Raw genomic sequence first — 56,372 nt, 5'->3', positions numbered from 1 at the left:
TGAGAAATCTCTATAAATTCATTTGGTTGATGCGCCTGCGCAATGTCGCCAGGACCACAGATAACAGCTGAATACCCGGCCTCTTGAAACTGTCCCGCCTCGGTGCCGTAGCTCACAACATGCGTGGCGTTATCCCCGGTCAGAGCGCGCACCAGCATTTCGGCCTCGCCTTCATGCTCGGGCACCAGCGCGGGCACAGCGAAGTGGTCGGTCACATCAATTCGGGCCTCAGGATGAACGGTCTGCATTCGCGCTTCGGCCTGCCGGACCTGCTCAAGATAAGCCTCGCGCCACTGCGCGGCGCTCTCGCCCGGAACGACCCGGAAATCCATCATGAACCGGCAATCCTTGGCAGTGATATTATGCGCAGTTCCCCCGTCGATCATACCCACATGGCAGGTGGTCCAGGGCGGGTCGAATACAGCCGCTATGTCCGAAGGTTTAGCTGCTCGGTTCTCGGTATTGCGCGAATTGGCCCAATCTATCAGAGGCGCGGCTTCCATGATCGCATTGACGCCCGTATGCATGATCGAGCTGTGGACCTCAAACCCGACGACATGCGTGTCATAACCGAACCCGCCCTTATGGCCCGTGACAGCCTGCATCACCGAAGGTTCGCCCACGATCACCGCTGATCCCTTGGGCAGCACTTTCTGCATCGCCTCAATCATCGGCGGAGCGCCAGTGCAGCCAACCTCTTCATCGAAGCTGAGCGCAAGTTGCAGCGGGCGTTTGATATCAGCGTGATGCGCCTCAACCAACGCCCAGATGGCCAGCGCGTCAAAGCCCTTCATATCGCAGGTGCCGCGCCCGTAATATTTCCCGTCTTTCTCGGTCACCACAAACGGGTCGGAATCCCAGGGCTGGCCATCCACCGGCACCACATCCGTGTGGCCCGACAGGACAATCGCACCCTCTTCCCAAGGGCCTACATGTGCAAACAATGCGGCCTTATGGGGTTGATCCGGATCGGGCCAACGATGGGATTCGATCCCGTGACTTTCAAGATACCCTTCAACCCAATCCACAAGCGGCAGGTTTGTATCCCGGCTCACGGTCGGGAACGAGATCAACTTTGTCATGATATCCAGCGGAGACAGGCGCTCAGCCATGAGGATCAATATCCGCTGTCAGTGGTCAGAACGAAATGCCCCGGTTCAACCTCGTTGTATTGCGAGGGTTCGGGTAAGTATCCAATCGGATGTATGGGCGACGGGATCGGTTTGAAGTTCAGGTCTTTTTCCGATTTCCGCTTGTTCGGGTCCGCAATCGGAACCGCCTTCATCAGCGCCTGAGTATAGGCGTGTTGCGGGTTCTCAAAGACGCGGGCGCGCGGACCGAGTTCAACGATGCGGCCCAGATACATCACGCCGACATGGTGGCTGACACGCTCAACCACGGCCATATCGTGGCTGATGAACAGATAGCTGAGGCCAAGCTCGGACTGAAGTTCCATCATAAGGTTCAGCACCTGCGCCTGAACCGATACATCCAGTGCCGATACAGCCTCATCTGCGATGATCAGCTTGGGGTTCAGCGCCAATGCACGCGCAATCGCGATCCGCTGACGCTGACCGCCCGACATCTCATGCGGGAAGCGGCGCATGAAGCTGCGCGGCAGTTGCACTTTGTCAAACAGCTGCGCCACGCGGTCCTGCAGTTCGGACCCCGACGCGACGCCATAGTTACGCATTGGCTCGGCGACCTGATCGACCAACTGCATCTGCGGATTCAGCGAGGCGAATGGATCCTGAAAGATCATCTGCATGTCCAGCCTCGCCTTGCGTAGGCCAGCCTGATCCAGCTTCATGATGTCGACCCCGTCCAGATCAACCTCGCCCGCCATCGGCTCGACCAGTCGCAGGATCGAGCGCCCTGCCGAGGATTTGCCGCAACCCGATTCTCCCACAAGGCTCAACGTCTGGCCCCGGTTCAATGTGAACGAGACATCCTCGACCGCATGCACATTCGATATCGTCCGACGCAGCAATCCGCCCTTGACCGCAAAGCGCGTGGTCAGGTTCTTGACTGTCAGCAGCACCTCATTGGTGCCCGGGATCGGCGCAATGGTTTGACCTTCCTCGCCCAGCAGTTTCATGGGCTCAGGTGCGGCCTTGCCCTGCATCTCACCCAGTTTTGGAACCGCTGCCAGCAGCGCTTTGGTGTAGTCGTGCTGAGGGTTTTCAAAGATTTCTGTGACCGTGCCCTCTTCAACCTTGTTGCCCCGGAACATGACCACGACACGGTCCGCCATCTGCGCGACCACAGCCATATCATGGGTGATAAACATCACCGCTGTGCCGGTTTCTCGCTTAAGCCGATCCATCAGCGCCAGAATCTCGGCCTGAATGGTCACATCCAACGCCGTGGTGGGCTCATCCGCGATCAGCAGGCGCGGCTCGCACGCCATGGCCATGGCGATCACCACGCGCTGGCGCATACCGCCGGACAGCTCATGCGGATACTGCTTCAGACGCCGTTCCGGCTCGGGGATGCGCACCTGTCGCAGCAGCTCCAGCGCGCGTTCCTCGGCCTGCGATTTGCTCATGTCCTTGTGGATTCGCAACCCTTCAGTCAGCTGCCGCCCAACGGTAAATACGGGGTTCAGAGCGGTCATCGGCTCCTGAAAGATCATTCCGATCTCATTTCCGCGAATCTGCTTCATGAGATCCTGATCTGCACCAGACAGGTCCAATTCTTCGCCATCGCGGCGATCAAACAACAATTGCCCCCCGGCAATTTCGCCACCGCCGAACTCGACCAAGCGCATCAGTGACAGGGATGAGACCGACTTACCCGACCCCGATTCGCCTACGATACAAACGGTTTCACCCGGTTTGACTTCAAACGAGACATCCTCGACCCCGACAACCGGGCCGTCCTTTGTTTGAAATTCGACCCGTAGTTTCTTGATCTGGGCAATAGGCTGATCCAGCACGCGCGCTCTCCCCTTGGCGGCTTTTCGGATTGAGTGCCAAACGCTAAGGCGGGGTGGCGGGCAAAGTCAAACCAATAGGTCAAATTCCGTAACGCAAGGCTTGCAATTTTCCGAAACTCTGTTTCGATACGCCCCGTAACCGTTTTGGGGAGAGAACGGGAAACACGTTGGCGATCGAATCGTTTTCGTTTGATTTCAGGTTCTTATACCTCAGCCCGGCCACGCCTAATCCGCGGGCATCGCGGAGATAATCGAGACACGTATGTGTCCAACATGGAGTGTATGATGAAAATCAAAACCCTTTTGCTTGGTGCGATTGCAAGCACGGCAATGGCCCCGATGGCCTTCGCCGAGCGCGGATCGGACGGCAATGTCAGCATTATTTATTGGCAAGCCCCGTCAATCCTGAACCCGTTCCTGTCGGGCGGCACCAAGGATGTGGAATCCGCTTCGCTGGTGATTGAACCGCTGGCCCGCTACGACCAGGACGGCAATATGGTGCCTTATCTGGCGTCCGAGATTCCGACCGTTGAAAATGGCGGCGTCAGCGAAGACCTGACCTCGATCACCTGGAAAATTGCACCGGGAATCACTTGGTCGGACGGCACTCCGTTTACCTCGGCGGATGTGAAGTTCACCGCTGATTACTGCATGCATCCTGAAGGTGGCTGCGCGCAGGTGACCAAGTTCGAAGGCGTAACTTCGGTCGAAGCCGTGGACGATCTGACTGTCAAGGTCACATTCGACGCGCCGACCCCATTCCCCTACGGACCCTTCGTGGGCGGCGAAAGCCCGATCATTCAGGCAGCACAATTCGCCGATTGCGTGGGCGCAAAAGCCCCTGAATGTACTGATCAAAACTTTAACCCAATTGGCACCGGCCCATTTGTCGTCACCGAGTTCAAGCCGAATGACGTGATTACATTTGCAGCCAATGACAACTATCGCGACCCGGCGAAACCTGCCTTCGCAACCGTGACATTCAAAGGTGGCGGCGATGCGACGGCAGCTGGCCGCGCGGTGATGGAAACCGGCGAGTTCGACTATGCCTGGAACCTGCAGCTAGCGCCCGAAGTGATCGCACAGATGCAGGAAGGCGGCAAAGGTACTCCGGTGGCAGGCTTTGGCCCGCTGGTCGAGCGTATCATGCTGAACCAGACCAACCCGTCGCCCGACCTGCCGGAAGGCGAGCGTTCGACAGCCAAGCATCCGCACCCGTTCCTGCAGGACCCTGCGGTTTACAAAGCCATGTCCATGGCAATCGACCGCCCGCTGCTGGTGGAAATCGGCTATGGCCAGGCAGGCAAAGTGACCTGTAACTGGGTACCGGCCCCGGCTGCGTTCAATTCGACCTCGATGAGCTGCGACACGCAGGATATCGCGGGCGCGAACGCACTGCTGGACGAAGCTGGTATCGTTGACACCAATGGCGACGGCGTGCGTGAAAAAGACGGCGTTCCGCTGAAAATCGTCTATCAGACCTCGACCAACGCCGTCCGTCAGGACTTCCAAGCGCTGATCAAGGAATGGTGGAGCCAGATCGGTATCGAAACCGAACTGCGCAACATCAACGCGTCGGTCTTCTTTGGTGGTGACCCGGGCTCGCCTGATACCTTCCAGAAGTTCTATGCCGACGTTGAAATGTACGCCAACACCTTCAACGGCACCGACCCGCAGTCCTATCTGGGCAACGGCCTGTGCGACAAGGCGCCTAAGCCGGAATCGCAGTGGCAGGGTGAAAATATCAGCCGCTTCTGCAACGAAGAGTTCGACAAGCTGCATGGTCAGCTGGCCGAAACCGCAGGTCTGGAGCAACGTGCCGAGATCGCGAAACAGTTGAACGACATCATCGTGCAGAACGGCGGTATGATCCCGCTGGTGCACCGTGGTCGTCTGTCGGCGCACGCAAACACACTGGGTGGTGTTGTCCTGAATGTTTGGGACAGCGAGTTGTGGAACATTGCGGACTGGTACCGCAAAACCGGTTCCTAAGCGTTAGCCTTGCAAAATCGCGCCCCGAACTTCGGGGCGCGGTCATTTGCAGACCACTCCAACAAGAAGACGCACATAAAGGCGCCTCTTAATGCTTAACTTTACCATCAGACGACTGGTGCTGGCCGTACCCACACTGCTGTTCATCAGTCTCGTCATTTTCCTGCTCCTGGAACTCGCACCCGGCGATCCGATGGCGCAGGTTCCGCTTACCGTCCCCCCCGAAGTCAAAGAGAAGATGCGCGAGGCACTTGGCCTCGGCCAGCCGATGCATATCCGGTTCTGGAAATGGATCGTACAGTTCTTCTGGATCGAACCGCAGGTGCTGGTTGACTCGATCTTTGGCACCACCTTCTCTGAAGGTGACTTGCGCGTGATCTCGTGGCAGACCCGTTCGCCCGTTATGGACATCGTCGTTCAGCGTATCCCACAGACCCTGTGGGTTGTCGGCACTGCCTATGTGGTCGCCATCCTGATCGCCCTGCCCATCGGCATCTATTCGGCCTATCGCCAGTATTCCTGGTTCGACCAGATGGGTACGTTCGTGTCGATGGTCGGATTTTCGGTTCCGCCCTTCTTCTCGGGCGTGCTGGTGATCGTTATCTTCTCGGTCCAGCTGGGCTGGTTCCCGTCGATCTATGACACCACTCATGTGGTGAATAGCTGGGACAGCTTTGTTGTGCAACTGAAGCAGATGATCATGCCGGTCATGGTTCTGGCGCTGCAGATCACCGCGCAGCTTTCCCGCTTCATGCGCGCCTCTATGCTGGACAACCTCAATCAGGATTACGTCCGCACCGCCCGCGCCAAGGGCCTAAGCGAATACACGGTTGTTATGGTCCACGTCTTGCGCAATTCGATGATCCCCGTGGTCACCGTGATCGCTCTGGGTATTCCGGCCATCTTTGGTGGCGCCATCATTACCGAGCAGGTGTTCAAGGTGAATGGCATCGGCCAGTTGCTGATCGGAGCTATTCAGGCCAACGATCTGCCAATGGTGCAAACCCTGACCTTCATCTTTGCCGTACTGATCGTGCTGTTCAACCTGATCGCCGATGTGCTCTACGGCATTCTGGACCCGAGGATTCGCTATGACTGATCATGATCGTACCGATACGCTGGTCCCGGATGAAGGACTTGCCCCAGCCTCGACCGCGATGCCGACGGCAGGTGTCATGGAAGAATTGGCCACCCCACCCCGCAGCCAGTGGCGTGATGTCTGGGATCAGTTCAAAACCCACAAAGGCGCGATGATCGGAGCAATCTTGTTCATCTTCATCGTCGCCGGAGTTTATCTGGGGCCGTACCTTTGGAGCATCGACCCGACGCAGATCGACATCCGCTCGCGGAACCAAGGCCCTAGCTGGGCACATCCCTTTGGGACCGACCAATTAGGCCGCGATATTCTCGCTCGGATGATGTCGGGTGGGCAGACCTCGGTCTCGGTGGGGATCACAGCAATGCTGCTGGCCCTGTTCCTTGGATCGCTGATTGGAGTTGTTGCCGGGTTCTTCAAGCGTCTGGATGGACCGCTGATGCGCCTGACCGACCTGTTCCTTGCCCTGCCTCTGTTGCCCTTGCTGCTGGTCATGATGCTGCTCTTCCGCGAGCCTTTGTCTGCGGCATTCGGGCTGGAACGCGGGATATTCATCCTGATCGTCTGCGCCATTGGCATCACCTCGTGGATGCCTACCGCGCGGATCGTGCGGGGTGACGTGTTGGCAATCAAGGAGCGTGAATTCGTCCTTGCCGCGCGATCGATCGGCACCAGCAACAGTCAGATCATCACACGGCATATCCTGCCGAACGTGCTGTCTCCGATCATGGTATCGGCAACGCTGGGGATTGCGACTGCGATCATCACTGAAAGCGCGTTGTCGTTCCTGGGCCTTGGCTTCCCGCCAGACTTCCCGACATGGGGCCGCCTTCTGTTTGATGGTGTCGACTATCTGCAGCAGTACCCCGAGCGCGTGTTCTGGCCCGGCCTCGCCATCTCGCTGACCGTTCTCAGCGTCAACTATCTGGGCGACGGGCTGCGGGACGCTCTGGATCCGCGTATTCGCGGTCGTTAAGCAAGTTTCAGTCGGCGCGCTTCAGCGCGCCGGCCAACACGATGATCAGGACGGCCAAAGGCAGAAGGACCGCAAAGGCCAGTCTTAATGTCATCAGTTCGGCCAGAAACCCGATCAAGGGCGGCCCGATCAGCAACCCCCCGTATCCCAATGTCGCGACACTTGCGATGGCCTGCCCAGGTGGCACATCCGGATCGTTGGCCGCTCGGCTGAATGCCAAAGGCATGATCACTGCATAGCCAATCCCCATCAGTGCAAATCCCGCCAAGGCAAGCCCCGCTTCACCTGCTGACACCACAGCAAACACGCCGACTGCGGCGCAGATACCTCCAAAACGTGCCGTCGCCACGGGTCCAAAACGGGAAATCACAAAGCCGCCTGCCAAGCGGAACAACACCATCGTCACCGAAAATACAGCATAACCGAGTGCCGCGATGCTTTCTGCAGCACCTGTCTCGTCACGCAGGAAAATCGCGCTCCAATCAGCGACTGCACCCTCGCCCAAAGCCCCGCATAGTGCGGTAAATCCAACCAGCACCAATGCACCTGAGGGCAGCACAAAGACCGACCCTTTCTTCCCCTCCGACTGGCGAGACGTCCATCGAACCCAAGACAAGGCCAGAGCCAGAACAACGACGATCCCCCCTGCCAAAAGGAAATGCTGCATAACGGTCAGCCCCATCTGAACTGCCGCATAGCCGCTAAGCGCCCCTAACCCGGCCCCGAGGCTCCACATTGCATGGAAGGATGACATGACAGGCTTGTCATAGGCTTGCTCAACCTCAGCCGCCCATGCGTTCATGGCCACGTCCATCGAACCGTGAAAGGCCCCAAACACAAACAGAAATCCGGCCAGCGCCCAGAACCCATCCGCGAACGCCAGCAGGATCAGCGAGGCCGTGTACAAAACTGCGATGATCCGCGTGATTGCAACAGCCCCGAACCGATCCGTCAGCTTGCCGGTAATCGGAAAAGAACACACGGCACCGGCAGCCATGAACAACAGGCCATAGCCCAATGCTTCGTGACTTAGCTCAAGCCGATCGCGCACCGCTGGGATGCGCGAGGCCCAAATGCCGAACAAGGCACCGTTCAGGATGAACATAGCGGCAACAGCACGCCATGCTGCAACAATACCAATCACGGGAAACCCCAATATGAGACCTGACAAATCTTGCCCGTTCTACAGGTCCTGAGGAAATTGGCAATTGCCGACTATTCCAACCGCTTGCGGATTTGACGAATGGCAAACCAGACGCCAAACACAACCGGGATTGTGATTGCAGCAGTCAGCATCCCCTTGCCGATCCCCGCCTTGGTTAAAGGATATAGCAGATAGCTAGCAAGTGAGACCGCGTAATAGCTGATTGCGACCACAGAAAGCCCTTCGACCGTGTGCTGCAACCGCAACGCCAGATCAGCGCGACGATCCATGCTTTCCAGCAAAGCCTGATTCTGAGCGCTGCGTTCGACATCCACCCGGGTCCGCAACAGCTCGCCAGCGCGGATCGCACGATCAGACAGGGCCTGCAGACGGCGTTCTGTTGATTTCACAGTGCGGATCGCCGGATCATACCGACGCATCATGAAGTCGGCAAAGCTCTGACGCCCTTCGAACCTTTCTTCGCGTAAGACTTCGATGCGTTGATTAACAATTGTCTCATAGGCCCCCGTGGCCCCAAAGCGGAAAGAACATTGGGCCGAAAGCGTTTCCAACTCGATTGATGTCGATAGAAGATCGGGCAACAACTCGTCTGGATGGGCCGAGTTGTCGGTCATTTGCCCCATCAAGCGGGTCAACTTGCTGTCCAATTCGCCTATTCGAGGCGTCATTTGTTTGACACGCGCGAAACCCAGCATGGACATCGCCTTATATGTCTCGATCTCGCAGAGGCGTTGAATGACCCTGCCGGTCCGACGGCGACCAGCGCCATCGCTGACAAACATAGCGAACCGCATATGCCCTGCCGGATCGATGCGAAAGTCGCTTGCGCAGATTGCTGAATCGTCCAAAACGCTCGCCACGGCCAGGCTTTCCGGTTCGAACCAATCAGCCAATGAGGTTTGTACCGCCTCATCACCCTGACGCTCTACAACTCGGATCATTGCAGACGTCACGCGCTGACCAGGACTTGCGATCAGCCAGTCGGGCGGGAACACTTCGAAATCCGCCGGATTGAAGGCGCGGTCGCTGACATTTTGGGTGATCGCCGTGTAGGTCACGAACTCGGTATGTTGTTCCCATTTCAACCAGTGCCGTCCGATCTGACCGGCATAATGCGTGGCTCCGGGTTGCGGGTGCTGCGCGCCGTGGCGGTCCAACAGATTGATCAGATGGGCCATATCTTCGTCCCGGTCTCGTGCCGCAGCCTCGACCGGTTTCTTGATCGCCAAGAACACAACGGTGCATGGGGTAGACGCCACCGGAAATGGACGTGCATGCAATTCATTTGCCAACGCATAGCGCAGCGGATGGTCGTCAATCGGCGTCATAGCAAGCTCCGGTATCGCCCGGGCACTATAAGACAGATTGAGGATACATCAATTATCTTTTTATTTCATATACTTACAAGGATACAACGGTATACAATTCCGCTATGTCATTGATTTGGTTCCCATAGCTCGATGGGGTTGCCTTCGGGATCATGGATACGGGCGAATTTTCCCACTTCGCTGTCCCAGTCGGGATTGGTCTCAACCGTGATTCCGGCGGCTTCCAGCTGAGCTGTTAGCGCCGCAAGATCGTCGACACGAAAATTGATCATCCATTGCTGCTCGGCCCTGCCAAAATAGCCGGTATCTTCCGCAAACGGTGCAAACACTGTGTACCCTTCGCTCTGTTTCCACGGCACAGGGTCATAGTGATTGACACCCAAATGCTCTTCGTACCAAGCACTCAACGCTTTAGGGTCACGGGCGCGAAAGAACACACCACCTATTCCGTTCACTTTCTGCATCATCATCCTCCAGCCACAAACGGGTCCAGCTTATCACATCCGCACGCTTCATCTGGCCCAAAATATCCCGGGGTTTCGGGGGCAGAGCCCCCGGCATTGCAGAGAAGAAAAGGGCGCCCGAAGGCGCCCTTTGCATTTTAGCAAGATCAGATGATCAGTCGATCATGGGCAGCAGTTTGTCCAGCGACTGTTTGGCATCGCCATAGAACATGCGGGTGTTCTCTTTGAAGAACAGCGGGTTTTCGATACCCGAATACCCGGTACCCTGACCGCGCTTGGATACAAACACCTGCTTGGCCTTCCAGCATTCCAGCACCGGCATGCCGGCGATGGGGCTGTTGGGGTCTTCCTGCGCCGCAGGGTTCACGATGTCGTTCGACCCGATGACGATGGCCACGTCTGTATCAGGGAAGTCATCGTTGATCTCGTCCATCTCCAGCACGATGTCATAGGGCACCTTCGCCTCGGCCAGCAGCACGTTCATGTGCCCCGGCAGACGACCCGCAACCGGGTGGATCGCAAAGCGCACATTCTTACCTTTGGCGCGCAGCTTGCGAACCAGTTCGGACACCGATTGCTGCGCCTGCGCCACGGCCATGCCGTAGCCAGGGATGATGACAATGCTGTCCGCATCATTCAGCGCCGCCGCAACACCGTCTGCCTCAATGGCGATCTGCTCGCCCTCAACGGCCATCTGCTCGCCCTGCGGGCCGCCAAAGCCCCCCAGGATCACGCTGACAAAGTGACGGTTCATCGCCTTGCACATGATGTAAGACAGGATCGCACCGGACGAGCCCACCAGCGCACCCACCACGATCAGCAGGTCGTTGCCAAGCGAGAAGCCAATCGCCGCAGCCGCCCAACCCGAATACGAGTTCAGCATCGACACAACCACCGGCATATCGGCCCCGCCGATGCCCATGATCAGGTGATAGCCGATGAACAGCGCCGCCAGTGTCATCAGGAACAGCGGGAAGAAGCCGCCCGAATTGGTGTACCAGATCAGGCAAATGAACGACAAAGCCGCAGCGCCCGCGTTCAGCGCATGGCCACCGGGCAGCTTGGTCGCCGCCGAGGTCACCTTGCCGGCCAATTTGCCATAGGCCACGACCGATCCGGTAAAGGTGATCGCGCCGATGAAGATGCCGAGGAACAGCTCGACATGCAGGATCGCCAGTTCAGCTGGAGTTTTCTTCGCAATCAGCTTGGCAAACGCGCCCAGATCAGACAAATCCGCCTGAGACGCCGAGTCAGCAATCGCCATGACCTGCGCCACATTGCCGATCTCAAAATGGGCGTTGAAGCCCACGAACACAGCCGCCAGACCGACCAGCGAGTGCATCGCGGCCACCAGCTGCGGCATCTCGGTCATCTGGACGCGCTGCGCCACGTACTGACCGATCAGGCCACCGCCCGCGATCAGCAACAGCGACAGCAGCCACAGGCCCGAACCGGGGCCAACCAGCGTGGCAAACACCGCCAGCGCCATACCGACGATGCCGTACCAGACCGCGCGTTTGGCGCTTTCCTGGTTCGATAGACCACCCAAAGAAAGGATGAACAGAACAGCCGCAACAACGTAGGCGGCAGTGGTAAAGCCAAATTCCATCTACCCGGCCTCCCTTAAGATTTCTGGAACATGGCAAGCATGCGCCGGGTTACGAGGAAGCCACCGAAGATGTTGATCCCGGCCATGAAGACGCTGAGCGCCGCCAACAGAATAACGAGGAATGACCCCGATCCGATCTGCATCAAGGCTCCAACGATAATAATCGATGAGATCGCGTTGGTGATCGCCATCAGCGGTGTGTGCAAGCTGTGCGAGACGTTCCAGATCACCTGGAAGCCCACAAAGATCGCCAGCACGAACACGATGAAATGCTGCATGAAGCTGGCCGGAGCAACCAGCCCCACCAGCAGCATCAGCGCGCCGCCGACCCCCAGCAGGGTGAACTGCTGCTTGGTCTGCGCCTTGAAGGCTGCGATTTCTTGCGCCTTTTTCTCTTCCGGGGTCAGCTCCTTGACCTCGGTTTTAGGCTGCGCCGCAATCGCCTGCACCTTGGGCGGCGGTGGTGGGAAGGTGATCTCGCCCTCGTGGGTCACGGTTGCACCGCGGATCACATCATCTTCCATGTCGTGCTTGACCTTGCCGTCCTTCTCGGGCGTCAGGTCGGCCATCATGTGACGGATATTAGTCGCGTACAGAGACGACGACTGCGCCGCCATCCGGCTGGGGAAGTCGGTATAGCCAATGATGGTCACGCCATTCGGGGTCACGATCTTTTCGTCCGCCACGGTCAGCTTGCAGTTGCCGCCTTTTTCCGCCGCAAGGTCCACGATCACTGAACCCGGCTTCATCGCCTCGACCATGTCCTTGGTCCAAAGCTCAGGTGCCTCCCGGTTCGGGATCAGGGCCGTAGTGATAACGATGTCCATTTCCGGGGCCAGTTCGCGGAACTTGGCCAGTTGCGCCTCGCGGAATTCCTCGGACTGAACCGAAGCGTATCCTCCGGTCGAAGCGCCGTCCTGCTGTTCTTCTTCGAAGTCGAGATAAACGAACTCGGCCCCCATGGATTCGACCTGCTCGGCCACTTCGGGGCGCACGTCAAACGCATAAGTGATCGCGCCCAGAGAGGTCGAGGTTCCGATCGCAGCCAAACCGGCCACACCCGCGCCTACGATCAGCACTTTCGCGGGCGGCACTTTACCCGCCGCCGTCACCTGACCGGTGAAGAAACGGCCAAAGTTGTTCCCTGCCTCGATCACCGCGCGGTAACCCGCGATATTGGCCATCGAAGACAGAGCATCCATCTTCTGCGCGCGGGAAATACGCGGCACCATCTCCATCGCGATCACGGTCGCGCCCTTGGATTTGGCAGCTTCCATCCCCTCTTCATTCCCCGCAGGGTTGAAGAAGGAGATCAGGGTTTTGTCCTTGGTCAGACGCTTCAGCTCGGTTGCATCAGGCTGGCGTACCTTGGCGATGATATCCGCCGCTTTCCACAGCGCGGCAGCGGTCTTGACGACCTCAACCCCCGCCGCTTTGTAAGCAGCATCGGAAAACCCCGCCGCCGCTCCAGCGCCCTTCTCTATCAGGCACTCATAGCCCAGTTTCTGCAACTGCAAAGCCGAGTCCGGGGTCATCGCAACCCGGTTCTCGCCCTTAAACGTTTCCTTCGGCGTCCCAATTTTCACCAGTCGGTTCCCCCTAATTTTAGTTTCAGGCCAGATGGGTGATCAGCATAGAATGTCACGCAGACATGTATCTCGCGCAAGATTATTTCGCAAGCGCAGCAATTCTGGCGCTGTGTCATGATAAGCACACCCTTAAATCCACCGCCGCGTTTTACGCTCATATCGGGCGAAATCGGCCCGGAAAGTACGGCGCAGCCGATCTTCCTCGGGTATGATAAAGCGCCGCTCAAGCAGCCAGACGAAGATCGGGATCAGCACCAGCGATAGCACTGCGTCAAAGCGCAGGATCAGCCCAGTCAGGATCAGAACATCACCGACATAAATCGGATTGCGGCTGCGCTTGTAGATGCCCGATTGCACCATTGCCGATGGTGTTTCATGCGGAATGACCGTCGTGCGATGGCGGCGGAATTCAACAACGGCCAGGATCGCCAAGACAATACCGCCTCCGATCAGAATGCCGCTCAGCAGATCCGTGATTGCTCCGTCCAACGACAGCCCCAAAGGCAACGCGCGCGCCTGCATCCAAGCGAGCGCGGCAAAGCCCACAAGCCAAACAGGTGGAGTGTCGATCAGGCGCATGACTGTCCTCTGACGCGGAGCATAACCCCGCGTATGTCGTTTCTGGGCGACGTGTTATCGTTTTCTGACTCCGAAGGCAAAAGCTCAGGTTGTCGCATTGCAATAATTTTCTGCAATCCATCCCTCTATGGCAACGGGAGGCAGGAATGGACAGGTTGGTTCAGATCAGCTACGCCAAATGCAATAACCCCACCCACAATAATCAGAAGAGCCTCCATGACCGATTTCGCCGCCACAAAATCGATGTTCCATCTGCCTGAAGGCGTCATTTACCTTCATGGCAACTCATTGGGCCCAATGCCGAAGGCAGCAGGAGCACGCGTTGGCGAGATGTTGCTGGACGAGTGGGGCACGATGCTGAGCACAAGCTGGAACGCGGCGGGCTGGATGGCCCTGCCGACCGAGCTCGGTGACCGCATCGCGCGGCTGATTGGTGCGGAACCCGGTTGCGTCATGGTCGGCGATACACTTTCGATCAAGGTGTATCAGGCGCTCGCCTCTGCGCTGGAACTCAATTCCGGGCGCAAGGTAGTTTTGTCCGACAACGGCAACTTCCCCTCGGACCTCTATATGGCAGACGGGTTGTTGCGTTCATTGGGCCCAGATTACGAGCTGCGTGTTGTCGACCCTGAAGATGTCGCGGCGCACATCACCGAAGAGGTCGCGGTGTTGATGTTGACCGAGGTAGGTTATCAGACCGGTCTTTTGCATGACATGAAAGCGCTGACTGAACTGGCCCACGCGAAGGGTGTAGTGACAGTCTGGGATCTGGCCCACTCTGCCGGCGCGATTCCGGTGGACCTGTCCGGGTGTAAGGCAGATTTTGCCATTGGCTGTACGTATAAATATCTCAATGGCGGCCCCGGCGCGCCAGGATTCATCTATGTCGCCCCACATCTGCGCGACCGGGTTCGCCCAGCTCTGTCTGGTTGGCTTGGTCATGAGGCACCTTTCGCCTTTGATCTGGATTATCGCCCGGGCTCCGGGATCGAGAGGATGCGTGTTGGAACCCCTCCGATTATTCAGATGACAGCGCTTTCAACCGCGATGGATATTTGGGACCTGGCCGACATGGCGGATGTACGCACCAAATCCATCGAGTTAACCGAACTGTTCATTAATAGCGTCGAGGCCGCCTGCCCTGAACTGGAATTGGCCAGCCCGCGCGATCCGAACCTCCGCGGCAGCCAAGTCTGTTTTCGGTTTGCCGAAGGATATGCCGCCATGCAGGCGCTTGCCGCACAAGGCGTCATTGGTGACTTCCGTGCACCCGATGTCATGAGGTTTGGATTTGCACCGCTCTATATCGACGCGGCTGATGTTAGTCAGGCCGTGGACATATTGGCGGACATCATGGGCAAACGGCTTTGGGACAAAGAAGAATACAAAGTGCGACTGCGCGTCACCTGACCTCAAGCGCCGCGCCCAACAGCGCGGCCAATTGCGAGATACCCTGTTCGAACTCTTCCGCACTGGAGGCCGTCATCTTGACGCCCTTCAGCGATGTCGTGATCGTCTTTGCGGCCTCATCCGGCCCGACAGGCAAATGCGCACGACCTGCCGCATCCTCGCGCCGCAACCAATCGGCATACAGGCGGGTCAGTTCAGCCTCGCCTTCCTGCACGATATCGGTCGACATGGATTTCGTGGCATCCAGCATCTCAAGCCCATGAGGCGAGGCCAGAATCTCGGCCATCCCTTGCGACTGCGTCTGAACCGCCTGAGCGAGAATCTCGGGCAATGATCCAGTGCCTTTCAAGGCCTCGGCCACAGCAGCAGTTTTTTCCCCATAATAGAACTGGGTCAATTCACGAACGATGGCCTCTTTATTCTTGTAATGCAGATACACCGCTGGCCGGGACATGCCTGCGCCCTTTGCAATGTCATCCATCGATGTCTTGCGAAATCCATAGGTTGCAAAGGCCTGAAAGGCCGAATTCAGGATGGCGGAGGTCTTGGAATCTTCTAGTGCACTCGTCATGGCAAAACCTCTGACAGTTTTTGTTCATTTTGTCAATTGACAGTCTGACAATTTTCATTAAATATGTCAGCGACCAGTCAAAGCTAAGTGAGGTGCGCCATGATGACGGCCCTTAAGATCAACGGAAAGACCCATCAGGTTGATCTGCCTGATGATGTACCCCTGCTGTGGGTTCTGCGTGATGAAGTTGGACTGACCGGCACCAAGTTCGGTTGCGGCGTGGCAGCCTGCGGCGCGTGCACCGTGCATATTGATGGCGAGGCCGTGCGGTCCTGCCAGGTGACGCTTTCGGATGTCTGGGGCGACGTCACCACGATCGAAGGGCTGGGAACACCCGACGCCATGGCCACGATCCAGAAAGCCTGGGTTGACCATCAGGTGGCGCAATGCGGTTATTGCCAGTCTGGCCAGATCATGCAGGCCGCGGCACTGTTGGCCGAAAACCCGACCCCCACCGACGCGGATATCGACGACGCGATGCAAGGCAACCTGTGCCGCTGTGGCACATACCCTCGCATCCGCGCCGCGATCCACGACGCCGCATCCAAGCTGAAGGAGGCCTGATCCATGGCAAGCATCGGTAAAATCCTGCGCCGCACTTTCCTGATCGGTTCAGCCGCCATCGTCGGCGGTGTGGCCTTCGGTGCCTATTACGTAACCCGCCCCGCGGCCAACCCACTGAAACCGCGTGACGGCGAAACCGCGCTCAGCCCCTTTGTGTTGATCGATCAGCAGGGCGTGACCCTGTTCGCACCACGCGCTGAAATGGGTCAAGGCGTTATGACCACCTGGGCGGCGCTGATCGCCGAAGAGCTGGACGTTGAACTGGACGATATCCGCGTCTTGCACGGCCCGGCTGCGGCGGCCTATTACAACCACGCCCTCATGGGGGAAAGCCTGCCGGGCAAGGGCTATGACATCTCGGATTTCCAGCACAACCTAGGCGAGGCTTTGGGTGTTCTGGGCAGAACGCTTAGCCTGCAGGTCACCGGGGGTTCGACCTCGATGAAAGACGGGTTCGAGCGGATGCGGATGGCCGGGGCCACCGCACGCGAGACATTGAAACAGGCCGCGGCGGACCAGCTGGGTGTGAAACGCGACCAACTCAAGACCGAAAATGGCGCAGTGGTTGCCCCGGATGGCACCCGCATTCCCTATACCGAGCTGGCCGAGGCCGCGGGCCAGATCGAACCGCCCGAGGTTGCGTTGCGCGATCCGTCCGAATGGCGTCTGATTGGCAAATCCCTGCCTCGCGTCGATATTCCGGGAAAATCCACCGGCACCGCCGAATTTGGCATCGACGTGCGGCCAGAGGGTCTGAAATTCGCCTCGGCCCGTATTAACCCCAAGCTGGGCGGGGTAATGAACGGTTTTGATGCAAGTGCCGCCGAAACCATGCCCGGCGTTGAAAAGATCGTCGATCTGGGCACGGGTGTCGCAGTGATCGCCAACAACACTTGGCTCGCCATGCAGGCGGTCGAGGCGATTGACGTGGATTGGGGCGATGCCCCCTATCCGCCCGAAAGTGATGCGATATTCGCGCAAATTGCCAAGGCGTTTGATGATGACCCGAACTCGACCATGCGCGATGACGGCAATGTCGAAACCCTTCCCGAAGGCGCCACCGAGATCACGGCGGAATACACCGTGCCCTATCTGGCCCATGCCACGATGGAACCGATGAACGCCACCGTTCTTTATTCCGGCAACAAGCTGGACATGTGGTGCGGTCATCAGGCCCCAACGCTGATCCAAATTCGCGCGGCCAACACCGCTGGTCTGGAAACCGACGCAGTCGAAATCCACACCACCTATCTGGGCGGTGGCTTTGGCCGCCGGGGCGAGCTGGATTTTGGCGAGATCGCCACCAAGGTCGCCATGGCGATGCCCGGCACCCCGGTTCAGACGACGTGGAGCCGTGAGGAGGACATGCGCCACGATTTCTACCGCCCCGGCGCAATGGCACGGATGCGGGGCGCGGTGAAAGACGGCAAGGCTATCCTGATTGACGGCAAAGTCGCCTCGCAATCCCCGACACATCAGGCCGTTGAACGCGTGACCGGATTTGCTGGCGGCGGCCCCGACAAGGTTCTGGTCGAAGGCTTTTTCAATCAGCCCTACGCCGTTCCGAACTACCGCATGAGCGGTCACGTCGCCGATCTGGCTGTACCGGTCGGGTTCTGGCGCTCGGTCGGCAACAGCCACAATGCCTTCTTCCACGAGACCTTCCTGGATGAAATGGCCCATGCCGCCGGGCGTGATCCGCTTGAATTCCGGCTGGAGTTGGCAAGGTCCGAATTCGCCCCGGCTGCGGGGTGTCTGGAGGCCGTAAAAGAGATGTCAGGTTGGACCGGCAAGACCCCCAATGGCGTGGGGCGCGGCGTGGCAATGGCCTATAGCTTTGGCACCCCGGTCGCGCAGGTCATCGAAGTTGTGGACGAAGACGGCACCATCCGTATCAACAAGGCTTGGATCGCCTGCGATGTTGGCCTCGCCTTGGACCCGGCGACAGTCGAGGCGCAGATGATCGGCGGAATGATCTACGGATTGTCTGCAGCAGTCCAGGAAGAGATCACCTTTGCCGATGGCGAGGTCGAACAATACAACTTCCCGGATTATGATGCGTTGCGGATGCAAACCACTCCGGTCACAGAAGTCCGGATACTGGAGACCAACAAACATCTGGGCGGCGTTGGTGAACCCGGGACACCCCCGTCAATGCCTGCACTGGGGAACGCGCTGTTTGACCTTACCGGTCAACGCGCCCGCAGCCTGCCTCTAAACAAGCAGTTCGATCTGTTGGTTTAGTAGTCCGTTGGCCCGGTGCAATGCCGGGCCACCCCTTTCACGCCGTCCGCTGCAAGCGCGTTGCGTCTTTGCCTTCAGACCACGCGTGGACCGCGCTCCCAAACGCTTCAAACAAAGGTCGCGAAACCGGATCATTTGCTGCATCCCATTCAGGATGCCACTGAACCGACAGGGTAAAGCCGGGTGCGTCTTTGACATATATCGCTTCGGGCGTGCCGTCGGGTGCATGGCCATCTATCACCACATTCTCGCCCAGCGTTTTGATCCCTTGCCCATGCAGCGTGTTGGTCATCACTTCGGCCGCGCCCAGCAGGCGGTGAAATACACCGCCTTCGGTCAGGCTCACGACATGACGCAGGGCGAATTTCTCTTCCAAAGTACCGTCAGGCGGCATCCGATGATTCTGACGCCCAGGCAAATCACGGATTTCAGGATAGAGCGTGCCGCCCATGGCCACATTCACCTCCTGAAACCCCCGGCAGATCCCGAAAAACGGCTGCCCCCGCTCGGCACAAGCCCGAACCAGCGGCAGGGTGATCGCATCGCGCGCCCGGTCAAACTCGCCATGCGCCTCGGTTGCGGGTTCGCCATATTCCTCAGGGTGAACATTGGGTCGGCCACCGGTCAGAAGGAAGCCATCGCAGACCTCTAGCAACTCATCGACCGAAACATAGCGCGGATCGGCAGGGATCAGCAGCGGCAAACAATCCGAGACGTTCGAGACCGCCTCGGAATTCATCGTCCCACCCGCATGGGTCGGGTACTGATCATTCATCAGATAAGAATTGCCGATAATTCCAACGACGGGGCGCGCCATTCCATTTCCCTTGTTTCGCTCGTATCTTGCAAAACCTATCGGCAGCCTTGGCCGCGCGCAACGGCACAGACCCTGCATGGCAGCGCAAGCGCTTGTTCAACCGCGCACATACCCGACACCATTTGCAAAGGTGTTAGATCTCGCCGTTCAACCCAGCTGCTTCGATACCCGCCAGCGCCGCCTGGGCGTCGTTATCTGACGTGTCGCCGGTTACGCCAACCGCACCGATCACCGCACCCTTTCGGTCGCGCAACAGCACACCACCGGGAACCGGAACAACCTGTCCCCCGTAAACACCGTTCACCGCCGCCATGAAATAAGCCTGTCCTTCGGCCCGCTGCATCTGCGCCGTGCCAGCCATGCCCAGCATCACCGATCCGTAAGCCTTGCCATGCGCAATCGCAAAACGCCCGGGCGCGGCGCCATCTTCGCGTTCAAACGCAATCACATGCCCCCCGGAATCCAACACCACAACCGAAAGCGGCTTAAGCTCCATCTCACGCCCTTTTTCCAGCGCTTTGCGAATGATTGTCCGTGCTTTCCGCAAAGAAATTACCATGCCCGATCCCTTTCATCTGGCCAAAAATATCCTCGGGGGAGCGCGAGGGGGCAGACAGCCCCCTCGTTCCCGCCGCTGCCTCTAGCTTACGCTCGCCTTCAGCTCCAGCCGACGCGCGTGCAAAACTGGCTCGGTATAGCCCGACGGCTGCACCCGTCCGCGGAACACCAGATCGCAAGCCGCCTGGAACGCGATCCCGTCAAAGCCCGGAGCCATCGGCTTATAAGTCGGATCACCTTCGTTCTGACGATCCACGACAGCTGCCATTTTCTGCAGTGCTGCCATCACCTGCTCTTGACTGATCAGATCGTGATGCAGCCAGTTGGCCAACGCCTGAGACGAGATCCTGCAGGTCGCGCGATCCTCCATCAGACCGATATCGTTGATATCCGGCACTTTCGAACAACCGACCCCCTGATCGATCCAGCGCACCACATAGCCCAAAATACCCTGTGCGTTGTTTTCGATCTCGCGTGTGATCTCATCCGAGCTGAGATTGCGACCACCAAGCAGAGGAATGGTCAACAGGTCATCTAACGTGCCCCGTGCACCTTCAACGGCCAGCTCATCCTGGCGCGCCAGCACGTCGACCTTGTGGTAATGCGTGGCATGCAGAGTCGCGGCGGTGGGCGACGGCACCCAGGCGCAAGTCGCGCCGGATTGCGGGTGGCCGATCTTGGCCGCCAACATGTCTTGCATCCGATCCGGCATCGCCCACATGCCTTTGCCAATCTGCGCCCTGCCAATCAGGCCACACGCCAGACCGATATCGACATTGCGGTCCTCGTAAGACGCGATCCATGGCGTGTCCTTGATGTCGCCCTTGGGCAGCATCGGACCGGCCTCCATCGAGGTATGGATTTCATCCCCTGTGCGATCCAGAAATCCGGTGTTGATAAAGGCCACGCGCGATTTTGCGGCGCGGATACATTCCTTAAGGTTGGCCGAGGTGCGACGTTCTTCATCCATGATGCCCAGCTTTACCGTATTACGTGGCAGGTCCAGAATGTCTTCGACCACGTCGAAAATCTCGACCGAGAACGCGACCTCCTCAGGTCCGTGCATCTTGGGCTTCACCACATAGACTGAGCCCTTGACCGAGTTTCCACCCTCGCGCTTGAGGTCATGCATAGCGATCAGCGTCGTGCAGAGCGCATCCATCAACCCTTCACCAATCTCACGGCCTTCAGCGTCCAGCACGGCCGGGTTGGTCATTAGGTGACCCACATTACGCACCAGCATCAGTGAGCGCCCTTTCAGCGCTGCCTGCGCCCCATCGGGTGCTGAATAGACCAGATCCCCTGCAAGCTTACGGGTGAAGGTTGTACCGCCTTTCGTGACCTCTTCGGTCAGGTCACCGGCCATCAGGCCTAGCCAGTTTCCATAGGCCTGAACCTTGTCGGTCGCGTCGACACAGGCAACCGAATCCTCGCAATCCATGATCGTTGAAAGCGCGGATTCCAGACGCACATCGGCAATACCCGCCGGATCGGTTGCACCGATCGCGCTCTGCGCATCGAGCATGATCTGGATGTGCATCCCATTGTTGCGCAACAATACGAACTCAGGCTTTTCACCCGCTCCACCGAAACCGGCAAACTGCGACGGATCCTCCAGAGCCGGTATCAGCGCGCCATCCTGAACGCTCAGCCCGGACACGTCCGCCCAGGACCCTTGGGCCAACGGTGCGGCCTGATCCAGAAACGCCTTGGCCCAGGCAATGACGCGCCCACCACGTTCGGTGTCATAGGCTTTCCCGGTCGGCAAATCGCCCAGCGCATCCGTGCCATAAAGCGCGTCATATAAGCTGCCCCAGCGGGCATTCGCCGCGTTCAGTGCGAAGCGCGCATTGGTGATCGGCACAACAAGTTGCGGGCCGGGGGTCAGAGCGATCTCGGGGTCGACATTGGCGGTCTCGATCTCGAAATCGCCGCCTTCCTCAACCAGATAACCGATATCGCGCAGGAAAGACTGATATTCACCGGCATCAATTGGCAGGCCCCGCCTTGCTGCGTGCCAACCATCGATCCGGCTTTGAATATCAGCGCGCTTCTCCAACAATGTGCGGTTTTTTGGCCCCAACTCATTCGCCAGCCGCGCCAGACCCGCCCAGAACTGGTCTGCAGAAACTTCCGTTCCCGGCAGGGCTTTCTGTTCGATAAAGTCCACCAGTACCGGGTCGATCTGCAGCCCGCTGCGGGTCTGTCTACTGCTCATGTTCCGAATCCCTTACGATTGTGTGCGATGGTATGCGTCCTTCAATTAGGGCGTTCGTTTCCGATAGGCAACTTATGCGCTTAGGTCGTGGCCTTTTGGCCCATTGGGAAACTGTTTCAAATTGGCCTGAACGTTTGCGCGTTGGTTGCAGCACCCGCGCGAAGCCCCTAACGTCGCGCCAGACTCCCGGATTATGAGGCCCCCGATGCACGACGCAGCCCCCACCACGATCTATCTGAAAGACTACACCCCGTTTGGCTATCTGGTGGACAGCGTGCATCTGACCTTTGATCTGGCCCCGCATGCAACTCGGGTCACCTCTCGCATTGCGTTCCGCCCGAACCCCGAGGCCACTGACCGTGTGTTCTTCCTTCACGGGGAAGAGTTGAAACTGATCCGTGCCGCGATTGATGGCAACGTGGTCACGCCAGAAGTGACGCCGGAAGGCCTGGCTGCCACCGTTCCTGATGGGCCTTTTGTATGGGAGGCCGTGGTCGAGATCGATCCCGGCAACAACACTGCGCTTGAAGGGCTTTATATGTCGAACGGCATGTACTGCACCCAGTGCGAGGCCGAAGGGTTCCGCAAGATCACCTATTACCCTGACCGGCCTGACGTGATGTCCACCTTCACCGTGCGCATCAACGGCGGCCTTCCGGTGCTTCTGTCGAATGGCAATCCATCAGGAAAGGGCGAAGGCTGGGCTGAGTGGAGTGATCCCTGGCCTAAGCCTGCCTATCTGTTCGCGCTGGTGGCCGGTGAGCTGGTCGCCCATCCCGGTCAGTTCGCCACCATGTCAGGTCGCGACGTCGAATTAAACCTTTGGGTCCGACCTGGAGATGAGGGCAAATGCGCCTTCGGGATGGAAGCCCTGAAAAAGTCGATGAAATGGGACGAAGATGTCTATGGCCGTGAATACGATCTGGACGTTTTCAACATCGTTGCCGTCGACGATTTCAACATGGGCGCGATGGAGAACAAGGGGCTGAACATTTTCAACTCCTCTGCCGTTCTGGCCAGCCCCGAAACCTCGACCGATATGAATTTCGAGCGGATTGAGGCGATCATTGCCCATGAATATTTCCATAACTGGACCGGCAACCGCATCACCTGCCGCGACTGGTTCCAGCTGTGCCTGAAAGAAGGCCTTACTGTATTCCGCGACGCTCAGTTCACCTCGGACATGCGCTCAGCCTCAGTGAAACGCATCCACGACGCGATAGATCTGCGAGCGCGACAATTCCCCGAAGATAACGGACCGTTATCGCACCCCGTCCGGCCCGAAAGCTTTCAGGAAATCAATAACTTCTACACCTCAACCGTCTATGAAAAAGGCGCCGAGGTCATCGGGATGCTGAAACGGTTGGTTGGTTATGAGGCCTACTCCAAAGCGCTGGATCTCTATTTCGACCGCCACGACGGGCAAGCCTGCACGATCGAGGATTGGCTCAAGGTATTCGAAGACACCACGGGCCGCGACCTGAGCCAGTTCAAACGCTGGTACAGCCAGTCGGGCACCCCGCGCGTTTCAGTCGCTGAAGACTGGGCCGATGGTACCTATACCCTGACACTTAGCCAGCGCACGGAGCCGACACCAGGGCAGAATGACAAGCAGCCTCAGGTCATCCCCATCGCTGTTGGCCTGCTTGGCGCTAACGGCGACGAGGTGCGCGCGACTGAAGTGTTTGAACTGACCGAAGCTGAGCAGAGCTTTACCTTCACCGGCCTTGCCGCCAAACCCGTACCTTCCATCCTGCGCGATTTCTCGGCGCCGGTGATCCTTGAACACGAAATCAGCAATGCCGAGCGTGCCTTTCTGTTGGCCCATGACACCGATCCGTTCAACCGCTGGCAAGCGGGGCGGTCGCTGGCCGAGGATACCTTGCTGCGCATGATCACGGATGATGCGACGCCGGATGCCGATTACCTCGACGGTCTGCTGGCAGTTCTTCGCGATCAGGCACTGGACCCGGCTTATCGCGCGCTAATGCTGGGCCTGCCAACGCAATCGGAATTAGCAGCGGCGTTGCATGACAAGGGCATCACGCCTGATCCGATGGCGATCTGGCGCGCGGTTGAAACCTTGCGTCAGGCCACCGCTCAGCATGTACAAGACCTACTGCCCCGACTGCATAGCGAGACACTGGTTGACGCGGCCTACCAACCGGACGCTGAGCAATCTGGCAAACGGGCATTGGGCAGCGCGGCGCTTGCCCTGACTTCGCGGCTGGACGGCGGCACCAAGGCGGCCGAGGAATACGCGCGCGCCGACAACATGACACTGCAGCTGACTGCACTGTCGTGTCTGCTGCGCGCAGGCAAAGGCGAAACCGAGTTGGCGGCGTTCTACGAACAGTGGCGGCATGACCGGCTGGTGATGGACAAATGGTTCGCCCTGCAAGTGGCGATGACCGGGCCTGAAAATACGGTTGAGACCACGCGACGGCTGACCGAGCATGCTGATTTCAATTGGAAAAACCCCAACCGATTCCGCGCATTGATGGGGTCTTTGGCAGGCAGCCATGCAGGGTTCCATCAGGCGAATGGGGCAGGATATGCCCTTTTGGCTGACTGGTTGATCAGGCTTGATCCAGTGAACCCGCAAACCACTGCCCGGATGTGCAGCGCATTCCAGACATGGAAACGCTATGACACGGATCGTCAGGCGCTGATCCGTAGTCAACTGAACCGCATCGCCGAAACCCCTAATCTGTCGCGGGATACGACCGAAATGGTCTCGCGCATCCTCGGCGCATGACCCCGTTTGCGTTTAGCCGTCAAAACCGCACGCAGCGCGCGGTTTTGACTCTGATCTGTGTCTATGCCCTTTTGATCGGGCTGGTTATTCTGCTGAACGCCGCATGGTGGTTGATGGCCTTGCTGGCCCTGCCAACCCTGCCCGCACTTGCGGATGTTCTGAAAGATACCAGCGCGGGAATGGAACTGACCGATAAAGCGCTGCGCTGGCACACGGGCAAACGTCAGGGCGAGATTGAGTTATCGGACATCGACCGGTTTCGCTTTGACACCCGCTGGGATTTTTCAGTGCGTGTATCTGCAGTGCTGAAATCTGATAAACGCCTGCGTCTGCCTGATGAATCACTTCCGCCGCACAAACAGTTTGAAGAGATTCTGAATCAAGCCGGATTCGCTGTTGAGCGCCATCATTTTAGAGTTTTCTGAAACGATTCCCCGATTCTGGGCGCAATTGGCCCTCGAATCCTAGGCTCAAAGCGACGCACGCTTGATTTGAGTGTAATTTTTGGCAAACTGGGCGGGTTACAAGTTTGTTCTAGTTCGAGTTTTGCCATGTTTTGGTCTATGAAGGCATTTGCCGCCCGTATTTTCGGTTCTACTGATCCCACCTCAACGCCTCTGCCCGCGTCGGTTGCCGATGCTACCGCATGGCTTGTTGCATCTGGGCAGTTGAACATTCCAATTGCTGAAACGAATGCGGATGAAGCGATCGGGCATCAGGTCATCGAACGGGGCCGCTATCTGGCGCGGCAGGATCTGTGGGCAGAGCTTTCACAAGAAATGCGCGCCGCAGATGAGGGCCGCAAGTCCACGCCCTGCGGACAGCCAATTGCCGATTTGCTGGCTTTTGGGGCGCGTTCGGATGTGGTTTTGGCAACGGAACATGCGCTATCGGACCACAAAGAACTGTCAGACTATGATCTTCTGGGTGGGATTTCCGAACTGGAAGCTGAGATACAAAACCACCCCGACGATCCGATGATCACGCTGGTGGTTGCGCTCGCCCATATTGATCTTGCCTGGGCCTGGCGCGGGACGGCGCATCCCGATACCTTGCCAGCCCTGCATCAATCCCGCTGTGCCGCGCATTTCGACCGCGCCGCCGCGCTGCTGCCACTCTGCCGCGCGGCATTGCCGGACAGCCCTGCAATCGCTGCTGCAGACTGTGCGTTGCTGGCCGGCCACGTGGACCCGCGCACCCGCGTCGCGGACAAATACGAGGCGCTGATCACGCTCGACCCGCAGAACCACCGCCACATGCGCGCGATGGGTAGCCATCTGCTGCCGCGCTGGTTCGGCAGCTATGAAGAGCTTGAGCTTCAGGCTTTGCGCAACGCCGCGCGCACGCAAGACATCTGGGGGGCTGGGGGCTATACCTGGGTGCAATTCGACGCCATTGCATTGGATGACGAAGCGTGCGCGCGGGTGGATGTTGAGTATTTCCTGGAAGGCCTGCGCGATATCGTTGCGCGGCGCCCGGATCAGCCGACCATCAATCTGTTGGCGGCCTATTGCTCGGTCACATTGCAAAACCGAATGGGTCAGAATCCAAAGGCTGATATCGCGCGCAAGCAGATATGCGAAGCCGCAAACTGGCTTATTCGCGATCACATGACCGAGCTGCACCCCTTGATCTGGGCCCATGCAGCGAACGGGTTCAACAACAGTCTGCGCGTCAACTCGACCGAGCGTTTCGCTGCACGCGGTCGCCGAGACGCGCTGAAGGCCATCGCCAACCAGCTGCGGGATGAGCTGCGCAGCGGCCAAAGCGTGACCTTCACACCGACTGGCCTGCAATTCTCAGAGAGCTAAAGCGCCTTTGCCCCTTGCCCCTTTGGCGCGCCGGGCCTAATACGCAGGATTAGACTTCTGCGGAAATGAGGCGCGCCATGCTCGACCTGACATACGAAATGCCCAAACCCAAAACCATTGCCGGGGCGAAGCACGATTGGGAACTGGTGATCGGGATGGAGGTGCACGCTCAGGTCTCATCCAATGCCAAGCTGTTCTCGGGCGCGTCGACCCAATTCGGGGCCGAGCCGAATTCGAACGTGGCCTTCGTGGACGCCGCGATGCCGGGGATGCTGCCGGTGATCAACGAGTATTGTGTGGAACAGGCGGTGCGTACCGGGCTGGGCCTGAAGGCGGATATCAATCTGAAATCAGCCTTTGATCGCAAAAACTATTTCTACCCCGACCTGCCGCAAGGCTACCAGATTTCCCAGCTTTATCAGCCCATTGTGGGTGAAGGTGAAGTGCTGGTCGAGATGGGTGACGGCACCGCACGCATGGTCCGCATCGAACGCATCCACATGGAGCAGGACGCGGGCAAATCGATCCATGACATGGACCCGCATATGTCTTTCGTCGACCTGAACCGGACCGGTGTCTGCCTGATGGAGATCGTTTCGCGCCCCGATATTCGCGGGCCGGAAGAGGCCGCAGCCTACATCGCCAAGCTGCGCCAGATCATGCGCTATCTGGGCACCTGTGACGGCAACATGCAGAACGGGAACCTGCGGGCGGACGTGAACGTCTCGATCTGTTTGCCGGGCGCATATGAGAAGTATCAGGAAACACAGGACTTTTCGCATCTGGGCACGCGCTGCGAGATCAAGAACATGAACTCGATGCGCTTTATCCAGCAAGCGATCGAGGTCGAAGCACGCCGTCAGATTGCCATCGTCGAGGGCGGTGGTGAGATCGATCAGGAAACGCGCCTGTATGACCCGGACAAGGGCGAGACACGCTCGATGCGGTCCAAGGAAGAGGCGCATGATTATCGTTATTTCCCCGACCCTGACCTGCTGCCGCTGGAGATCGAACAGGCTTGGGTGGACGACATCGCCGCCAAGCTGCCCGAACTACCAGACGACAAAAAAGCGCGTTTTATCAGTGAGTTCGGATTGACCGACTATGACGCTTCGGTACTGACCGCCGAGGTGGAATCGGCTGCTTACTTCGAGGAGGTCGCCGGGGGACGCAGCGGTAAACTGGCTGCGAACTGGGTGATCAACGAGCTGTTTGGCCGGTTGAAAAAAGAAGATCATGACATCACCGAGTCTCCGGTGTCCCCCGCTCAGTTGGGTGGTATCATCGATCTGATTTCGTCTGATGCCATTTCGGGCAAAATCGCCAAGGACCTGTTCGAGATTGTCTATAACGAAGGCGGTGATCCGGCGAAAATCGTCGAGGATCGCGGCATGAAACAGGTGACTGACACTGGCGCCATCGAGGCCGCTTTGGACGAAATCATCGCCGCCAATCCGGCACAGGTTGAGAAGGCCAAGGTGAACCCGAAACTGGCTGGCTGGTTCGTCGGTCAAGTGATGAAGGCCACCGGCGGCAAGGCCAACCCGAAGGCCGTTAACGAATTGGTCAGCAAGAAGCTGGGTTCGTAAATCTTCCGAGTTGTACAAACCCCGAACAGGGGTTTGTTCGACTTGTACATAACGAAAACTTAATTTTCGAGACCGGTATTGGAGCAAGCCATCGGCTTGACTCAGCGTCCGAATGCGCATTCTCATCCCCTCAAATCAGAGAGGTGAGCCGTCATGAAAAATCGTTTTGATCAGGAGTTGGAAACCCGGCTGGTGCGCTATGCTGCCATCGACAGTCAGAGCGATGAGACCTCGCCTTCGACCCCTAGCACCGAAATCCAGTTCGACATGCTGAACCTGTTGCGGCAAGAGCTGACCGAGATCGGTGCGCAAGACGTTCAGATGACCGGAGACAGCGTGGTCGTAGCCACCATCCCCGGTACGGCGGAGGGGCCAACGATTGGATTTCTGGCGCATGTGGACACCGCGCCTCAGTTCAATGCAACCGGCGTGAAACCTCGGGTGATCAAAGGGTATAATGGCGGTGAGATTACTTTCCCTGATGATCCCGATCTGGTGCTGTCACCCGAAGAGCATCCCTATCTGGCCGAAAAGATCGGGCATGATCTGATCACCGCGTCGGGAACAACTCTGCTGGGGGCCGATGACAAAGCGGGCGTTTCGATCCTGATGACGATGGCGCGGCACTTGCTGGAGAACAAAGACTTGCCCCACGGCCCGATTCGCATCGCCTTTACACCCGATGAAGAGATCGGGCGTGGTGTTACCGAACAGCTGCCCAAAGATCTGGGCGCGGATTTCGCCTATACGCTGGACGGGCAAGAACTGGGTGAGATCGAATATGAAAGCTTCTCGGCCGACCGCGCGGTGATCAAGATCACCGGTGTTTCGATCCACCCCGGATTGGCCAAGGACAAAATGGTAAACGCGGCGCATCTGGCGGCAAAGATCGTGCAGACCTTGCCTCAGGCGACGATGACGCCCGAAGTGACAGACGGGCGCGAAGGGTTCATCCATGTGACCGACATGAATGGCGGCTCATCCGAGATGGAGATCAAGCTGATCCTGCGCGATTTCGAAATGGATGCTTTGGAAGCCCAGCGCGATATTGTCCGTCAGGTCTGCGCCGCCGTGCAGGCCACTGAACCCCGTGCTACAATTACTTGTGATATCAGCCATCAATACCGCAACATGCGTTACTGGCTGGAAAAGGACATGACGCCGGTCGATCTGGCGCGCGACGCTTGCCGGGAACAGGGGATCGAGCCCGTATCCGTCCCGATCCGCGGCGGCACCGACGGCTCGCGCCTGACCGAGTTCGGCACGCCAACGCCGAATATCTTTACGGGCATGCAGTGCATTCACGGCCCGCTAGAGTGGATCTCGGTCCAGGATATGGCGGTCGCAACCGAAACCTGCCTGTCGCTGGTCGGCAAGGCAGCGCGGAGCTAAGGCAACAGTACGGGCCGAAATTCGCCAATGCGTGATCTTGGCTTTCACCCGTCTGCCAAAATGTTAATTTGCCCGGGTCAGGCAATCAGGACCAGTTGATGCAGCGCTACGAATACAAAGTTGTCCCCGCTCCGCAAAAAGGCACCAAAGCGAAAGGCGTTAAAACGCCCGAGGGCCGGTTTGCCACCTCGATCGAGCAATTGCTGAACCAGTTTGGTCAGGACGGCTGGGAGTATCAGCGCGCCGAACTGCTGCCCAGCGAAGAACGTTCGGGGCTGACAGGATCTACCACCAATTGGCGCAATGTTCTGGTGTTTCGTCGTGCTTTGACCGTGGAAACCGCAGAAGAGCCCGAAGTTGTCGAAGAAGATACCGCCCCAACCGCGCGCGCAGTCCCGGGACCCGAAGAGGTTTTGGCCAAAACACCTGCCGCCCCTGCCCCAATATCGGAAGCGCCTGAGGATCCGCCCTTGTCTCTGAAACCTTCAGACGAAGTGGCAGATGAGGACGAGCGCGCCGAGCAAGTGCGCCCATCAGGGTCGTGATTGGATAACAATCAACCGAAAGACACCGCATGAAGGGGCAAGGCACTAATTCCCTGCCCCGTAACGGTTATGCTTTGTCAGTTCCGACCCGCGAACTCCATTGGTGAGAAACAACGCAGTTAGTGTGTTGCTGCTACGCCAACTGACCTTGAATTTCGCACACCTGCGAAACTTGGCGCGCAGCCACCAGACAAGGGGACCTACATGACCTGCGAAGCCAATATTTGCGGAGCCAAAAACAAGGCTGGGGTACGAGGGTTTACTACAAGGTTGTTAATTGCACGCTGACTGGCCTGCATACATCCCAACACCTGCGCCTGCTGCAGTCGCGAGTGTTTTACCTGTACCGCCTCCGAACCGATTTCCAACCACTCCCCCAAGCGCGGCGCCACCAAGGATTCCAGCAGCGCAGCGAGCGTCATGCTGTACTTGCGCCTGAGTTGGCGTCGTCGGAGCCCCGCAAGCAGCCAAGAGCAGTGAGGTCGCAAGCGCACAGGTTATCAGTGCTTTGTTCATCTCGATTGCCTCTCAAATACCAAATAGTTATCTGACTAGGTGGCTCTGAGCCGTTTAGCGTACAAGGTTTCAGCGTCTGTTCGATTTGAGTTTAATCAAAACTTAATAAAGAAGACCAAGGGACAAGGGCTTCACGCGATTTTTGTTGATTTCCTGTGATTGCGGGGGCCGGTTTCCTGATAAACTCCAACGTTGGACTGGCCGCATTTTGTGAGAAATGGGCGATGAGCGCGGAACATCTCGGTAAATTTTGGTGCACAATAAAGCGCGGCAACTAAGTCTTTTGTTCCCCTATGCTTCCCCCGACACAACATTGGTCGCGAGCCAGATGGAGCATACAAACAAAGGTGCTGATTTAAGATGGTGCCCCCACACGGACTCGAACCGCGGACCTACTGATTACAAATCAGTTGCTCTACCAGCTGAGCTATAGGGGCGCTGGGTGTCGATTAATGTTTCAGACCCAGGACTGCAAGCCCGAAATTTGGGGTCATCTTAACTTTGTGATGATTTGCCATAGGATAGCTACTAGATCAGGCCTTTTCCGAATTTGACTGCCCCGGGGACAGGTTGTAACCCAAATGGCAATCCGGCCCCAGGTAAGGACGTTTACGAAATGCAGATGGTCATCCAGGCCGGCGCGCACTTTACGGACCACGATGAGTTGCTCGGCCTTCTGCAAGCAAATGCGCAGATTGTTGGTGAAAACCATGTTGCGTTCTGGGGGCTTCGGCCGTTCCGAAAAATCTTTCGCCCGGCGTTGAAACCCTCGGCCGACCGGCCATCGCGTCAGGATACACTGGCGCGGTTTCAGAAACTGTTCCCAAAGGGGCAACAGGTGGATCGGGCGATCCTGTCGAGCGCGCTGTATCTGGGCGAGCGGGCATCGATCATCATGGACGGGCAGTTCTATGCCAATGCCGGGCAGCGGATGGCCTATCTGGACCAACTGTTCAACGACTCGACGGTGGAACTGTTCGTAGGTCTGCGCAATCCCGGCAGCTTTATTCCAAAGGTGCTGATGTTGCTATCGGCACCGGAACGCGCGCATATTCTGTCGACCACCGACCTGAGCTGCCTGAGTTGGCTTGCGATGATCGAGGATATTCGCGATCTCGCGCCAGACGTCAAAATCACCTTGTGGAGCAATGAGGATTCTCCGCTGATCTTTGGTGACATCGCGCGCGCGATGGTCGGACTGCCGGAAGATGCTCCGCTTGCGCAGGAATATGCGCTGTTGTCTTCGCTGGTCACAGAAGTGGGCAAAAAGGAAATCCTGAGCTTGTTGGAGCAGCAGGCTGCCCCCAATGATCCAATGCTCAGGGGAAGGCTGGCGCAGGTTTTTCAGCAGCAGGCGCTGACCGAGGCGATCGAAGAAGAGGTGGAATTGCCCGGATGGAACGAGGATATCGTAGCAGCCTTTACCGAGCTTTATGAGCAGGATCTGGCACGGCTGCAAACCATGCCGGATATCCGGTTTTTAAAACCCTGAGCAGCCGGGGCTACATGCCCAGCGCTTCTTTGTACATCTCCAAGACCGCCTCTTCCTCGGCGATGTCATCCTTGTCGCGTTTGCGCAGCGCGACGACTTTGCGCATGACCTTGGTGTCGTAGCCGCGGGCCTTGGCCTCGGCCATGACCTCTTTCTGCTGGTCGGCGATGTCTTTCTTTTCGGCTTCAAGACGCTCGAACCGTTCGATGAACTGGCGCAGCTCGCCTGCGGTCACTCGGTAGTTGGCTGCGGCCTGATCTTCGGTGATGTCTTCCATCTGCGTCTCTCCCAAAGGCTGAAAACAGATGCCGGATACATCGGCACCGACCCGACCGCAAGCAGGCATTCTGCGCGCCGGGCTTGTCTGCCCTGCGCTGATCCGATAAGCGCGGTCTCGGGTTCAAAGGGTGAGCGTAGACAACATGTTCGACATTATCGTCTGGGGCGGGGCCGCCCTGTCTGTGGCCGGGTTGATCGGACTGGTCTGGTGCATTCTGCGAGTGATGAAAGCGCGCAAGGCCAACCTGACGGATGATGAATTGCGCGCCGCGGTTCAAGGCGTCTTGCCGTGGAATCTGGCGTCTCTGTTTCTGTCGGTACTTGGGCTTATGATGGTTATCCTCGGGATTTCGCTGGGATAACCGGATCGATCAGATCGGCATATTGTCGAACCGCGCCTCCAACGCATCTTCGCAGAGGGCGGCATCCAAACGGCGCAGACGCGCGGGTATCTCGACACGTTGCGCACGCATCTTATCCAGAACCATGCTGACACGAGGCTGAAGCGCGAGCCGGGTTTCGAGACACGCACCATTCAACTTTTGTTCAAGCCGTTCCGCTTCGGTAAAAAGATCCTGAGCAGTCATTTCATCCTCCCGTATGGTGCAAGTGTGCCCGATATAGGTAACGAGTTTAAGACGAGCACGAGACCGGGCCAAAACATCGCGAATTCTTGCCTAATCGGAAGAAAAACCGACACTATGCCTTGGGTCGCTTAAAGCATACGCTCAAATTACAGTGATTGCTTTGACAGACATCAATTCGTGATTTGGCACTTTAAACACATTCCACTATTGATATATGTGTGAAAGCTGAACGGAGGACCCCATGACGCCCATTGTGAAAGCCTTTTTCGACCCGCAGACGTTCACCGTCTCATACGTGGTGCAGGAACCTGAAGGACAAGCCTGCGCGATCATCGACAGCGTGCTGGATTTCGATCACGCCTCAGGTCGGACCGACACCGGTTCAGCCGATCAGATTGTGGACTATGTGACGGCGAAGGGGCTCAAGGTTGAGTGGATTTTGGAAAGCCATGTCCATGCCGATCACCTGTCGGCGGCCCCCTACCTGCAGGAGAAGCTAGGCGGCAAGATCGGGATTGGCGAAAACATCGTGGTGGTTCAGGACACGTTTGGAAAGGTCTTCAACGAAGGCACCGAGTTTCAGCGCGATGGCAGCCAGTTTGATGCGCTGTTTGCCGAAGGGTCGAGCTTTCACATTGGCCAGATGCGCGGGGATGTCATGCACACGCCGGGGCATACGCCCGCCTGCATGACCTATGTGATCGGCGATGCGGCCTTTGTCGGCGATACGCTGTTCATGCCGGATTTCGGCACCGCGCGGTGCGATTTTCCGGGTGGGTCGTCGGCGGATCTCTTTGCCTCGATCCAGAAGATCCTGTCATTGCCCGACGAGACCCGGATTTATGTCGGACATGATTACAAGGCGCCCGGTCGGGATGAATATGCGTGGGAAACAACGGTGGGTGAACAGAAGGCTTTGAACGTGCATATCGGTCAGGGCCGCAGCGTTGAAGAGTTCGTTGAGATGCGGGATGCGCGCGACGCAACACTGGCGATGCCGCGCCTGATCTTACCCTCGCTGCAGGTCAATATGCGGGCTGGTCAGATGCCGCCAGCAGATGAACAGGGTGATGTTTTCATGAAAATTCCTGTCAACAAGCTGTGATAAGAGGGCAATCGAGCCAATGAATATCGAGTGGATTTGGGGTCTGGCGGGTGGTCTGCTGATCGGGCTGGGTGCCGCCGTTTACCTGCTGTGCAACGGACGGATCATGGGGGCCAGCGGCATTCTGGGCGGGCTCGTCGCGCGCAGTGATCGCAGCGCGATGACCGAGCGGTTGGCCTTTGTCGCCGGCTTGATCGGGATGCCTTTTCTGCTGCGCCCGCTGATTGCGCCGCAGGCCGAGACTCACTTGACCCCGGATTTCGCAATCGTGATCCTTGCGGGGCTGCTGGTTGGGGCGGGCACGCGGATCGCCAATGGCTGCACGTCAGGTCATGGTGTTTGTGGAATCTCTCGGTTCTCGCTGCGCGGGATTGTTGCGACGGTGTTCTACATCCTTGCCGGTGGGCTGACGGTTGCGCTGTTTCGCCATGCTTTGGGGGTGATCTGATGCGCGGTTTGTTTGCCTTTCTTGCCGGATCGCTATTTGGCACCGGGCTTTTGATCTCGGGCATGACCGACACCACTAAGGTGCAGGGGTGGCTGGATGTGTTCGGCAATTGGGATCCGACGTTGGCCTTTGTCATGGGCGGAGCGATCCTGCCTATGCTGATTGCCTGGCGGCTGACGCGGAACAGGGTTCCTGTTGTGGGTGGGCAGTTCCCTGCGCCGCCTCAAATCGAACTGGATCGCCGCCTGATCGTGGGGTCGGTATTGTTCGGGGTTGGCTGGGGATTGGCCGGTTTGTGCCCCGGCCCGGCAATGGCCTCGCTGACATATGGGGGCGTTGGCGGAATTGTGTTCCTGATCGCGATGATTGCGGGAATGTTGGCGGCGCCGACGCTCGGAGCGCAACTGGACAGGATGGCGAACGCAGCCTAAGCAAGTGCCATGGAGATTCGACCGATTACCCCCCGCTATGCCGTCTCACCCCAGATCACGGTTGAGGATGTGCCAGCCATCGCCGAGGCAGGTTTCGTCAAGGTGATCTGTAACCGCCCAAATTCCGAGGTGCCGCCCGATCAGCAATCCGATGCCATCGGGCAGGCCGTGCGCGATGCCGGAATGGAGTACGAAGTTCTGGAACTGACGCATCAGACCATGACGCCCGAAAATGTCGCGTTGCAACGCGATCTGGCCGAAGGGTGCAGCGGGCCGGTTTTAGCCTATTGCGCGTCCGGTACGCGATGCTCGGTGGTCTGGGCGCTGGGACAATGCGACCAGTTGAGCCCGGATGAAATCCTGGATGCGACCGGCAAGGCGGGCTATGCGCTGGACGGGCTGCGCCCCACGCTTGAACAGCTGCGCGCGCAAGACTAAGCGAATTCGAGGTTAGCCATCGCCCCCGGGCGCCGGCAATCCGGCCAGATGCGAAATCTCGGCGACCCGCTGATCGGCGGTGGTGGACATTAAATCGTCTGGGTCCATCATCGCCTCATCCAACGTCAGATCCTGGGTTGAAATTTCATCGTCCAGAAGGGATGGCATTGCCTCATCCTCGGGCATGGGCTTGGCGCTTGTCTTACTGGCAAGAAAGTTCTGGTCCTCTTTGGCAAGCAATGTCGGAACAGGGTTCTGTTCATTGATACGAACCGCGCGCATTCCTCCACATTGACCCAGACGTCCGACCGCCGTGCGGGTGCGGTCGATTGCCAGCACTTCGACCCGATCCACACGCGCGTCCTGCAACGGGAGAACGTCGCCAACACAAAGCTCTGATAGAGCGGTGAGTGGCAATGACATACGGCTGATCAGGGCGTTCAGTTCGGCGCGCATCACCCCGGATGCCTGATCCAGATTCATACCCGTGTCGGCGATATCTGCTGCCTGCTCCTCGTCCGAGGGCGGCCGTTCGGGCAACAGGATGCAAACCTCACCTTGTCGGCTGCCGCCTGCCAGCTCAACGGTCAGATCGAACACCCGATATGCCTCATCCACGAGCGCAAGGGTCAGGGTACGTCGATCTTCAGCCCGCGCCGTGAACTCATACCCCGACAGGCTGGCCATATCCGCCGGGGATTCGACCAGTTTTTGGGCCCTGCCCAACATATCCTCGATCAGAGGGGCAACCATGGCGGCGTCGGTATCAGTAAACGCGCGTTCAGTCGGCGGATCAGAAGATACCATCGCGATCGTCTGCTGCTGAACCACGGCGGACACACATCCTGGGTCCAGACACACAGCCGCCACGTTGCCTTGATCCGAGCCAAGAATCAGCATCAGCCAACCCTGGTTCAAGCGCGCGGCCACGTCTTCCTGCGCGCGCACCGCCTGTTTTGCCCCGATGACCACCAGCGCAAGCCCCATGCCATCACCGGCTGCGCGCGCCAAACCCAAACGCAAGGCGCGCAGTATTGATCGGGGCGTATCGACGCCGCCCTGCCCCGCCGAAAGTTTGCGTGCCAATGCTGATTTGGTCATCGCCCCACTCTGCCGTTCAAGAATACACCGGATAAAGGTGTAACCTGCAGACCGTTACGAATGTCTTTATGACAGCTTTATTGCGCGGCTTGACGGTAGGCGAGCGGCAGGCTGACGCGGAAGGCAGCCCCGCCCTGCCCAGGCAGATACACGACCTCACCGCCCAAGCGCTGCATGATCTCGCGACAGATCGCCAGACCCAGCCCGGCCCCGCCTGCCTTGTCCGAGCCGACGCGCGCAAATTTCTCGAACACCATCGATTGCGCCTCGGCCGGGATGCCACCGCCGTTGTCAACGAAATCGATCACCAGCTGCCCGCCAACATCATGGGCTGAGATCGTCAGCGCCGGCTCTTCTGCGTCGCAGTATTTTTGGGCATTCGAAATCAAGTTGATAAACACCTGACCAAGCCGATCCAGATCGGTGTGCAGCAGGATGCGTTCGCTGGCGCGTATCCTCCGCACGCCGATTTTGCGATCACTGCCTGCCAGCGCACTTGAGACAGCGCGATCCAGCACCTCACTCAGCGTTGCTTCGCCCATGTTCAGGCTGACCTGACCGCTTTCAAGAACGCTCAGGTCCAGCAGATCATCAAGCAACCGCGTCAGGCGTAGCGCTTCGTCATGAATGATTGCGGCATAGCGGGTCTGTTCCTCTTCGCTCAGGCCGCCCGTATCACGCATGATCTCGGAAAAGGCGCGGATCGACGTCATCGGCGTGCGCAACTCATGGCTGACCTGGCTGAGGAACGCGTCTTTTTGCATCGAGACCTGCGTGAGCTTGGCATTTGCCTCGCGCAGCTGCCGCGCGGTGCGGCTGAGCTCGGCTGATTTCGCTTCAAGCTGGCTGGAATATTCCAGCATTTGCGCGGATTCGTCGGCCACGGCCAGCAGGTCTTCGACTGACACGGAGGCACCGCCCACGATCTGCCCGATCATCGCATGGGCGGTCGCAGCCCCGACCGAGCCGCTGAGTTCGCGCTCAAGGCGTTCCAGAAATTGTGGTGTTGGTTCCGGCAGCCGTCCGGGGCGACCATTCTGGCGCTCGGCCTCGGCCTGAAAGAACACCTGCGCTGGAATGGTGCCCAGAATCCGCTGGGTCATGATCATCAGGTCTTCGCTTTGCGCGACCGAGCCGGTCCAGCCACGCGGTGCCACCGAATGATCGAAAACGTTGACAAACTGCGCGCCTTGCAGCCGTTCCAGGGGGCTGGGGAAACTGAGCATCGATGCGACGCAGAAGGCAATTGTGTTCAACGACATCGACCACATAACCGTGTGCACCATCGGGTCAATCCCTTCGATCCCGAACAGCGCCTGAGGGCGCAACCAGCCCCAACCAAAGGGGCCGTTTTCGATCACCGAAGCCGGGATGATGCCGCCGCCCATACCGGGCAGAAGCAGCGTGTAAATCCACAGGAAAAACCCGACGCTGAGCCCGACGAGCGCCCCGGTGCGCGTGGCCCCACGCCAGAACAGGCCGCCAACCAACGCGGGAAGGATTTGGGAAATCCCTGCAAAGGCGACCAAGCCGATTGAGGCCAGCGCGGCCCCGCCCCCTGACAGGCTGTAGTAGAAATAGCCCAGCGCCATGATCACGGCGATCGAAACCCGCCGCGCCATCAGAACAATGGTGCGCACATCGCCCGAGACTGACGCCGTGCCTTCCTGCGTATTCAGCCAGATCGGCATGACCACATGGTTCGACACCATCGTCGACAGCGCCATGGCTGTCACGATCACCATCGACGTGGCCGAGGAAAACCCGCCGATGAAGGACAGCATTGCCAGCCAATCATTGCCTTGCGACAGCGGCACGGTCAGCACGAACAGATCGGGGTTTGAGCCTTCGGGCATCAAATCCAGCCCGACCACGGCGATGGGCACCACAAAAAGGCTCATAAGCAGCAGGTATAGCGGAAAAGCCCAGGCGGCGGTGCGCAGGTGGCTTTCATCATCATTCTCGACCACCATGACCTGAAACATCCGCGGCAAGCAGACAAAGGCGGCGGCCGAGAGGAAGATGAAAGTGGTCCAGCGCCCAGCATCCACATGCCACTGGCCGATCTCGGAGGCATCAATCTGGTCCATCATCGGCCCCAATCCCCCAGCGATGCCCCAGACGACAAAGATGCCGACAGCCAGCAGGGCGAAGAGTTTCACCACCGATTCCAAAGCGATAGCAGTAACGACACCGTGGTGGCGCTCATTTGCGTCCAGATTGCGCGTCCCGAAGAGGATGGCAAAGACGGCCAACCCGGCGGCCACCCAGAACACGCTGGAGCCTTCGCGGTAGAGACCGGTGGGATCGGCCTCGGCAAAGATCGAGAATGACAGCGTGATCGACTGCAATTGCAGCGCGATATAAGGCGTGCCGCCCAGCACCGCCAGAATGGTCACGCAGACCGCCAGCGTGTTGGACTTGCCATAGCGCGACGAGATCAGGTCAGCGATGGATGTCACGCGCTGACTGCGCCCGATGCGCACCAGCTTACGCAAGCCCCACCACCAGCTGACCATTACCAGCGTCGGGCCCAGATAGATGGTGACAAATTCCAGCCCGGACCGCGCGGCATTGCCAACCGCGCCATAAAACGTCCAGGCAGTACAGTAGATTGACAGTGACAGGGTGTAGATCAGCGGCGACCGCAGCCATTTGCCGCCTCCGCGTGCCGCAACGCGATCCGCTGCGAAGGCCACGCCAAACAGCAGAACCACATAGCCCAGACAAACCAGAATCAGGACATTCAGGGTTGCCATGTCTCGGCCTCGGGCTCGGCGGTGTCGCGGGCGGTCATGCGTCTGGCGGCAATGCCAAAGATCACGCTGTTCAGGATCAGCACGCCCCAGCATGCAAAAATATAGAACATGGCCGTCGACAGCGATACCGCCTCGGGACCAGAGCTGTCATCGGGCCAGAGCAAAGGAAGCGCGAGCATGGCGGCGCCCAAAAAGGGCAACAACCGCGCCGCATCTGCCAATCTGCGACGACGATAGCTTTGCCTTTCCAGAAACAGGGACGGACGAACCTTGCCGTCGCCCGGCGTGCTCATGACTGGGACGCCTGCGCATGCAGGTCGCGCACTGCGGTCAGCACCTCGGTATTCGAGAAGGGTTTGGTCATGAAACGGCTGACCCCGGCTTGTTCGGCCATCTCGCGATCACGAGACTGCCCGCGCGCGGTCAGCATCAGGACCGGTAACGCCTTCATCTCAGCGTGTTCGCGCAGATCGCGCAGCACATCCATGCCGCTTTTTCCCGGCAACATCACATCCAGTATCACCAGATCAGGCTGCGCGGTCAGAATCACCTGCACCGCATCGGTCCCTTCGGCATGCGATTCCACCTGCCAGCCCTCGCGCGTCAGCAAAAAGCGGATCGCCTCGGTGATGTTGGGCTCATCCTCGATCAACAGAACCTTGCGGCTCATATTTGCATGTCCTCCCCATGACGGTTGCACATCCGGCCACCCGTCAAACCCAGCTTACGCGCTGCGTCACGAAACTGTCAAAACCCTTCGCTTAAGATCGATGGCTCGCGGCGTGCACTGCAGTCGCGTTTGGGACAAATCCGGCAACTGGCCCCGACCTGCGCCGCGTATTCCCTAGGCTGCACCATGTCTTCGACCGGCAGCACCAGCATGACCGAACGGTAGACCGGCTCGACCCCAAATTCCGCAGCGGGCTGCGGCGTCGCGATGGCGAAACACTCGAACTCGGCAGCGGTGCGACCAAGCTGGACGACCCGTTTGCGGAGGGGCACCAGAGGCCGGTTCAGGGCTGTGAACAAAGGCCAAAGCGGGCAAGCCTCACCATGGCGTGGCAGCGCAAAACCCGGCGCGGGTTTGTAAAACAGAACGCTACCGGATGCGTCGCAGATCACAAGCCCGGCTGGGCGTGCCAGTGTGCCTTCGGGCAGAAAGGCCAACCGTCTGAGAACCGTAGAAAGATCCACTGAAAACATCGCCGCTAAAGCCAACGGATCAGGGTTCGCCGCATCAAGCGCCGCGCACACTTGATCCAGAGGCATGGCGCGCGCATCGACGGTGTAGAGATCCAGCAAATCCGAGGCCACTGCAATGGCGGCGGCAGAATCGAGCCCTTCAAGCGGGATATCCTCCGCTTGCCCGCCGGATTCGAGTGCAGGAAAATGGAACCCCTGTTCGGCAAAATAAGCCTCAACCGCGTCCAGCGGGATGCCGCGCAGATCGCGCTGCCCGTCGCTGTCGTCAAGATAGGTCACCAGCGCCTTCGAGCTTTCGGCCAGCCTTTCGGCATCCTGATGCAGGTTGCGATGGAAACGGTCGCGCCATTCCAGCTCGATCTCTCCGGGTTCGGCCAGAATCGCGGCGGTTGAACGGATGGCAGCGGCGGTTGATAGCACCTCATGCATCGAGGCAGCCAGATGCGGGTCATGAGTCAGCCGGTCTGACAAGATTTCCACCGTGCGCTCTAACGACACTACGCGGCGGTGCATATGGGCCAGAACACCGGACCAGCCGGGAAAGCGGCCAGCAAACTCTTCCAGCCCATCAACTTCGGCTTTTTGACCGACCGCATCCGCCGCTGCCTCGCGCAGGGCTGATATCAGCGTCTCTTCAATCCCTTGTGTCAGCAATGAGGGCTCAACCGACAAAGCGCTGGCAATGTCGACCAGCAGCTTGCCCCCGATGCGGCGGCGATTGTGTTCGATCAGGTTCAGATACGAGGCTGATATGCCCACCTGTCGCGCCAGTTCGGCCTGTCGCAGCCCCGAGATTTGCCGCCTTTCGCGTATCCGGCTGCCGGTCAGGGTGTCTCGCATTGCGTTCGCATCCTTGGCTACTGCGCTTGGGTTTGCAGAATACCCTCATGATTTTTAACTGTTGGCGCAAAATTTTCAAAGAAGATTTACAACCTTAACAAAACGCATCGAAAGAAACCAATCCATTCTCGTTGCGCGCCCTTCTCTTTCGGCGGAATTCCCGTCACCATACGGGCATGAGCGATCCCGCCTTCGAATACGCACCCATTGGCCTTGTCGAGCTGGAAAACCGGATCATTCGCCGGTGCAATCTGCAGTTCGCGCGGACCTTTGGCGGCGATGAGGTGGATTATCGCAATATGCCTTTGCTGCACCTCTACCCCTCGGTCGCGGATTGGGAGAGGATCGGCGCACGTAGCCTGCAGGTGATGCGAGATACCGGCTATTACACTGACGAACGGGTGATGCGGCGGCGCGATGGCGATCTGTTCTGGTGCCGCGCCCGGGGGCGGTCGCTGACGCCCGACGATCCGTTCCGTCACGGGATCTGGAGCTTTTCGGACATCTCGGAAGAACGCCCGCTGGTTGAACTGACCACCCGTGAACGCGAGGTTGCGATCCTGTCCTGCCGTGGCCTGTCGGCCAAGGAAATCGGTGTCGAACTGGGGCTCAGTTACCGCACGATCGAGGCCTATCGCGCCCGGCTTCTTGAGAAATACGGCGCCCGGAAACTGCCCGAGTTGGTGGCAAAGCTGTCGGGAACCCCGCTGTAAACGCTCCGGCCCTCGTAATTCACGCAAAAACCCCCATTTGACAGGCTCAGACGGCGCTTTTCATGGCCGACCGCATGGCTTATAACCCTGCGTAATCAGACCAAGCCCGCAGGGAACAGACGGGCCAAAGGGGAACCTTCGAGGACACTCATGACAGATACCAAACACGAAGCGGATGTGGCGTTTATCAAGGCTTTGGCCGAACTGCTGCGCGAAAATGACCTGACCGAATTGCAGGTTAAACGCGAATATGGCGATGACGACAGCCTGAATGTCCGCGTCAGCCGCGCGACGCAGGCTGTTGCCGCACCGGTTCAGGTTGCCGTTCCTGCCGCAGCACCCGCCGCAGCCCCTGCTGCAGTGCCGGCACCAGCTGCGGCCGAGGCCCCCGCTGCAGTGGACGACCCTGCCAGCCACCCCGGCGCGGTGACCTCGCCCATGGTGGGCACTGTTTATATGCAGCCCGAACCCGGCGCGCCCTCGTTCATCAGTGTCGGTGCGTCTGTGTCCGAAGGCGACACGTTGCTGATCGTCGAAGCGATGAAGACCATGAACCACATCCACGCGCCCAAATCGGGCACCATCAAGCGCATTCTGGTCGGCGATGGCGATGCTGTGGAATTCGGCACGCCTCTGGTCATCGTTGAGTAAGGCGGGCCCATGTTCGACAAAATCCTGATTGCCAACCGAGGCGAGATCGCCCTGCGCGTGATCCGTGCCGCGCGTGAAATGGGGATCAAGACGGTCGCCGTGCATTCCACCGCCGACAGCGACGCGATGCATGTGCGCATGGCGGACGAATCGGTCTGCATCGGTCCTCCGCCCAGCCCGCAGAGCTATCTGTCGGTGCCTGCGATCATCTCGGCCTGTGAAATCACTGGCGCGCAGGCGATCCATCCGGGCTATGGTTTCTTGTCCGAGAATGCCGAATTCGTGCAAATCGTCGAGGACCACGGCATCACCTTCATCGGCCCCACCGCCGAACATATTCGTGTCATGGGTGACAAGATCACCGCCAAGGACACGATGAAGGAACTGGGTGTTCCTTGTGTTCCGGGTTCTGACGGTGGTGTCCCCACGCTGGCCGACGCCAAGCGCATTGGTGAAGAGTTCGGCTATCCCGTCATCATCAAGGCCACCGCCGGTGGCGGCGGTCGCGGCATGAAGGTGGCGCAAAACGCCGATGAGATGGAAAGCGCCTTCATGACCGCACGCGCCGAGGGCAAGGCCGCCTTTGGCAATGACGAGGTATATATCGAGAAATACCTGACCACCCCGCGCCATATCGAGATCCAAGTCTTTGGCGACGGCAAAGGTAAGGCGGTTCATTTGGGTGAGCGCGATTGCTCGCTGCAGCGTCGCCACCAGAAAGTGTTTGAAGAAGCACCCGGCCCAAGCATCACCCCGGAAGAACGTGCGAAGATCGGCAAGATCTGCGCCGACGCGGTCGCCAAGATCAACTATATCGGCGCGGGGACCATCGAGTTCCTCTATGAAAATGGCGAGTTCTACTTCATCGAAATGAACACCCGTTTACAGGTCGAACACCCGGTGACCGAAGGCATCTTTGGCGTCGATCTGGTGCGCGAACAAATCCGCGTGGCCGCTGGCGAAGACATGACGTTTGGTCAGGATGATCTGGAAATAAATGGCCACGCCATCGAAGTTCGGATCAACGCAGAAAAACTGCCCAACTTCTCGCCCTGCCCCGGCAAGATCACTGCGTATCACGCGCCGGGTGGCCTGGGCGTACGGATGGACTCGGCGCTGTATGATGGCTACTCGATCCCGCCATACTACGACTCGCTGATCGCCAAGCTGATCGTGCAAGGACGTGACCGGGCCGAGGCACTGGCCCGTCTGGAACGCGCTTTGGGAGAGCTGATCGTCGACGGCATCGACACCACCGTGCCGCTGTTCCACGCGCTGCTGCAGGAACCCGAATTGCATAGCGGTGACTACAACATCCACTGGCTGGAGCACTGGCTTGCGGAGAACATGGCCGACTAAGAACACGAGGTCGGAAGGCGGCAGCCTTCCGGCCCCGAGGCATCCGTCATGAGCCTTTCCCCCGAATTGTTGCTGCATGGCTATTCCATCGGCATTTTTCCGATGGCCGAACACCGTGACGACCCTGAACTGTTCTGGGTTGACCCCAAGTTTCGCGGCGTGTTCCCACTGGACGGGTTCCACATCTCACGCAGTCTTGCGCGTCGTCTGCGGACTTGTGGGTTCGCGATCAGCATCAATCGCGACTTTGCGGGTGTTGTGGATGGCTGTGCCGACCGATCGGACACCTGGATCAATCCCGAGCTGCGCCGCCTGTATCAGGAATTGCACCAAACCGGTCGCGCGCATTCGCTGGAGGTCTGGGACGGATCGCTACTGATTGGTGGCGTTTACGGAGTAGTTCTTGGCGCGGCTTTCTTCGGCGAAAGCATGTTCTCGCGTCGCACGGATGCGTCCAAGATCGCACTTGCTTATCTGGTGGACCGGCTGCGCCAAACCGGCTTTACGCTCTTCGACACGCAGTTTCTAACGGCGCATCTGGCTTCGTTGGGCGCGATCGAAATTCCGCGTGCGGTCTATCATGGCGAATTGAAACAAGCGCTTGAATTGAATACGGATTTTATCGCTAACCTGCAGCAGACCCCTCAGGGTGTGATACAGCGGATCACCCAGACATCATAGCGCGCATGATCCAGCGCGTTCAGCGCCGGAGAGGTCGCGATCATCCAGCCGTCAAACAGCTGCTGCGCTTTGCCCTGCTCCCAGATCGTCAGATAGGCAAAGGCGTCCCCGGTTGGGTTCTCAGCCGGATACCGGCAATCTGCCAACGCGACATCCAGCCCGAACACGGTCGCCGTTTGCCCGTTCTGCACCTCGATATCCAGGGTCTGCCCACTGACCTTATCCAGCCCGCGCAACATGGCACCAGGCCCGGATTCGACCTTTTGCTGCGCAGCGGCAGAGGTCGCGGCGACCAACAATGCCACCAAAGCCGCACGGTTCATTCGCCGCCATCCCCGGCAACAAACTTGACCAGCAACGAGATCAGGCTGACCGCGCCCTGCGTATCCTCAATCTCATCCCCCGCTTCGAAATAGAACGGAGAACCGCCGGGCATCACCTCAACGAAGTTGCCGCCCAACAGTCCTTCTGAGGAAATAACAACCGCGCTGTCATCCGGGATCAGAATGCCATTCGCCACCGAAAAACGCGTATCTGCACGGTACGTGTCAGAGTTCAGGGTAACCCCGGTTACCGTCCCGATCTTCACACCGGCAAGGCGCACATCGGTTCCTACACCAACGCCTTCCAGCGAACGGAAAGACGCGCCCAGCTCATAGCCTGCATTCGACTGCGAAAGGCCTGTGGACTGGCTGGCATAGACGCCAAAGGCGATGGCGCAGGCCAATACGACGCCGCCGACAATAACTTCGGTCTTGGTATGAGCTGACATCGCTTATTCCGGGCTCCACGCCTCGTAGTCCGATCGCTCAACCGGATCAGCGCGGCGCAAAGAACCCGCCGGGGCATAAGCAAGCGCAGTGCCCGTCAGGTTTTCCTGATGTGGCTTTTCCCACGATTTGTGGGGCAGAGGCTTGTCCGTTGGCGGCTCATCCCAGGTGCGGTGCAACCATCCATGCCAGTCGGGATCGATGCGGCTGGCCTCGGCCTCGCCATTGAAGATCACCCAGCGCTTGCTGTCATCGGCATTGTGATAGAAAACGTTGCCCTCGTCGTCTTCACCGACCTTGATCCCCTTGCGCGCAGTGTAAAACTGCGTGTTCAGGGTGGCTCCGTTCCACCAGGTCACGGCCCGTAAAAGACTGTTCAGGATTCCCATCGGCTGCCTCCGGCATTTCTGTCCACGCAGATATGGACCAAAGGCACGCCGAGGTCCAGTGCCGCAGACGCCTCGTGCGTCATTCCGGCAGGATCGCGGTGACTTCGATTTCAATCCGGTATTTCGGATCGATCAATCCGCATTCAATCATTGTCGCCACCGGAGGGTTGGTGCCGAAGGTTTCAGCCAGAACAGGCCAGCAGGGTTCGAATTCGGTGCGATCGGGCAGCATATACGTGACGCGTACAACGTCCGCAAACGAAGCTCCCGCTTCGGTCAGGGCTTTTTCGATGATCGCCAGAGCCGAGCGGCACTGGTCAGCTGCCGTTTCCCCCTGCCCGACGGTGCCTGCGACATGGACCCAGCCACCTGCAACCACTGCGCGGCAATAGCCAACCGTGGCCTCGAATTCGCCACCTGAAGAAATACGTCTGATTGTCATGTTCCGCTCACCAATCAACTGCCTCATTGGCCGCAAAGCCGGTTTTATGCGAGGCTCTGCCTCGCGCTCCGGGATATTTTTGGCCAGATGAAGAGCGGATCCCCTGCTTCATCTGGCTATAAATATCCCGGGGGAGTCGCCCTGCGGGCGGCAGGGGCAGAGCCCCCAACCCAGTGCGCGACTGGTGATCCGTTCAAGGTGAAGGCTGGCCTAACCAGCCGAGGCTGATTCCGCCGTGTCTGCATAAATGATCAGCGGTTGCGACTCTGACGTCACCGCCTCTTCGTTGACCACAACTTCGGTCACATTCTTCATACCCGGCAGCTCGAACATCGTATCCAGCAGGATATCTTCAAGGATCGAGCGCAAGCCACGTGCGCCGGTTTTGCGTTCAATAGCCTTCTTGGCGATGGCTTTCAGCGCATCATCGGTGAAGGCCAGATCGGCATCTTCCAGTTCGAACAGGCGCTGGTATTGCTTGACCAGAGCGTTTTTCGGGCTGGTCAGGATAGTGACCAGAGCATCTTCGTCCAGATCTTCGAGCGTCGCCAGAACCGGCAGGCGGCCGACGAATTCCGGGATCAGGCCGAATTTCAGCAGGTCTTCGGGCTCCAGATCCTTGAAGATCTCACCCACGCCGCGTTCGTCATTGTCACGTACATCCGCGCCGAAGCCCATTGCCGAACCTTTGCCGCGCTGCGCGATGATTTTGTCGAGCCCTGCAAATGCGCCGCCGCAGATGAACAGGATATTGGTTGTGTCCACCTGCAGGAATTCCTGCTGCGGATGCTTGCGCCCACCTTGCGGCGGAACGCTGGCCACAGTGCCTTCCATCAGTTTCAGCAGGGCCTGCTGAACACCCTCACCCGACACGTCGCGCGTGATCGAGGGGTTCTCGGACTTGCGGGTGATTTTGTCGACCTCGTCAATATAAACGATGCCGCGCTGAGCGCGCTCGACATTGTATTCGCTGGCCTGCAGCAGTTTGAGGATGATGTTCTCGACATCTTCACCCACATAACCGGCCTCGGTCAGCGTGGTTGCATCCGCCATGGTGAACGGCACATCCAAAATCCGTGCCAGCGTCTGCGCCAGTAGGGTCTTGCCGCAGCCCGTGGGACCGATCAGCAGGATATTGGATTTCGCAAGCTCAATATCGCTGCCCGCTTTCTGGGCATGGTTCAGACGTTTGTAATGGTTGTGCACCGCAACCGACAGAACCCGTTTGGCAGTGGCCTGACCGATCACGTAATCGTCCAGAACCTCGCAGATATCCTTGGGAGTCGGTACACCGTCCGAGGATTTCAGGCCACTGGCTTTGGTCTCTTCACGGATAATATCCATGCAGAGCTCAACACACTCATCACAGATGAATACGGTCGGGCCTGCGATCAGCTTACGCACCTCATGCTGGCTTTTGCCGCAAAAGCTGCAATAGAGCGTGTTCTTGCCGTCACCGCCTGAATTCGTCGCCATGCTTTACCCCTCGGGCTCCGTCTCGGCGACCCCATCCAAGGGGTCGCGTTTGCCGTCATTGCCTGCAGCTTAGGCCAGCGTTCTGGCAGCTACAATCTCAAAATCAATCCTCACGCCGGACGCGCGCGGTTTTGAACTTAGTCTTCGTCACCATCCATCTTGGCGCGGTTCTCGACGATCTCGTCGATATGGCCCCAGTCCTTGGCTTCTTCCGGGCTCATAAAGTTGTCACGATCCAGCGCCTTTTCAACCGCCTTTTTGGTCTGCCCGGTATGGCGTACATAGATGTCATACAGGCGATCTTTCAGCTTTTGCGTCTCGGCCGCGTGGATCATAATATCGCTGGCCTGACCCTGATAGCCGCCGCTAGGCTGGTGCACCATGATCCGGCTGTTGGGCAGCGAAAAGCGCATTCCCTTCTCTCCGCCGGCCAGCAATACCGAACCCATCGAGGCCGCCTGACCGATTACCAATGTGGAACATTTCGGCTTGATGTACTGCATTGTATCGTAAATCGACAAACCGCTGGTCACCACGCCGCCGGGCGAATTGATGTAAATCGAGATTTCCTTGTTCGGGTTTTCCGCCTCAAGGTGCAGCAACTGCGCGACCACCAGATGGCTCATGCCGTCATGGATCGGGCCGTTAATGAAAATGATCCGCTCTTTCAGAAGACGCGAGAAGATGTCGTATGCGCGCTCGCCCCGGCTGGTCTGCTCGACGACCATGGGGACGAGAGTGTTCATATATGTTTCAACTGGATCGAACATTCGGAACCTGCCTGTTTTGCGATGGATCGGGACATTACCCGAAGAAGAGTTACCCGAGTCTTAGTGCCGCCACAGGGGGGCTGCAAGGGGGGCCGAACGTTCCAGCGTTTTCCGCGTGTACAAGCGTCTCGATTGCATCTGATGCATCTGACCGGTAATTGCACTGGGCACCAATACGCTCGTCACATCACGCTATTTTGATCCGTGCATATAGCAATACATGCCTGAAACTTGTACCAAGTGAACGCGCTGTAACGAGGCTCTTTGCCAATTTGAGATTCGGCGAGAGTAACGAGGGAATACGATCATGGCTTTGCCGCAAATGACCGAGGAAATGTCACCTGATGATTTGGACCGGATGGTTGAGAATGCGACGCGCGCGTCCAACTTTCTGAAGGCCATCAGCCATGAAGGGCGCCTCATGATCCTGTGCCATCTGGTGTCAGGCGAAAAATCTGTGACCGAGTTGGAACGCCTGCTCTCGGCGCGGCAGGCGGCTGTTTCTCAGCAATTATCGCGTCTTAGGTTGGAAGGTCTGGTTGTTCCGCGTCGCGAGGGGAAAGCCATTTATTATCGGCTGGCCGATGAGCGGCCCGCACGCATTCTGGAAGTGGTCTATGAATTGTTCTGCGCACAGGACAAGGCCAGTTCATAACCATCGGTCTGAATGAGAACGCTGTAAAACCGGTAGCTCTGCCCTACTAAAACTGCTAACCAATCCGAAACACGCACTTATGGAGCAACTGATGATCCGCACAATTCTGATTGGTTTGGCCCTGTTCACCCTCACTGCCTGCGAGACCGCAAAAGGCGCTGGAAAAGATATCGAAAACGCGGGTGACGCGATTCAGAATGCGGCTGAGGATGTTCAGGAAAACATCTGATTGTGACGGGATGTTGCGTTAAGGCAACGCCCATCCGCAATATATAGTTGCCACACCTACTCAACCCAGGTAATGTTGCCCGTACAGGTGCATAGACGCGGCATTGCATTTCTGACACTTCTACGGGGTTCTTTTGCGTAAGCGAAAGAACCCCGTTCTGGTTCGGAGAGTGGTGCGTGGTAGCCTGTATGAACCGAAGGTTCTGAAATAGGAAAAGGCGTCAGGTGCTCAGACGCGGTCTTCGCATGCATCCTTGCGGACACTCCTGACGCCTTGCCGGTCCGGGCCGCCCGAGGGCCGTCCCGATCCAGTTGCCTCGGCCCCCGAAAGAACCTTGGCGACTGCCACACGCGCTATGTCGCGTCGCAGCCCGCGCAGACCTTGTAGGAGGCTAACCACCTGATCCGAACCGAAGTACAGATCACCTGATCCACCGCCGGTAAGCCATTGCAACCAAGAACAAATCCTAAAACCTGTCTTCGTCGCGGCGGCCCCCTTGGCCCTTGCGTCCCGCCCCTGTTCCGAAGAACTGAAGCAGTGATCAGACTGTTGCATCAGCACCCTGATCCGGCAAGAAAATAGCAATGCAGCATGAAAATTAGACGTGGATAAACTGTTGATATCCGCCGGGAGAGCCATGTGGACAAGTCGGAAATCGACGCCAAATGGCGGGGTTGTGAAGGGATAAGTCCAGACTTAAGAAACCACCCCGATTTTTACCACTTTCTGCAGCTGCAAAGGTCGCGCGCGCCGCGTTAGGGGGGAATTGTCCGAGTTGTACAACACTCAAACCCCCAATCTTTCGAATCGTACTACCGGAGATTCGCTCATGCGACTGACCATTTCCCAAGCCCGCGCCCGTCTGGGGGAACTCGTCACCCTGTCACAAGACCCCCGTCAGGTGATCGTGCTGACCCGATATGGCAAGCCGCAGGCTGCGCTGGTGTCGATGGCCGAGGCTGAACGGATCTGGCAGCTGCAGGATGACGACCAGCTCGGACACAAACACCCGCTCAGCGGGCTGCGCGGGTGGTGGTCGAAGGGGCGTAGTATTCCGGGGATGGAACCTGGGCCGGACGGCAGGTACCTCACCGCGCGCGACGCCGCGCTGAAGGTCCGCGAGATCCAGATGACCCGGGCTGAGGAACGCCGCATCCTCAGGCGCGGTGGTCTGGACCCTGTCGCGGGCGGCGAGATCGCCGCCCGGCCCGTTGCCTCCCTGTGGAGACGTCTGTTCCGATTATGAGAAGCGCCCTGACCGGGCCGGGTCACCTACTACTCCTGCCGCAGTCAAAAATCTCAGCGGCAAATACCCCCTTTAACATCGGCTCGGTCAGAGACGCTTCAGTTCACCTGACGTTCCAGAACGGTGCTGTAGGTCGTTCCTCGACGCAGGCTACGGAAATCAGCATAGATCTTGCCATCCTCGTACCGGGCATCGATCAGGGCGTTCACGCCGATCTCGGGATCGGCCGAGCTTTCCACGATGCTGACACGGGTCGGATCATCCAGGCTGATGGTGCCGGTCGCATCCATGACGCGCCAGTCCTGAGTGGCATTCGAACGCCACTTGCTGGGGCCCCAGAACACGTTGTCTTGCTGCTTTTGGATGTCGAGCACCCATTCGGCATTGTTGAACCGCGGCGCGTCACCGGTTGTAGTCCGGTTCGGCCCGACGGTGGTATAGCTGCCCGCCCAGGTGCCGCGCAGGTCCGGCGTATCGGCCATGGCTGCGGTGGCAAGAGTGAGGCTGGTGGCCAAAGCGGCTGCTCCGGCAGTCATGTATCTGGTCATGGGGATCTCCTCCTGAAAGCGACCCTTTGGAGTTCAAAAACGAACATCCTTGCTGTGGGATACAGATTGGGCGGAGGTGTGCCGGTTACAACTTACCTAAGGGAAACTTCATAATCGGTTAATGTTTGCGTCAGGCCCAGGCCAGCGCGGTGCCAAGGATGACAAGGCCGATGCCCGCGACTTCGCGATACGAGAAGTTCTCGCCAAACAGGAAGAACGAGGCGATGGCGATCAGAACAACCTCGGCCCCCAGAATGCCGGTATAGATGATACCTAACCGTTCCTCGCGCAGGGCGGCGAGTTCCAGTGTGGCCCCGGCCAGCAGGGTCGCAACGATCAGCAGGCCAAGACCCACACCGGGGAGTTTCCACCAGAACTTCATCGCGATCATGGCCACGGAATAGAGACCCGCCGACCCGAGGGCGATGATTGGGATCATGGATGTGGACATCTGCGCCTCCTGCAGAGGGTTCCGTTGGGTCAAGTGTAGCAGGAGGATGGGGTTGGGGCTGTGAGGTGGGTCACAGTGTGGGTGACGGGATGAAAACCCATCCTACATAGGGTGGGTTTTCAACCCACCAAACCCATCCGATCCATGCGTATTGGGTCTGGTCGAGCGAATGGCGGGCTGAAGCCCGCCCTACAAATTCAGTGGCAGTGATAGGGTTTTGAGCCAGCGTGGTAGCATTGCCCTAGAGGAGAGCTTTTCCGGCATCCGCCGCCATGTGCGAATGCCATTGATGCGGTTAACGCGGTGATGACTGCCAGCAGTAAGGAATGGCGCATTTGAAACCCCTATTTTACCCATAAATCAAAACGTTAACAAAGACTGACGGATTGGATCACAATCGCAAGTATCATTTTGGTATTTTTTCTAACAGGTCTCTACCCGTCGACTGGATCGATCGATCAACAGGACTGAGGGCAGCGCCGACCCGAAGGCAATGATGAGGATCATGGATGTGGACATCTGCGCCTCCCGCCGAGGGTTCCGCCAGATCAAGAATAGCAAGTTGGTGAGGTTGGGGCTGTGAGGGGCATACCCATCAATCCATGCCCGGTTTGGCGGGCTTAGGCCTGCCAGCAGAACCAAGTGCAGCGCCTACCCGTGACCTTTCCAAATCCGATATCATAGCCTCATAAACTCTGTGTATCGGCATCTTTAACTGCCGCAGATTAACTTCTAATGTTGATCGCAAAACTAACCCAAGCTCAAAAAAGTATTCGCAGGAAATCAAACGTGACATCAAACTATAGCGGCGCTAAATTCGACGATCTCATGGCTTCCAATGAGTGGAACGCGAATCTTCAGGACCTTAACCGATACATAGTTGATACTTTAACGCGCGCAAACGAGCCACCAATCCTTAACGGCAACCTTTTTTATGGCCACCTCGTCAGGGATTTTCACACCCTACCACTGGACGAAAGATTTGACCAAAAGCGACGAAACGTATTTGAGGTGGCACGCCGATCGACTTGCATGCTCGAAATCGGCGTCAATGCCGGGCACAGCATGCTGCTTGCGTTGATGGCGAACCCGGAACTGAAATGCATCGGCATAGATGTATGTCAAAAACTGAATCGCAGATGGGCGCGTGTCGACCTATACGTACCAGCAGCGTTTAACTGGCTTAGGTACAAATTTGGGGATCGAGTTCAACTGATTAAAGGGAACTCACTCGTCGAAGTACCGTCTTTCAGCCTTCGAAACCCGGATGCAGTTGTCGACTTCCTCCACTTGGACGGCGCAAAAGATACCCATATGCAAGAGTTTTTGGCTATTCGTAGGCATATGCCAGCAGGTGCGTATGTTGTTCATGACGACGCTCACTTGAGAAACGTCCGAATTGCAGATCGACAACTGAGGAGAATCAGAGCCACTGCACCGTTGGACTATGAAGCAAATGGGCTTCAGGACTGCGAGCACCATGTGATTCGCGCGAAGATGTGAGGTGTGACTGACACAATGCTGGCGGGGTCGAACAGGTCCCAACAATAAACTGATAAACCTATCCGTCCATCTTCAACGCGCTAATAAACGCCTCCTGCGGGATATCCACCTTCCCGAACTGACGCATCTTCTTCTTACCCGCCTTCTGCTTGTCCAGCAGTTTGCGTTTCCGCGTGGCGTCGCCTCCGTAACACTTCGCGGTCACGTCCTTGCGCAGGGCCGAGAGGGTCTCGCGGGCGATGACCTTGCCTCCGATGGCGGCCTGGATCGGGATTTTGAACATGTGGCGCGGGATCAGGTCCTTGAGCTTTTCGCACATCGCCCGGCCCCGCATCTCGGCCCGGTCGCGGTGAACCATGGTTGACAGCGCGTCAACCGGTTCGTCATTCACCAGCACCGACATCTTGACCAGATTGTCCTCGGTATAGCCGGTCATCTGGTAGTCGAACGAGGCATAGCCCTTGGTCACCGATTTCAGGCGGTCGTAGAAGTCAAAGACAACCTCGTTCAGCGGCAGGTCATAGACGACCATGGCGCGGGTGCCTGCATAGGTCAGGTCCAGCTGGATGCCACGGCGGTCCTGGCAGAGTTTCAGCACGTCGCCGAGGTATTCATCCGGCACCAGAATGGTCGCCTTGATACGCGGTTCCTCGATATGGTCGACCTTCGAGGGGTCGGGCATATCGGCGGGGTTGTGCAGCTCGATCATCTCGCCGTCTTTCATGTAGACGTGATAGATCACCGACGGCGCGGTGGTGATGAGTTCGATATCATATTCGCGTTCTATGCGGTCTCGGATGACCTCTAGGTGCAGAAGGCCGAGGAAGCCGCAGCGGAAGCCAAAGCCAAGCGCGGCCGAGGTCTCCATTTCAAAGCTGAAGCTGGCGTCGTTCAGCGCCAATTTGTCGATCGCATCGCGCAGGTCTTCGAATTCGGAACTGTCGACGGGGAAGAGGCCACAGAACACCACCGGCTGCGCGGGTTTGAAGCCTGTTAGGGCCTCTTCGGTGCCGTTGCGGTCGTTGGTGATGGTATCCCCGACGCGGGTGTCTCGGACCTGTTTGATGGACGCAGTCAGAAAGCCGATCTCACCCGGGCCGAGGCTGTCAACCATCTCCATCTCGGGGCGGAAAACGCCGACGCGGTCCACGTGGTGCAGGGTGTTGTTCGACATGAACTTGACCCGCATGCCCTTTTTCAGCGTGCCGTCCATGATGCGGACCAGAACGATGACGCCCAGATAGGCGTCGTACCACGAATCAACCAGCATCGCCTTGAGCGGCGCGTCCAGATTGCCCTGCGGCGCGGGCAGCTGTTGTACGATGGCTTCGAGCGTTTCGTGGATGCCCTGCCCTGTCTTGGCGCTGACCTGAATGGCGTCGGTCGCGTCGATGCCGATCACATCCTCGATCTGTTCGGCCACGCGGTCACAATCGGATGCGGGCAGGTCGATCTTGTTCAGCACCGGCACGATCTCATGATCGGCGTCGATGGCCTGATACACATTCGCCAGCGTCTGCGCCTCGACCCCTTGGGTCGAGTCCACGACCAGCAGTGAGCCCTCGACCGCACGCATCGACCGGCTGACCTCATAGGCAAAGTCCACGTGGCCGGGGGTGTCGATCAGGTTCAGCACGTATGCCTCGCCATTGTCGGCGGTATAGTCGATGCGAACCGTGTTGGCCTTGATGGTAATGCCGCGTTCCCGCTCGATATCCATGCTGTCGAGCAGCTGTTCCTTCATGTCGCGATCCTTGACCGTTCCGGTCTCTTGGATGAGCCGGTCAGCAAGGGTGGATTTGCCATGGTCGATATGCGCGACGATGGAGAAATTGCGGATATGAGCGAGGTCTGTCATGGGTTGGGGATATGTAGAGGAATCGTGGGTTGGTCAAGGTGGCACGTTTAGTGATTTAAGGCCTGAGCCAACCCAATTAGGACTATTATGACGCAAGTTGATTATGATGAGCTGCTGGATGCCGAATTCGAGACACAGAGTACTCAGAAGTGTATTAGCGCGGCGCTTCGAGCGGCATTGAGAGACTTTCCGACGGTCAACTTGCAAGGCAATCGCGACGCAACCAGAGAATTATTGTTCCCAAGTGCTCGATTACTAATAAGGGCTATTACTCATTGGCACTTTGATCGCGAAGAAACGCACGATGCATTGGAGCGTGGACTACAAAACATCAAACAAAACAATATCCTCTTGCGCGGCAACTCCGCTCACATAGCTGCACAAAGCGCCTATAGCCGTAGTAGCCAACTTGCGCAGCAGGCTACTGAGAAATCCATGGTCTCTTTTGCATCAGCTGCCGACAGAGAAGAGACGCTGTATGACGAGGCTTCTCATTTTAGGTCAACACGGCTCGCCTACGACAATGCCTTCAGCCTGCTGTTCAGAAACAGTTTAGAGGATTTCAAAACCCCGTCAGATCGCGCCTTTGATAAACCACTTTGGAGTGAACGGTTTGAACCAGTCGTCCCCCTTGATGAGCGGGGCAATTTTGCAGAGTTTTTTCGAGGTCCAAGTTTTGCATTCTGGAGAGGGTGGCGCCAGGGTTTCATTGATGGGCAGCCGGTTGAATGGGAGCTTCAACGTAGGATCGCGCTGATCGATGATAGTATTTGGAACGTTGGAGCCGACGCAGTTGCGGATGAAATTGAACAAATCCAAGCTCGATGGGAGGTCGAGAGAGCACTATCTGATCTTAAAAATGGGCTAATTGCCCAAACCGCTGCGCGCCACGGCATCGGAGGGAACAACCCTCCTGAGAGCATTCAAGATGAGCTTTTGTCCGGAGCGGTTACATTGATTTGGGAAGCCGAAGAAGAACTCTCGACAGCTCTGGAACAAGAAGGTCCTGATCGCGATTGGGTTGAGGCAATCTTAGGCAAGCTCCAGTCAGGCTTAGCGAGTCTTCTCAAATGGTGTACGGAGAAAGTCAATTTGGCTATTGCCACCGCAGTCGTGGTTGGAACCACCAAAGGTGCAACGGTTATTGCGGATGCTTACATTGCCAAACATCCAGAGAAGGTTGAAGCGTTGATCGAAGCCTTGGAGCGGTGGCTACCGT

At 58.1% G+C, this 56,372-nt stretch carries 57 protein-coding genes and 1 tRNA gene (2 of these 58 only partly in view); 27 read left to right on the top strand and 31 right to left on the bottom strand.

Annotated elements, in window-relative coordinates; translation table 11 throughout:
* Together argE and ACR0NN_RS09165 are read right to left on the bottom strand one after the other, a co-directional pair.
* Positions 1-1,112 carry the 5' portion of an acetylornithine deacetylase gene (gene argE, locus ACR0NN_RS09170; RefSeq protein ID WP_170720628.1) on the bottom strand. It extends 55 nt beyond the left edge of the window, so 1,112 of the gene's 1,167 nt are visible here — the first part of the coding sequence; the start codon lies at positions 1,110-1,112; its stop codon lies off the left edge, out of view.
* Positions 1,113-1,117: 5 nt separating this feature from the next.
* On the bottom strand, positions 1,118-2,938 hold the full coding sequence (locus ACR0NN_RS09165; RefSeq protein ID WP_170720631.1) for an ABC transporter ATP-binding protein: 1,821 nt from the start codon (positions 2,936-2,938) through the stop codon (positions 1,118-1,120).
* 285 nt (positions 2,939-3,223) lie between these two features.
* Between ACR0NN_RS09165 and ACR0NN_RS09160 the strand changes: the two genes are divergently transcribed.
* From ACR0NN_RS09160 to ACR0NN_RS09150, 3 genes are all read left to right on the top strand, one after another.
* Positions 3,224-4,930: a peptide ABC transporter substrate-binding protein gene (locus ACR0NN_RS09160; RefSeq protein WP_170720635.1), complete on the top strand. Its 1,707-nt coding sequence runs from the start codon at positions 3,224-3,226 to the stop codon at positions 4,928-4,930.
* Positions 4,931-5,021: 91 nt separating this feature from the next.
* Positions 5,022-6,029, top strand: coding sequence for an ABC transporter permease (locus ACR0NN_RS09155; protein WP_170397107.1), 1,008 nt, complete (start codon positions 5,022-5,024; stop codon positions 6,027-6,029).
* Positions 6,022-7,002, top strand: a complete 981-nt coding sequence (locus ACR0NN_RS09150; protein WP_170720640.1) for an ABC transporter permease — start codon at positions 6,022-6,024, stop codon at positions 7,000-7,002. The genes ACR0NN_RS09155 and ACR0NN_RS09150 overlap by 8 nt, the downstream gene beginning before the upstream one ends.
* Positions 7,003-7,009: 7 nt before the next feature.
* Here the strand turns inward: ACR0NN_RS09150 and ACR0NN_RS09145 are convergent, their stop codons facing one another.
* The 6 genes from ACR0NN_RS09145 to ACR0NN_RS09120 form a co-directional block, all read right to left on the bottom strand.
* A complete protein-coding gene (locus tag ACR0NN_RS09145; protein ID WP_480684454.1) occupies positions 7,010-8,107 on the bottom strand; it encodes an MFS transporter in 1,098 nt (365 codons plus the stop codon).
* Positions 8,108-8,217: 110 nt separating this feature from the next.
* On the bottom strand, positions 8,218-9,495 hold the full coding sequence (locus tag ACR0NN_RS09140) for a DUF3422 domain-containing protein (RefSeq protein WP_170720646.1): 1,278 nt from the start codon (positions 9,493-9,495) through the stop codon (positions 8,218-8,220).
* 107 nt (positions 9,496-9,602) lie between these two features.
* Positions 9,603-9,959: a VOC family protein gene (locus ACR0NN_RS09135; protein ID WP_170720649.1), complete on the bottom strand. Its 357-nt coding sequence runs from the start codon at positions 9,957-9,959 to the stop codon at positions 9,603-9,605.
* Between the two features lie 154 nt (positions 9,960-10,113).
* Entirely contained in the window at positions 10,114-11,568 is a 1,455-nt protein-coding gene (locus ACR0NN_RS09130) for an NAD(P)(+) transhydrogenase (Re/Si-specific) subunit beta (protein ID WP_170720651.1), read from the bottom strand.
* Positions 11,569-11,582: 14 nt separating this feature from the next.
* A complete protein-coding gene (locus tag ACR0NN_RS09125) occupies positions 11,583-13,154 on the bottom strand; it encodes a Re/Si-specific NAD(P)(+) transhydrogenase subunit alpha (RefSeq protein ID WP_170685859.1) in 1,572 nt (523 codons plus the stop codon).
* A gap of 132 nt (positions 13,155-13,286) precedes the next feature.
* Entirely contained in the window at positions 13,287-13,736 is a 450-nt protein-coding gene (locus tag ACR0NN_RS09120; protein ID WP_170720654.1) for a methyltransferase family protein, read from the bottom strand.
* Positions 13,737-13,952: 216 nt separating this feature from the next.
* On the opposite strand from ACR0NN_RS09120, the gene kynU reads away from it, so the two are divergent.
* Positions 13,953-15,146: a kynureninase gene (gene kynU / locus ACR0NN_RS09115; protein ID WP_170720657.1), complete on the top strand. Its 1,194-nt coding sequence runs from the start codon at positions 13,953-13,955 to the stop codon at positions 15,144-15,146.
* Here the strand turns inward: kynU and ACR0NN_RS09110 are convergent.
* The gene (locus ACR0NN_RS09110) at positions 15,139-15,717 is read right to left on the bottom strand and encodes a TetR/AcrR family transcriptional regulator (RefSeq protein ID WP_170720661.1); all 579 of its coding nucleotides are present in this window, start codon (positions 15,715-15,717) and stop codon (positions 15,139-15,141) included. The two genes, kynU and ACR0NN_RS09110, sit on opposite strands and share 8 nt — an antisense overlap.
* Positions 15,718-15,816: 99 nt before the next feature.
* Here ACR0NN_RS09110 and ACR0NN_RS09105 point away from each other — a divergent pair, with 99 nt between their 5' ends.
* A complete protein-coding gene (locus ACR0NN_RS09105) occupies positions 15,817-16,281 on the top strand; it encodes a (2Fe-2S)-binding protein (RefSeq protein ID WP_480684451.1) in 465 nt (154 codons plus the stop codon).
* Positions 16,282-16,284: 3 nt separating this feature from the next.
* Entirely contained in the window at positions 16,285-18,525 is a 2,241-nt protein-coding gene (locus tag ACR0NN_RS09100; protein ID WP_170720665.1) for a molybdopterin cofactor-binding domain-containing protein, read from the top strand.
* A 37-nt stretch (positions 18,526-18,562) separates the two neighbouring features.
* Here the strand turns inward: ACR0NN_RS09100 and ACR0NN_RS09095 are convergent, their stop codons facing one another.
* From ACR0NN_RS09095 to ACR0NN_RS09085, 3 genes are all read right to left on the bottom strand, one after another.
* On the bottom strand, positions 18,563-19,342 hold the full coding sequence (locus ACR0NN_RS09095; RefSeq protein WP_170685865.1) for a gamma-glutamyl-gamma-aminobutyrate hydrolase family protein: 780 nt from the start codon (positions 19,340-19,342) through the stop codon (positions 18,563-18,565).
* Positions 19,343-19,475: 133 nt separating this feature from the next.
* Positions 19,476-19,901, bottom strand: a complete 426-nt coding sequence (locus ACR0NN_RS09090) for a heme-binding protein (RefSeq protein WP_170685866.1) — start codon at positions 19,899-19,901, stop codon at positions 19,476-19,478.
* 81 nt (positions 19,902-19,982) lie between these two features.
* Complete coding sequence (locus ACR0NN_RS09085) at positions 19,983-22,118, bottom strand: malate synthase G (RefSeq protein ID WP_170720667.1); 2,136 nt, start codon at positions 22,116-22,118, stop codon at positions 19,983-19,985.
* Positions 22,119-22,323: 205 nt separating this feature from the next.
* On the opposite strand from ACR0NN_RS09085, the gene pepN reads away from it, so the two are divergent.
* The 6 genes from pepN to ACR0NN_RS09055 all read left to right on the top strand — a co-directional run bounded on the left by pepN (position 22,324) and on the right by ACR0NN_RS09055 (position 30,213).
* Entirely contained in the window at positions 22,324-24,876 is a 2,553-nt protein-coding gene (gene pepN / locus ACR0NN_RS09080; protein ID WP_480684448.1) for an aminopeptidase N, read from the top strand.
* A complete protein-coding gene (locus ACR0NN_RS09075) occupies positions 24,873-25,301 on the top strand; it encodes a hypothetical protein (RefSeq protein WP_170720673.1) in 429 nt (142 codons plus the stop codon). The genes pepN and ACR0NN_RS09075 overlap by 4 nt, the downstream gene beginning before the upstream one ends.
* Before the next feature lie 138 nt (positions 25,302-25,439).
* Positions 25,440-26,687 (top strand): hypothetical protein, encoded by a 1,248-nt coding sequence (locus tag ACR0NN_RS09070; RefSeq protein ID WP_480684446.1) that lies wholly within the window; start codon positions 25,440-25,442, stop codon positions 26,685-26,687.
* Positions 26,688-26,764: 77 nt separating this feature from the next.
* A complete protein-coding gene (gene gatB / locus ACR0NN_RS09065; RefSeq protein ID WP_170720680.1) occupies positions 26,765-28,276 on the top strand; it encodes an Asp-tRNA(Asn)/Glu-tRNA(Gln) amidotransferase subunit GatB in 1,512 nt (503 codons plus the stop codon).
* 153 nt (positions 28,277-28,429) lie between these two features.
* Positions 28,430-29,668, top strand: coding sequence for a peptidase T (gene pepT, locus ACR0NN_RS09060; protein WP_170720681.1), 1,239 nt, complete (start codon positions 28,430-28,432; stop codon positions 29,666-29,668).
* Positions 29,669-29,766: 98 nt separating this feature from the next.
* Positions 29,767-30,213 carry a DUF4177 domain-containing protein gene (locus ACR0NN_RS09055; protein ID WP_170720685.1) on the top strand — a complete coding sequence of 149 codons (447 nt, stop codon included), beginning with the start codon at positions 29,767-29,769 and terminating at the stop codon, positions 30,211-30,213.
* 273 nt (positions 30,214-30,486) lie between these two features.
* On the opposite strand, the gene ACR0NN_RS09050 is transcribed toward ACR0NN_RS09055, so the two are convergent.
* Together ACR0NN_RS09050 and ACR0NN_RS09045 are read right to left on the bottom strand one after the other, a co-directional pair.
* Positions 30,487-30,729, bottom strand: a complete 243-nt coding sequence (locus tag ACR0NN_RS09050) for a glycine zipper 2TM domain-containing protein (RefSeq protein WP_170720688.1) — start codon at positions 30,727-30,729, stop codon at positions 30,487-30,489.
* Between the two features lie 361 nt (positions 30,730-31,090).
* Positions 31,091-31,166: transfer RNA gene (locus ACR0NN_RS09045), tRNA-Thr, on the bottom strand.
* 179 nt (positions 31,167-31,345) lie between these two features.
* On the opposite strand from ACR0NN_RS09045, the gene ACR0NN_RS09040 reads away from it, so the two are divergent.
* Positions 31,346-32,221: a hypothetical protein gene (locus ACR0NN_RS09040; RefSeq protein ID WP_170720735.1), complete on the top strand. Its 876-nt coding sequence runs from the start codon at positions 31,346-31,348 to the stop codon at positions 32,219-32,221.
* 10 nt (positions 32,222-32,231) lie between these two features.
* Here the strand turns inward: ACR0NN_RS09040 and ACR0NN_RS09035 are convergent, their stop codons facing one another.
* Entirely contained in the window at positions 32,232-32,498 is a 267-nt protein-coding gene (locus tag ACR0NN_RS09035) for a DUF2312 domain-containing protein (protein WP_170686114.1), read from the bottom strand.
* A gap of 145 nt (positions 32,499-32,643) precedes the next feature.
* Here ACR0NN_RS09035 and ACR0NN_RS09030 point away from each other — a divergent pair, with 145 nt between their 5' ends.
* Positions 32,644-32,862: a hypothetical protein gene (locus ACR0NN_RS09030; RefSeq protein ID WP_170686115.1), complete on the top strand. Its 219-nt coding sequence runs from the start codon at positions 32,644-32,646 to the stop codon at positions 32,860-32,862.
* 9 nt (positions 32,863-32,871) lie between these two features.
* Here the strand turns inward: ACR0NN_RS09030 and ACR0NN_RS09025 are convergent, their stop codons facing one another.
* Complete coding sequence (locus tag ACR0NN_RS09025; protein ID WP_170685887.1) at positions 32,872-33,087, bottom strand: hypothetical protein; 216 nt, start codon at positions 33,085-33,087, stop codon at positions 32,872-32,874.
* A gap of 241 nt (positions 33,088-33,328) precedes the next feature.
* Here ACR0NN_RS09025 and ACR0NN_RS09020 point away from each other — a divergent pair, with 241 nt between their 5' ends.
* Genes ACR0NN_RS09020 through ACR0NN_RS09005 form a run of 4 tightly spaced genes read left to right on the top strand, consistent with a single transcriptional unit; the run spans position 33,329 to position 35,509 of the window.
* The gene (locus ACR0NN_RS09020; RefSeq protein WP_480684443.1) at positions 33,329-34,192 is read left to right on the top strand and encodes an MBL fold metallo-hydrolase; all 864 of its coding nucleotides are present in this window, start codon (positions 33,329-33,331) and stop codon (positions 34,190-34,192) included.
* A gap of 19 nt (positions 34,193-34,211) precedes the next feature.
* Entirely contained in the window at positions 34,212-34,640 is a 429-nt protein-coding gene (locus ACR0NN_RS09015; RefSeq protein ID WP_170685889.1) for a YeeE/YedE thiosulfate transporter family protein, read from the top strand.
* Positions 34,640-35,071: a DUF6691 family protein gene (locus tag ACR0NN_RS09010; RefSeq protein WP_170720737.1), complete on the top strand. Its 432-nt coding sequence runs from the start codon at positions 34,640-34,642 to the stop codon at positions 35,069-35,071. The genes ACR0NN_RS09015 and ACR0NN_RS09010 overlap by 1 nt, the downstream gene beginning before the upstream one ends.
* Before the next feature lie 9 nt (positions 35,072-35,080).
* Positions 35,081-35,509, top strand: coding sequence for a TIGR01244 family sulfur transferase (locus ACR0NN_RS09005; RefSeq protein ID WP_170720742.1), 429 nt, complete (start codon positions 35,081-35,083; stop codon positions 35,507-35,509).
* A gap of 12 nt (positions 35,510-35,521) precedes the next feature.
* Here the strand turns inward: ACR0NN_RS09005 and ACR0NN_RS09000 are convergent, their stop codons facing one another.
* The 5 genes from ACR0NN_RS09000 to ACR0NN_RS08980 all read right to left on the bottom strand — a co-directional run bounded on the left by ACR0NN_RS09000 (position 35,522) and on the right by ACR0NN_RS08980 (position 41,412).
* Positions 35,522-36,595, bottom strand: coding sequence for a FliM/FliN family flagellar motor C-terminal domain-containing protein (locus tag ACR0NN_RS09000; protein ID WP_480684440.1), 1,074 nt, complete (start codon positions 36,593-36,595; stop codon positions 35,522-35,524).
* 92 nt (positions 36,596-36,687) lie between these two features.
* A complete protein-coding gene (locus ACR0NN_RS08995; protein ID WP_170720747.1) occupies positions 36,688-39,369 on the bottom strand; it encodes an ATP-binding protein in 2,682 nt (893 codons plus the stop codon).
* On the bottom strand, positions 39,357-39,662 hold the full coding sequence (locus ACR0NN_RS08990; RefSeq protein WP_170720751.1) for a hypothetical protein: 306 nt from the start codon (positions 39,660-39,662) through the stop codon (positions 39,357-39,359). Before ACR0NN_RS08990 ends, ACR0NN_RS08995 begins: the two co-directional genes overlap by 13 nt.
* Complete coding sequence (locus ACR0NN_RS08985) at positions 39,659-40,039, bottom strand: response regulator (protein ID WP_170720755.1); 381 nt, start codon at positions 40,037-40,039, stop codon at positions 39,659-39,661. The genes ACR0NN_RS08990 and ACR0NN_RS08985 overlap by 4 nt, the downstream gene beginning before the upstream one ends.
* A 77-nt stretch (positions 40,040-40,116) precedes the next feature.
* Positions 40,117-41,412, bottom strand: coding sequence for a helix-turn-helix transcriptional regulator (locus tag ACR0NN_RS08980; RefSeq protein ID WP_170720758.1), 1,296 nt, complete (start codon positions 41,410-41,412; stop codon positions 40,117-40,119).
* A 176-nt stretch (positions 41,413-41,588) separates the two neighbouring features.
* Here ACR0NN_RS08980 and ACR0NN_RS08975 point away from each other — a divergent pair, with 176 nt between their 5' ends.
* The 4 genes from ACR0NN_RS08975 (at position 41,589) to aat (ending at position 44,816) form a co-directional block, all read left to right on the top strand.
* A complete protein-coding gene (locus ACR0NN_RS08975) occupies positions 41,589-42,125 on the top strand; it encodes a LuxR C-terminal-related transcriptional regulator (RefSeq protein ID WP_170685897.1) in 537 nt (178 codons plus the stop codon).
* A 150-nt stretch (positions 42,126-42,275) separates the two neighbouring features.
* Positions 42,276-42,776, top strand: coding sequence for an acetyl-CoA carboxylase biotin carboxyl carrier protein (accB, locus tag ACR0NN_RS08970; RefSeq protein WP_170720761.1), 501 nt, complete (start codon positions 42,276-42,278; stop codon positions 42,774-42,776).
* Between the two features lie 9 nt (positions 42,777-42,785).
* Positions 42,786-44,135, top strand: a complete 1,350-nt coding sequence (accC, locus tag ACR0NN_RS08965) for an acetyl-CoA carboxylase biotin carboxylase subunit (RefSeq protein WP_170720763.1) — start codon at positions 42,786-42,788, stop codon at positions 44,133-44,135.
* Positions 44,136-44,183: 48 nt separating this feature from the next.
* Positions 44,184-44,816: a leucyl/phenylalanyl-tRNA--protein transferase gene (aat, locus tag ACR0NN_RS08960; RefSeq protein WP_170720767.1), complete on the top strand. Its 633-nt coding sequence runs from the start codon at positions 44,184-44,186 to the stop codon at positions 44,814-44,816.
* Here aat and ACR0NN_RS08955 read toward each other — a convergent pair.
* The 6 genes from ACR0NN_RS08955 to ACR0NN_RS08930 form a co-directional block, all read right to left on the bottom strand.
* The gene (locus ACR0NN_RS08955; RefSeq protein WP_170720770.1) at positions 44,780-45,139 is read right to left on the bottom strand and encodes a DUF2155 domain-containing protein; all 360 of its coding nucleotides are present in this window, start codon (positions 45,137-45,139) and stop codon (positions 44,780-44,782) included. The genes aat and ACR0NN_RS08955 overlap by 37 nt on opposite strands.
* A complete protein-coding gene (mlaD, locus tag ACR0NN_RS08950; RefSeq protein WP_170720773.1) occupies positions 45,136-45,588 on the bottom strand; it encodes an outer membrane lipid asymmetry maintenance protein MlaD in 453 nt (150 codons plus the stop codon). The genes ACR0NN_RS08955 and mlaD overlap by 4 nt, the downstream gene beginning before the upstream one ends.
* Positions 45,589-45,591: 3 nt before the next feature.
* A complete protein-coding gene (locus ACR0NN_RS08945; protein WP_170685903.1) occupies positions 45,592-45,975 on the bottom strand; it encodes an NADH:ubiquinone oxidoreductase subunit NDUFA12 in 384 nt (127 codons plus the stop codon).
* A 79-nt stretch (positions 45,976-46,054) separates the two neighbouring features.
* Positions 46,055-46,417 carry a RidA family protein gene (locus ACR0NN_RS08940; protein WP_170720776.1) on the bottom strand — a complete coding sequence of 121 codons (363 nt, stop codon included), beginning with the start codon at positions 46,415-46,417 and terminating at the stop codon, positions 46,055-46,057.
* Positions 46,418-46,627: 210 nt separating this feature from the next.
* Positions 46,628-47,893, bottom strand: a complete 1,266-nt coding sequence (gene clpX / locus ACR0NN_RS08935) for an ATP-dependent Clp protease ATP-binding subunit ClpX (protein WP_170685905.1) — start codon at positions 47,891-47,893, stop codon at positions 46,628-46,630.
* Between the two features lie 137 nt (positions 47,894-48,030).
* The gene (locus tag ACR0NN_RS08930; RefSeq protein ID WP_170685906.1) at positions 48,031-48,663 is read right to left on the bottom strand and encodes an ATP-dependent Clp protease proteolytic subunit; all 633 of its coding nucleotides are present in this window, start codon (positions 48,661-48,663) and stop codon (positions 48,031-48,033) included.
* A gap of 307 nt (positions 48,664-48,970) precedes the next feature.
* On the opposite strand from ACR0NN_RS08930, the gene ACR0NN_RS08925 reads away from it, so the two are divergent.
* Complete coding sequence (locus ACR0NN_RS08925; protein ID WP_170685907.1) at positions 48,971-49,318, top strand: metalloregulator ArsR/SmtB family transcription factor; 348 nt, start codon at positions 48,971-48,973, stop codon at positions 49,316-49,318.
* 91 nt (positions 49,319-49,409) lie between these two features.
* Complete coding sequence (locus tag ACR0NN_RS08920; RefSeq protein WP_170685908.1) at positions 49,410-49,547, top strand: entericidin A/B family lipoprotein; 138 nt, start codon at positions 49,410-49,412, stop codon at positions 49,545-49,547.
* 228 nt (positions 49,548-49,775) lie between these two features.
* On the opposite strand, the gene ACR0NN_RS08915 is transcribed toward ACR0NN_RS08920, so the two are convergent.
* On the bottom strand, positions 49,776-50,000 hold the full coding sequence (locus ACR0NN_RS08915) for a hypothetical protein (protein WP_170720780.1): 225 nt from the start codon (positions 49,998-50,000) through the stop codon (positions 49,776-49,778).
* Positions 50,001-50,322: 322 nt separating this feature from the next.
* On the opposite strand from ACR0NN_RS08915, the gene ACR0NN_RS08910 reads away from it, so the two are divergent.
* The gene (locus tag ACR0NN_RS08910; protein ID WP_170720783.1) at positions 50,323-50,793 is read left to right on the top strand and encodes a type II toxin-antitoxin system Phd/YefM family antitoxin; all 471 of its coding nucleotides are present in this window, start codon (positions 50,323-50,325) and stop codon (positions 50,791-50,793) included.
* Between the two features lie 98 nt (positions 50,794-50,891).
* Here the strand turns inward: ACR0NN_RS08910 and ACR0NN_RS08905 are convergent, their stop codons facing one another.
* Entirely contained in the window at positions 50,892-51,341 is a 450-nt protein-coding gene (locus ACR0NN_RS08905; protein WP_480684435.1) for a hypothetical protein, read from the bottom strand.
* Positions 51,342-51,471: 130 nt separating this feature from the next.
* Entirely contained in the window at positions 51,472-51,792 is a 321-nt protein-coding gene (locus tag ACR0NN_RS08900; RefSeq protein ID WP_170685911.1) for a hypothetical protein, read from the bottom strand.
* A gap of 735 nt (positions 51,793-52,527) precedes the next feature.
* On the opposite strand from ACR0NN_RS08900, the gene ACR0NN_RS08895 reads away from it, so the two are divergent.
* Positions 52,528-53,295, top strand: a complete 768-nt coding sequence (locus tag ACR0NN_RS08895) for a class I SAM-dependent methyltransferase (RefSeq protein WP_170720787.1) — start codon at positions 52,528-52,530, stop codon at positions 53,293-53,295.
* A gap of 58 nt (positions 53,296-53,353) precedes the next feature.
* Here ACR0NN_RS08895 and lepA read toward each other — a convergent pair whose 3' ends face one another.
* On the bottom strand, positions 53,354-55,153 hold the full coding sequence (gene lepA, locus ACR0NN_RS08890) for a translation elongation factor 4 (RefSeq protein ID WP_170720791.1): 1,800 nt from the start codon (positions 55,151-55,153) through the stop codon (positions 53,354-53,356).
* An 87-nt stretch (positions 55,154-55,240) separates the two neighbouring features.
* Between lepA and ACR0NN_RS08885 the strand changes: the two genes are divergently transcribed.
* On the top strand, positions 55,241-56,372 hold the 5' portion of the coding sequence (locus tag ACR0NN_RS08885) for a hypothetical protein (RefSeq protein WP_170720794.1). The gene runs 11 nt beyond the window's last position; the window shows 1,132 of its 1,143 coding nt (coding positions 1-1,132); its start codon is at positions 55,241-55,243; its stop codon lies off the right edge, out of view.

It is taken from the genome of Ruegeria sp. BA2 (genome assembly GCF_056539605.1).
Note: the sequence above shows the minus strand (reverse complement) of the source record. Positions and strands in the feature narration are given on the sequence as shown.

Coding starts and splice junctions, on each gene's coding strand:
- ACR0NN_RS09160 (WP_170720635.1), top strand. CDS start 3,224: ATGAAAATCAAAACCCTTTTGCTTGGTGCGATTGCAAGCACGGCAATG.
- ACR0NN_RS09155 (WP_170397107.1), top strand. CDS start 5,022: ATGCTTAACTTTACCATCAGACGACTGGTGCTGGCCGTACCCACACTG.
- ACR0NN_RS09150 (WP_170720640.1), top strand. CDS start 6,022: ATGACTGATCATGATCGTACCGATACGCTGGTCCCGGATGAAGGACTT.
- ACR0NN_RS09145 (WP_480684454.1), bottom strand. CDS start 8,107: ATGTTCATCCTGAACGGTGCCTTGTTCGGCATTTGGGCCTCGCGCATC.
- ACR0NN_RS09140 (WP_170720646.1), bottom strand. CDS start 9,495: ATGACGCCGATTGACGACCATCCGCTGCGCTATGCGTTGGCAAATGAA.
- ACR0NN_RS09135 (WP_170720649.1), bottom strand. CDS start 9,959: ATGCAGAAAGTGAACGGAATAGGTGGTGTGTTCTTTCGCGCCCGTGAC.
- ACR0NN_RS09130 (WP_170720651.1), bottom strand. CDS start 11,568: ATGGAATTTGGCTTTACCACTGCCGCCTACGTTGTTGCGGCTGTTCTG.
- ACR0NN_RS09120 (WP_170720654.1), bottom strand. CDS start 13,736: ATGCGCCTGATCGACACTCCACCTGTTTGGCTTGTGGGCTTTGCCGCG.
- kynU (WP_170720657.1), top strand. CDS start 13,953: ATGACCGATTTCGCCGCCACAAAATCGATGTTCCATCTGCCTGAAGGC.
- ACR0NN_RS09110 (WP_170720661.1), bottom strand. CDS start 15,717: ATGACGAGTGCACTAGAAGATTCCAAGACCTCCGCCATCCTGAATTCG.
- ACR0NN_RS09105 (WP_480684451.1), top strand. CDS start 15,817: ATGATGACGGCCCTTAAGATCAACGGAAAGACCCATCAGGTTGATCTG.
- ACR0NN_RS09100 (WP_170720665.1), top strand. CDS start 16,285: ATGGCAAGCATCGGTAAAATCCTGCGCCGCACTTTCCTGATCGGTTCA.
- ACR0NN_RS09095 (WP_170685865.1), bottom strand. CDS start 19,342: ATGGCGCGCCCCGTCGTTGGAATTATCGGCAATTCTTATCTGATGAAT.
- ACR0NN_RS09090 (WP_170685866.1), bottom strand. CDS start 19,901: ATGGTAATTTCTTTGCGGAAAGCACGGACAATCATTCGCAAAGCGCTG.
- ACR0NN_RS09085 (WP_170720667.1), bottom strand. CDS start 22,118: ATGAGCAGTAGACAGACCCGCAGCGGGCTGCAGATCGACCCGGTACTG.
- pepN (WP_480684448.1), top strand. CDS start 22,324: ATGCACGACGCAGCCCCCACCACGATCTATCTGAAAGACTACACCCCG.
- ACR0NN_RS09075 (WP_170720673.1), top strand. CDS start 24,873: ATGACCCCGTTTGCGTTTAGCCGTCAAAACCGCACGCAGCGCGCGGTT.
- ACR0NN_RS09070 (WP_480684446.1), top strand. CDS start 25,440: ATGAAGGCATTTGCCGCCCGTATTTTCGGTTCTACTGATCCCACCTCA.
- gatB (WP_170720680.1), top strand. CDS start 26,765: ATGCTCGACCTGACATACGAAATGCCCAAACCCAAAACCATTGCCGGG.
- pepT (WP_170720681.1), top strand. CDS start 28,430: ATGAAAAATCGTTTTGATCAGGAGTTGGAAACCCGGCTGGTGCGCTAT.
- ACR0NN_RS09055 (WP_170720685.1), top strand. CDS start 29,767: ATGCAGCGCTACGAATACAAAGTTGTCCCCGCTCCGCAAAAAGGCACC.
- ACR0NN_RS09050 (WP_170720688.1), bottom strand. CDS start 30,729: ATGAACAAAGCACTGATAACCTGTGCGCTTGCGACCTCACTGCTCTTG.
- ACR0NN_RS09040 (WP_170720735.1), top strand. CDS start 31,346: ATGCAGATGGTCATCCAGGCCGGCGCGCACTTTACGGACCACGATGAG.
- ACR0NN_RS09035 (WP_170686114.1), bottom strand. CDS start 32,498: ATGGAAGACATCACCGAAGATCAGGCCGCAGCCAACTACCGAGTGACC.
- ACR0NN_RS09030 (WP_170686115.1), top strand. CDS start 32,644: ATGTTCGACATTATCGTCTGGGGCGGGGCCGCCCTGTCTGTGGCCGGG.
- ACR0NN_RS09025 (WP_170685887.1), bottom strand. CDS start 33,087: ATGACTGCTCAGGATCTTTTTACCGAAGCGGAACGGCTTGAACAAAAG.
- ACR0NN_RS09020 (WP_480684443.1), top strand. CDS start 33,329: ATGACGCCCATTGTGAAAGCCTTTTTCGACCCGCAGACGTTCACCGTC.
- ACR0NN_RS09015 (WP_170685889.1), top strand. CDS start 34,212: ATGAATATCGAGTGGATTTGGGGTCTGGCGGGTGGTCTGCTGATCGGG.
- ACR0NN_RS09010 (WP_170720737.1), top strand. CDS start 34,640: ATGCGCGGTTTGTTTGCCTTTCTTGCCGGATCGCTATTTGGCACCGGG.
- ACR0NN_RS09005 (WP_170720742.1), top strand. CDS start 35,081: ATGGAGATTCGACCGATTACCCCCCGCTATGCCGTCTCACCCCAGATC.
- ACR0NN_RS08995 (WP_170720747.1), bottom strand. CDS start 39,369: ATGGCAACCCTGAATGTCCTGATTCTGGTTTGTCTGGGCTATGTGGTT.
- ACR0NN_RS08990 (WP_170720751.1), bottom strand. CDS start 39,662: ATGAGCACGCCGGGCGACGGCAAGGTTCGTCCGTCCCTGTTTCTGGAA.
- ACR0NN_RS08985 (WP_170720755.1), bottom strand. CDS start 40,039: ATGAGCCGCAAGGTTCTGTTGATCGAGGATGAGCCCAACATCACCGAG.
- ACR0NN_RS08980 (WP_170720758.1), bottom strand. CDS start 41,412: ATGCGAGACACCCTGACCGGCAGCCGGATACGCGAAAGGCGGCAAATC.
- ACR0NN_RS08975 (WP_170685897.1), top strand. CDS start 41,589: ATGAGCGATCCCGCCTTCGAATACGCACCCATTGGCCTTGTCGAGCTG.
- accB (WP_170720761.1), top strand. CDS start 42,276: ATGACAGATACCAAACACGAAGCGGATGTGGCGTTTATCAAGGCTTTG.
- accC (WP_170720763.1), top strand. CDS start 42,786: ATGTTCGACAAAATCCTGATTGCCAACCGAGGCGAGATCGCCCTGCGC.
- aat (WP_170720767.1), top strand. CDS start 44,184: ATGAGCCTTTCCCCCGAATTGTTGCTGCATGGCTATTCCATCGGCATT.
- ACR0NN_RS08955 (WP_170720770.1), bottom strand. CDS start 45,139: ATGAACCGTGCGGCTTTGGTGGCATTGTTGGTCGCCGCGACCTCTGCC.
- mlaD (WP_170720773.1), bottom strand. CDS start 45,588: ATGTCAGCTCATACCAAGACCGAAGTTATTGTCGGCGGCGTCGTATTG.
- ACR0NN_RS08945 (WP_170685903.1), bottom strand. CDS start 45,975: ATGGGAATCCTGAACAGTCTTTTACGGGCCGTGACCTGGTGGAACGGA.
- ACR0NN_RS08940 (WP_170720776.1), bottom strand. CDS start 46,417: ATGACAATCAGACGTATTTCTTCAGGTGGCGAATTCGAGGCCACGGTT.
- clpX (WP_170685905.1), bottom strand. CDS start 47,893: ATGGCGACGAATTCAGGCGGTGACGGCAAGAACACGCTCTATTGCAGC.
- ACR0NN_RS08930 (WP_170685906.1), bottom strand. CDS start 48,663: ATGTTCGATCCAGTTGAAACATATATGAACACTCTCGTCCCCATGGTC.
- ACR0NN_RS08925 (WP_170685907.1), top strand. CDS start 48,971: ATGGCTTTGCCGCAAATGACCGAGGAAATGTCACCTGATGATTTGGAC.
- ACR0NN_RS08920 (WP_170685908.1), top strand. CDS start 49,410: ATGATCCGCACAATTCTGATTGGTTTGGCCCTGTTCACCCTCACTGCC.
- ACR0NN_RS08905 (WP_480684435.1), bottom strand. CDS start 51,341: ATGACCAGATACATGACTGCCGGAGCAGCCGCTTTGGCCACCAGCCTC.
- ACR0NN_RS08900 (WP_170685911.1), bottom strand. CDS start 51,792: ATGTCCACATCCATGATCCCAATCATCGCCCTCGGGTCGGCGGGTCTC.
- ACR0NN_RS08895 (WP_170720787.1), top strand. CDS start 52,528: ATGTTGATCGCAAAACTAACCCAAGCTCAAAAAAGTATTCGCAGGAAA.
- lepA (WP_170720791.1), bottom strand. CDS start 55,153: ATGACAGACCTCGCTCATATCCGCAATTTCTCCATCGTCGCGCATATC.